This is a genomic window from Roseivivax lentus (assembly GCF_900156805.1).
Lineage (GTDB): Bacteria > Pseudomonadota > Alphaproteobacteria > Rhodobacterales > Rhodobacteraceae > Roseivivax > Roseivivax lentus.
Genome location: NZ_FTOQ01000012.1, coordinates 57,672 through 115,342 on the forward strand (window position 1 = coordinate 57,672; position 57,671 = coordinate 115,342).

The 57,671-nt window shown below is 64.1% G+C and carries 39 protein-coding genes and 3 pseudogenes (2 of these 42 cut by a window edge); 21 read left to right on the top strand and 21 right to left on the bottom strand.

Going from position 1 to position 57,671, the window contains the following annotated elements; translation table 11 throughout:
- The 3 genes from BW990_RS16010 to BW990_RS16020 all read right to left on the bottom strand — a co-directional run.
- Nucleotides 1–127, bottom strand: partial view of an ABC transporter permease gene (locus BW990_RS16010; protein WP_076449561.1) — the 5' end (the start) only. 728 nt of this gene lie to the left of the window's left edge; 127 of the gene's 855 nt are visible here — the first part of the coding sequence; its start codon is at nt 125–127; its stop codon lies off the left edge, out of view.
- Between the two features lie 112 nt (nt 128–239).
- Nucleotides 240–1,520, bottom strand: a complete 1,281-nt coding sequence (locus BW990_RS16015) for an ABC transporter substrate-binding protein (protein WP_076449563.1) — start codon at nt 1,518–1,520, stop codon at nt 240–242.
- A gap of 54 nt (nt 1,521–1,574) precedes the next feature.
- Nucleotides 1,575–2,549, bottom strand: coding sequence for an ABC transporter ATP-binding protein (locus BW990_RS16020; protein ID WP_076449566.1), 975 nt, complete (start codon nt 2,547–2,549; stop codon nt 1,575–1,577).
- Between the two features lie 248 nt (nt 2,550–2,797).
- Here BW990_RS16020 and BW990_RS16025 point away from each other — a divergent pair, with 248 nt between their 5' ends.
- From BW990_RS16025 to BW990_RS16035, 3 genes are all read left to right on the top strand, one after another.
- The gene (locus BW990_RS16025; protein WP_076449568.1) at nt 2,798–3,484 is read left to right on the top strand and encodes a GntR family transcriptional regulator; all 687 of its coding nucleotides are present in this window, start codon (nt 2,798–2,800) and stop codon (nt 3,482–3,484) included.
- Entirely contained in the window at nt 3,481–4,317 is an 837-nt protein-coding gene (locus tag BW990_RS16030) for a GNAT family N-acetyltransferase (RefSeq protein ID WP_076449571.1), read from the top strand. The genes BW990_RS16025 and BW990_RS16030 overlap by 4 nt, the downstream gene beginning before the upstream one ends.
- Nucleotides 4,318–4,578: 261 nt before the next feature.
- Complete coding sequence (locus BW990_RS16035) at nt 4,579–8,286, top strand: S8 family serine peptidase (RefSeq protein WP_076449574.1); 3,708 nt, start codon at nt 4,579–4,581, stop codon at nt 8,284–8,286.
- Nucleotides 8,287–8,566: 280 nt separating this feature from the next.
- Here BW990_RS16035 and BW990_RS16040 read toward each other — a convergent pair whose 3' ends face one another.
- Genes BW990_RS16040 through BW990_RS16075 form a run of 9 tightly spaced genes read right to left on the bottom strand, consistent with a single transcriptional unit; the run spans nt 8,567 to nt 15,400 of the window.
- Nucleotides 8,567–8,959 carry a CBS domain-containing protein gene (locus BW990_RS16040; protein ID WP_076449576.1) on the bottom strand — a complete coding sequence of 131 codons (393 nt, stop codon included), beginning with the start codon at nt 8,957–8,959 and terminating at the stop codon, nt 8,567–8,569.
- The gene (locus BW990_RS21100; RefSeq protein ID WP_200798062.1) at nt 8,956–9,132 is read right to left on the bottom strand and encodes a hypothetical protein; all 177 of its coding nucleotides are present in this window, start codon (nt 9,130–9,132) and stop codon (nt 8,956–8,958) included. Before BW990_RS21100 ends, BW990_RS16040 begins: the two co-directional genes overlap by 4 nt.
- 16 nt (nt 9,133–9,148) lie before the next feature.
- The gene (locus BW990_RS16045) at nt 9,149–10,126 is read right to left on the bottom strand and encodes an FAD:protein FMN transferase (RefSeq protein ID WP_083950661.1); all 978 of its coding nucleotides are present in this window, start codon (nt 10,124–10,126) and stop codon (nt 9,149–9,151) included.
- A gap of 5 nt (nt 10,127–10,131) precedes the next feature.
- Nucleotides 10,132–11,355 carry an NADH:ubiquinone reductase (Na(+)-transporting) subunit F gene (nqrF, locus tag BW990_RS16050; RefSeq protein WP_076449578.1) on the bottom strand — a complete coding sequence of 408 codons (1,224 nt, stop codon included), beginning with the start codon at nt 11,353–11,355 and terminating at the stop codon, nt 10,132–10,134.
- Nucleotides 11,352–11,966 (bottom strand): NADH:ubiquinone reductase (Na(+)-transporting) subunit E, encoded by a 615-nt coding sequence (gene nqrE / locus BW990_RS16055; RefSeq protein WP_076449581.1) that lies wholly within the window; start codon nt 11,964–11,966, stop codon nt 11,352–11,354. The genes nqrF and nqrE overlap by 4 nt, the downstream gene beginning before the upstream one ends.
- Nucleotides 11,963–12,628: an NADH:ubiquinone reductase (Na(+)-transporting) subunit D gene (locus BW990_RS16060; protein ID WP_076449583.1), complete on the bottom strand. Its 666-nt coding sequence runs from the start codon at nt 12,626–12,628 to the stop codon at nt 11,963–11,965. The genes nqrE and BW990_RS16060 overlap by 4 nt, the downstream gene beginning before the upstream one ends.
- Before the next feature lie 3 nt (nt 12,629–12,631).
- Nucleotides 12,632–13,426, bottom strand: coding sequence for an FMN-binding protein (locus tag BW990_RS16065; RefSeq protein ID WP_076449586.1), 795 nt, complete (start codon nt 13,424–13,426; stop codon nt 12,632–12,634).
- Nucleotides 13,413–14,192, bottom strand: a complete 780-nt coding sequence (locus tag BW990_RS16070) for an RnfABCDGE type electron transport complex subunit D (RefSeq protein ID WP_234990281.1) — start codon at nt 14,190–14,192, stop codon at nt 13,413–13,415. Before BW990_RS16070 ends, BW990_RS16065 begins: the two co-directional genes overlap by 14 nt.
- Nucleotides 14,192–15,400, bottom strand: a complete 1,209-nt coding sequence (locus BW990_RS16075; RefSeq protein WP_234990282.1) for a Na(+)-translocating NADH-quinone reductase subunit A — start codon at nt 15,398–15,400, stop codon at nt 14,192–14,194. Before BW990_RS16075 ends, BW990_RS16070 begins: the two co-directional genes overlap by 1 nt.
- Before the next feature lie 249 nt (nt 15,401–15,649).
- Here BW990_RS16075 and BW990_RS16080 point away from each other — a divergent pair, with 249 nt between their 5' ends.
- On the top strand, nt 15,650–16,768 hold the full coding sequence (locus BW990_RS16080) for a cytochrome c3 family protein (RefSeq protein ID WP_076449646.1): 1,119 nt from the start codon (nt 15,650–15,652) through the stop codon (nt 16,766–16,768).
- Between the two features lie 224 nt (nt 16,769–16,992).
- Here the strand turns inward: BW990_RS16080 and BW990_RS16085 are convergent, their stop codons facing one another.
- Nucleotides 16,993–17,820 carry a hypothetical protein gene (locus tag BW990_RS16085; RefSeq protein WP_076449592.1) on the bottom strand — a complete coding sequence of 276 codons (828 nt, stop codon included), beginning with the start codon at nt 17,818–17,820 and terminating at the stop codon, nt 16,993–16,995.
- Between the two features lie 924 nt (nt 17,821–18,744).
- Here BW990_RS16085 and BW990_RS16090 point away from each other — a divergent pair.
- Both BW990_RS16090 and BW990_RS16095 read left to right on the top strand, forming a co-directional pair.
- A complete protein-coding gene (locus BW990_RS16090; RefSeq protein WP_076449594.1) occupies nt 18,745–19,938 on the top strand; it encodes a metallophosphoesterase family protein in 1,194 nt (397 codons plus the stop codon).
- Nucleotides 19,935–23,327 carry an AAA family ATPase gene (locus BW990_RS16095; protein WP_076449596.1) on the top strand — a complete coding sequence of 1,131 codons (3,393 nt, stop codon included), beginning with the start codon at nt 19,935–19,937 and terminating at the stop codon, nt 23,325–23,327. Before BW990_RS16090 ends, BW990_RS16095 begins: the two co-directional genes overlap by 4 nt.
- Nucleotides 23,328–23,398: 71 nt before the next feature.
- On the opposite strand, the gene BW990_RS21935 is transcribed toward BW990_RS16095, so the two are convergent.
- Nucleotides 23,399–23,779 carry a hypothetical protein gene (locus BW990_RS21935; RefSeq protein ID WP_076449599.1) on the bottom strand — a complete coding sequence of 127 codons (381 nt, stop codon included), beginning with the start codon at nt 23,777–23,779 and terminating at the stop codon, nt 23,399–23,401.
- 95 nt (nt 23,780–23,874) lie between these two features.
- Here BW990_RS21935 and BW990_RS16105 point away from each other — a divergent pair.
- Nucleotides 23,875–24,451, top strand: a pseudogene (locus BW990_RS16105) (IS256 family transposase); the annotation flags it as partial.
- A 75-nt stretch (nt 24,452–24,526) separates the two neighbouring features.
- On the opposite strand, the gene BW990_RS16110 reads toward BW990_RS16105, so the two are convergent.
- The 4 genes from BW990_RS16110 to BW990_RS21540 all read right to left on the bottom strand — a co-directional run bounded on the left by BW990_RS16110 (nt 24,527) and on the right by BW990_RS21540 (nt 39,076).
- The gene (locus tag BW990_RS16110) at nt 24,527–30,673 is read right to left on the bottom strand and encodes a prolipoprotein diacylglyceryl transferase (RefSeq protein WP_076449601.1); all 6,147 of its coding nucleotides are present in this window, start codon (nt 30,671–30,673) and stop codon (nt 24,527–24,529) included.
- Nucleotides 30,674–30,690: 17 nt separating this feature from the next.
- On the bottom strand, nt 30,691–35,637 hold the full coding sequence (locus BW990_RS16115) for a DEAD/DEAH box helicase (RefSeq protein WP_076449603.1): 4,947 nt from the start codon (nt 35,635–35,637) through the stop codon (nt 30,691–30,693).
- Nucleotides 35,634–38,537: a hypothetical protein gene (locus BW990_RS16120; RefSeq protein WP_143526242.1), complete on the bottom strand. Its 2,904-nt coding sequence runs from the start codon at nt 38,535–38,537 to the stop codon at nt 35,634–35,636. Before BW990_RS16120 ends, BW990_RS16115 begins: the two co-directional genes overlap by 4 nt.
- 323 nt (nt 38,538–38,860) lie before the next feature.
- Nucleotides 38,861–39,076: a hypothetical protein gene (locus BW990_RS21540; protein ID WP_143526243.1), complete on the bottom strand. Its 216-nt coding sequence runs from the start codon at nt 39,074–39,076 to the stop codon at nt 38,861–38,863.
- A 424-nt stretch (nt 39,077–39,500) separates the two neighbouring features.
- On the opposite strand from BW990_RS21540, the gene BW990_RS16125 reads away from it, so the two are divergent.
- The 3 genes from BW990_RS16125 to BW990_RS16140 all read left to right on the top strand — a co-directional run bounded on the left by BW990_RS16125 (nt 39,501) and on the right by BW990_RS16140 (nt 43,441).
- Nucleotides 39,501–39,737 carry a helix-turn-helix domain-containing protein gene (locus BW990_RS16125; protein WP_076449607.1) on the top strand — a complete coding sequence of 79 codons (237 nt, stop codon included), beginning with the start codon at nt 39,501–39,503 and terminating at the stop codon, nt 39,735–39,737.
- 28 nt (nt 39,738–39,765) lie between these two features.
- Nucleotides 39,766–41,859, top strand: a complete 2,094-nt coding sequence (locus BW990_RS16130; RefSeq protein ID WP_076449609.1) for a tyrosine-type recombinase/integrase — start codon at nt 39,766–39,768, stop codon at nt 41,857–41,859.
- A gap of 349 nt (nt 41,860–42,208) precedes the next feature.
- Nucleotides 42,209–43,441, top strand: a complete 1,233-nt coding sequence (locus BW990_RS16140) for a site-specific integrase (RefSeq protein ID WP_143526244.1) — start codon at nt 42,209–42,211, stop codon at nt 43,439–43,441.
- 516 nt (nt 43,442–43,957) lie between these two features.
- Here the strand turns inward: BW990_RS16140 and BW990_RS22560 are convergent.
- Together BW990_RS22560 and BW990_RS16150 are read right to left on the bottom strand one after the other, a co-directional pair.
- Nucleotides 43,958–45,093, bottom strand: a pseudogene (locus BW990_RS22560) (aldose epimerase family protein).
- Nucleotides 45,094–45,161: 68 nt separating this feature from the next.
- Nucleotides 45,162–46,205 (bottom strand): LacI family DNA-binding transcriptional regulator, encoded by a 1,044-nt coding sequence (locus BW990_RS16150; RefSeq protein WP_083950662.1) that lies wholly within the window; start codon nt 46,203–46,205, stop codon nt 45,162–45,164.
- A gap of 180 nt (nt 46,206–46,385) precedes the next feature.
- On the opposite strand from BW990_RS16150, the gene BW990_RS16155 reads away from it, so the two are divergent.
- The 11 genes and pseudogenes from BW990_RS16155 to BW990_RS16195 all read left to right on the top strand — a co-directional run.
- Nucleotides 46,386–47,453 carry a carbohydrate ABC transporter permease gene (locus BW990_RS16155; protein ID WP_200798063.1) on the top strand — a complete coding sequence of 356 codons (1,068 nt, stop codon included), beginning with the start codon at nt 46,386–46,388 and terminating at the stop codon, nt 47,451–47,453.
- Entirely contained in the window at nt 47,453–48,289 is an 837-nt protein-coding gene (locus tag BW990_RS16160) for a carbohydrate ABC transporter permease (RefSeq protein ID WP_076449617.1), read from the top strand. The genes BW990_RS16155 and BW990_RS16160 overlap by 1 nt, the downstream gene beginning before the upstream one ends.
- A gap of 45 nt (nt 48,290–48,334) precedes the next feature.
- The gene (locus BW990_RS16165) at nt 48,335–49,618 is read left to right on the top strand and encodes an extracellular solute-binding protein (RefSeq protein ID WP_076449619.1); all 1,284 of its coding nucleotides are present in this window, start codon (nt 48,335–48,337) and stop codon (nt 49,616–49,618) included.
- Between the two features lie 63 nt (nt 49,619–49,681).
- Nucleotides 49,682–50,776 carry a glycoside hydrolase 5 family protein gene (locus BW990_RS16170; RefSeq protein WP_076449621.1) on the top strand — a complete coding sequence of 365 codons (1,095 nt, stop codon included), beginning with the start codon at nt 49,682–49,684 and terminating at the stop codon, nt 50,774–50,776.
- 13 nt (nt 50,777–50,789) lie between these two features.
- Nucleotides 50,790–51,845, top strand: coding sequence for an ABC transporter ATP-binding protein (locus BW990_RS16175; protein ID WP_076449623.1), 1,056 nt, complete (start codon nt 50,790–50,792; stop codon nt 51,843–51,845).
- Nucleotides 51,846–51,884: 39 nt separating this feature from the next.
- Nucleotides 51,885–52,910 carry a UDP-glucose 4-epimerase GalE gene (gene galE, locus BW990_RS16180; RefSeq protein WP_076449625.1) on the top strand — a complete coding sequence of 342 codons (1,026 nt, stop codon included), beginning with the start codon at nt 51,885–51,887 and terminating at the stop codon, nt 52,908–52,910.
- A complete protein-coding gene (locus BW990_RS16185) occupies nt 52,907–53,965 on the top strand; it encodes a UDP-glucose--hexose-1-phosphate uridylyltransferase (RefSeq protein WP_076449626.1) in 1,059 nt (352 codons plus the stop codon). The genes galE and BW990_RS16185 overlap by 4 nt, the downstream gene beginning before the upstream one ends.
- Complete coding sequence (gene galK / locus BW990_RS16190; protein ID WP_076449627.1) at nt 53,962–55,065, top strand: galactokinase; 1,104 nt, start codon at nt 53,962–53,964, stop codon at nt 55,063–55,065. Before BW990_RS16185 ends, galK begins: the two co-directional genes overlap by 4 nt.
- Nucleotides 55,066–55,143: 78 nt before the next feature.
- Nucleotides 55,144–55,404, top strand: coding sequence for a hypothetical protein (locus BW990_RS21555; RefSeq protein WP_143526247.1), 261 nt, complete (start codon nt 55,144–55,146; stop codon nt 55,402–55,404).
- Between the two features lie 140 nt (nt 55,405–55,544).
- Entirely contained in the window at nt 55,545–55,835 is a 291-nt protein-coding gene (locus tag BW990_RS21105; protein ID WP_143526248.1) for a carbohydrate kinase family protein, read from the top strand.
- 21 nt (nt 55,836–55,856) lie between these two features.
- A pseudogene (locus BW990_RS16195) lies at nt 55,857–56,558 on the top strand (carbohydrate kinase family protein); the annotation flags it as partial.
- Between the two features lie 442 nt (nt 56,559–57,000).
- Here BW990_RS16195 and BW990_RS16200 read toward each other — a convergent pair.
- Nucleotides 57,001–57,671, bottom strand: the 3' portion of a protein-coding gene (locus BW990_RS16200; protein ID WP_076449629.1) for a LysR family transcriptional regulator. 244 nt of this gene lie beyond the right edge of the window; only the last 671 of its 915 coding nucleotides appear in the window; its start codon lies beyond the right edge, outside the window; its stop codon occupies nt 57,001–57,003.

The window sequence follows — 57,671 nt, forward strand, 5'->3', positions numbered from 1 at the left end:
AGAACTCCGTGGCCCCCCAGAAGCTGACGATCACGATCATGACGATAGGCGCGATCAGGAAGGCCAGCAGGATCGCGGCCAGCGGCGCGGCCTGCAGCCAGCCCAGGACGTGGCGGTTCGTGCTCATATGGGCGCGGCCCTTCTGTTTCTTGCCGTCGGTCTGCGCGGGAGGGGCACCGGGGGACAGCACGCCCCCCGGACGGACGCCTTGCGGCGCCACGTGTTCGGCAATGCCGGGATCAGGCCGCGATGAACTCGTTCCACTTGCGGACCATGTACTGGTTCTCGTCCATCACCGCGTTCCAGCAGGCGACAGCGCCCATGCGGTCGTAGAACGAGCCGCCGTCGCGCACGTCGCCCGCCTGGGCCAGCGCGTCGCCGCCGGGCGAGGTGATGACGTCGGTGGCTTCCTTGCCCTCGAACCAGTAGCCCCACTCGTTCTCGCTCATGAACGCCTTCGAGGTCTCCGGAACGGCCGAGTAATAACCTTGGCGCATCAGGTAGCCGCCGACCCAGCCCGAAAGATACCAGTTGATGTAATCGTAGGCCGCATCGAGCTCCATGCCCGACAGCGAGTTCGACAGGCCGATGCCGCCGCCCCAGCTGCGATAGCCTTCCTCGAGCGGCTGGTAGACGCAGGGGATGCCGCGGGACTTGACCGCGGTGATCGCGGGCGACCACATCGACTGGATCACCACCTCGCCCGAGGCCATCAGGTTCACGCTCTCGTCGAAGGTCTTCCAGAAGGCGCGGAACTGGCCGTTGCGCTTGGCTTCGGTGAAGATCGCCATGGTCTGGTCGATCTCTTCGCGGGTCATGTTGCCCTTGTCGCCATAGGTGATCTCGCCCATCGATTCGCAGACCATCGCCATGTCCATGATGCCGATCGACGAGATGTCGAGGATCGAGGCCTTGCCCTGGAATTCGGGGTTCAGAAGCTCCGACCAGTTGCGGATCGGGCGGCCGATCAGGTCGGGGCGGATGCCCAGCGTGTCGGCGTTGTAGATCGTCGGGATCAGCGTCATCCAGCCGGTCTCGCTGTCGGCGAAGGTGGTGCCGCCGGGGCCGTCGACGAAGCCCACGGTGTGGGGCGCGGTGCCCTGGGCGATCTCGCTCTCGGGCGTCAGCTTGCCGTCCCGGAAGATGCCGACGATCTTGTCGTAATTGGCGATCCGCGAGGTATCCATCGCCTGCAGGTTGCCCGTCGGCCAGACCTTCTTGCAGATCCAGTATTCGATATCGGCGATGTCGAAGCTGTCGGGCTGGGTGGCGGCGCGCTGGGTCACGCTGTCGCTGTCGAGGGCGGTCATCTCGAGCGTGAAGCCGAGGTCTTCCTTCACCTTGTTCGCCACGTCGTTGAGGTTCGACACCCCGGTGCCGAACTGGCGCAGCACGATGTCCTTGGTGTCCTGCGCCCAGAGCATCGGGGCGGGCAGGGCGGAGGCCGCGAGCGCCGCGCCGCCGGTTCTGAGAAGCGCGCGGCGGGTGTAGCCGGCCTTGGGTTTCGCGAGTTTCGTCATCGTCTTGGTCCTCTCTCTGTTGGGTCTTCGGGGTTTTTGGGAATGTGCGGCCGGTCAGGCCTCGAGGCGGTGCAGGCGGCTGTCGTCCCAGCTCAGCCGGACCGCGTCGCCGGGCGATTTCGGTGCGGCGAAGAACGCCTCTTCGGGCAGGAGCGCCAGCACGTCGTCGCCGCTTTCGGTGCGCGTGGTGACCGCCACTGACGCGCCCTGGTACTCGACGGCGGTGATCGTCGCGGGCAGACCGTCCTGTCCCAGCTGCACCGCGTCGGCGCGCACCGTCGCCTTGCCGCCGGGCAGGCTGATGACGTTGTGCCCGCCGATGAAGCGCGCGACGAACTCGGTGCGGGGCGTGGCCCAGACCTCGCGCGCGGGGCCGGCCTGTTCGATCACCGCGTCGTTCATCACGACGATCTCGTCGGCCAGTGCCAGCGCCTCGTCCTGACCGTGGGTCACGTGGATGAAGGTGATGCCCAGCTCGCGCTGCAGCTTCTTCAACTCGGCGCGCATGCGGATGCGCAGGAAGGGATCGAGGGCCGAAAGCGGCTCGTCGAGCAGCAGCACCTTGGGCTCGGTCACAAGCGCGCGCGCGAGCGCCACGCGCTGCTGCTGTCCGCCGGACAATTGCGCGGGCAGCCGGTCGGCCAGATGCGTCATGTCCACCAGCGCCAGCAATTCGTTCGCGCGGGCGTGCCGGCTGGCCTTGTCGACCCCCTTCATGCGCAGCGAGAAGGCCACGTTGTCGCGCACCGACAGATGCGGAAACAGCGCGTAGTTCTGGAACATCATCGCCGTGCCGCGCTGCGCGGGCGGCAGGAACGACACGTCATGCCCGTCGAGCAGGATCGACCCTTCGCTGACCTCCTCGTGGCCCGCGATCATCCGCAGGGTGGAGGACTTGCCGCAGCCCGACGGCCCGAGCAGGCAGACATAGCTGCCCGGTGCGAAAACGTGGTTTATGTCGCGCACCGCGACCGTCTCGCCGTAGCGCTTGGTCAAGCGCACCAATTCAAGGTCAAAGCCGCCGCGCATGAAGCCCCCGTGTCGCTTGTTGACCCAAAGTCAGCACCGCCGACGCCCCGGCGTCACGAAAATGCGTCATGGCGGCGGGCGCAAAATCGCCTCGGCTTAAATTTTCCGCATTCTGCACAAGGATGTGCACTAAATAAAGTGCAGTAATGTATACAATTCGGCCTGCAGACCTCGCGCCGCCCTCCGCTCTTGTCCCGCGCGCCGCGAATCGAAATAACGGGCGGCGGGCAGAAGAAGGGTCGGACGGCATGACAGGCTTGGATCTCAAGCAATGGACCAGCGACAGCGTCGCCGCGGATCTGGAGCGGGCGATCCATGAGCATCGTCTGCCGCCAGCCACCAAGCTTGGCGAGGACGAGCTGGGCGAGGCCTACGGCATCAGCCGCACCACCGTACGCGCGGCGCTTCACGCGTTGTCCCATCGCCGTCTTGTCGAGCTGAAGCGCAATCGCGGCGCTTTCGTCGCCCAGCCCAGCGTGCGCGAGGCCCGCGAAGTGTTCGAGGCGCGCGCCTTGCTGGAGCCGCGCACGGCGCATTCCGCCGCCGAACGCATGACCGAACCCGCGCTTGCGCGGCTGCGCGAGAGCATCGTGCAGGAACATGCGGCGATGCAGGCCGGGGATGACGGGCGTGCGCTGTTCCTGTCGGGGCAATTTCACTTGGAGATCGCCCGCATCGCCGACCAGACCACCATCGAGGCGTTCATCTCTGAGCTGGTGTCCCGTTCCTCGCTCATCATCGCGCTCTATTGGCGCAGACGGGCGGCCCTGTGCGAAACGCAAGCGCATCACGCGCTTCTGGAAGCGTTCGAGCAGCGCGACGGCGCCGCCGCGGAGCAATTGATGAAGAGCCACCTGCTCGATCTCGTGGCCTCGCTCGATCTTCGCAACGTGGCGGAGCCCGCCACCTCGCTCCGCGAAGCGCTCAAGAAATGACCGGGGCCCGGTTCCGCACCGCGACGCCGGACGACGTGGTGCAGATGCTCGACTGGGCCGCGGCGGAGGGCTGGAACCCGGGGCTGGAGGATGCGGAGGCCTTCTTTGCGGCCGATCCCGCGGGCTTCTTCGTGGCCGAGATGGAGGGCCGGGTCGTCGCCGCGATTTCCGTGGTTAACCATTCCGAGCAATTCTCCTTCCTCGGGCTTTATCTCTGCACGCCGGAATTTCGCGGGCGCGGGATCGGATTCGGGCTGTGGCAACATGGCGTCGCTCATGCGGGCACGCGGACGATCGGCCTCGACGGCGTCGCCGCGCAGGAGGGCAATTATGCCAAGTCGGGCTTCGTGCTGGCCGGACGGACGCGCCGTCTGGCCGGGCATTTCGAGAGCGAGAATGTGACGCTGCCGCTGGTCGGGCCGGACGACCTCCCGCCGCTGGCCTTGCGCGATGCGGCGGCGACGGGTGTGACGCGGGATCGCTTTCTGCGCGCCTGGCTGGCGGAGCGTCCGACGCGCAAGACGGTGATGCTACGCGGGGAAGGTGCCGAGGTGACGGGCTTCGCCACGGCGCGGCGCTGCCGAGAAGGGGCCAAGATCGGGCCGGTCATTGCGCCGGATGCCGAGACGGCCCTCGCGCTCGCGCGACAGGCGGCGTCCGCTTTGGGCGAGACGTCGGTGATCATCGACGTGCCAGACAGCGCCCCGGCCTTCGGCACGCTCTTGCGTGCGCACGGGTTCACGGAGGGCTTCGCCACCGCCCGGATGTATCGCGGCCCCGCACCCGGGACGGATGGGACGCTGCACGCGGTCGCGACTCTGGAGCTGGGTTAGGCGGGCAAGGCGCGAATTCGCGCGGCGGTGTCGTTGGCTGCCGCGAAATCCTCGGGCGCTGTCGAAAAGGCCAGGGGTGAGTCGGATCGCCCATTTCCGCCCGCACCACCTGCCATCGAGAACCCGAACCGGAAAACGGCAAACGATTTGCAAACACCGCCAAGGGCTTCTCCGAAAGTCCACAACCTCAGGTTTGCCGGGATGACTTGCGCACGCTTTCGTTGTATCCTCGGCAGCATTATTTGAGCCGGAGAAATTTTTATGACGTATTTATCTCATCCGCGTTTTGCGGCCCTGCTGTGCTGTCTGACGCTCATCCCCGCCCATGCGCTGGCGCAGGATTCCTTTGCCGATCTGCGCGAGCCGCCGCGCAACCTGGCGGAGCTGTTCCAGCAGGTCGAGGACACCGAAACCCTCGATCTCGACGAGGCCGTCGCGCGCCGTATCGAAACCCGGGCGGAGTTCGGCGGCGAAGCGCGCGCGCATGTGCTGGTGCGGCTGGCCGAGCCCCTGACGGGTATCCTGCGCGACCGTCTGGCAGAGCAGGGCCTCGAGATCATCGACCGGTTCGACGCCGATATCTGGATCGCCCGGACCGACCGCGCCGGTGCGGATCTGCTCGATCAGAGCGAGGATATCAGCGCCGCCGCCATCATCCCGGCCGCCGCCAAGGTGTCGCCGTTGATCTCGCTCGAGACGCCGTTCGACTGGCAGCGGCGCGACGGCTCGGAAGAGCTGGGCTATTCCATTCTGTTCCACAAGGGCGTCACGGCGGACGAGGCCGTCGGCACGCTCTCGGATGTGGCGGAGCTGGAGATCGACCGCGTCGATCCGCTCGGCTTTTCCTACGTGCGGTCGCTGACGGTGCCGCTGACCGCGGACGAGCTGCTGAGTGTCGCCAACCTCGATATCGTGCAGTTCATCGAACCCGAAGCGGCGCCGGTGATCGACAACAACCGCAACAACACCCAGCCGCTGTCCAATGTCGATGACGTGCAGGTAGCGCCGTACAACCTGTCCGGCGCGGGTGTGACCGTGGGTGTGTGGGAAGCGAATGACGTCGTGCGCGCCACCCATGTGGACCTGACCCCGCGCGTCACGGTGCAGCCGGGCCAGACCGCGAGCCAGGATGGCCACGCGCTGCACGTCACCGGCACGATCGGTGCTTCGGGCGTCAACAATCCCGCCGCGGAAGGCATGGCGCCGGCGGTCACCATCCTGTCCTGGGATGCGGCCTCAGACGCGGCTGAGATGGCCGTGGCGGCCGCCCCCGGCGCCGCGAACCGGATCGTCGCGTCGAACCATTCCTACGGGATTGGGATCGGCTGGGACAATGCAGGCCTGGTCTTCGGCTCGCAGGCGGCCTTCGGCTCTTACACCAACCTGTCGGTCGGGTTCGATCAGGTGATCGCCGGGGATGGCGTCAGCGTTCCCGCGACCGACCTCGTGGTGCTGAAATCGGCGGGCAACGACCGCAATGACGGTCCGGGCGCCGGGCCGAACCCGGACGATTGCAACCAGGGCAGCGCCGCCTTCGATGCCGATTGCCTCGGGCCGCGGGCCTCGGCCAAGAACCCGATCACCGTCGGGGCGATGAATGGCGGTGCCTTGATCGCCAACTTCTCGAGCTTCGGTCCCACCGATGACGGGCGGCTGAAGCCCGATCTCGTGGCCAACGGCACCAATGTCTTGTCGCTGGGCGACGCCACCGGGCCGCAGACCGATACCGGCACCTTCACGACGCAGGGCACGTCGATGTCGACCCCTGCGGTCACCGGGATCGTGGCGCTTCTCTTCGAGGAGATCGCGGATCAGGGGTTGCCGCTTCCCTCCGCCGCCGCGATCAAGGCGATCCTGATCCAGACCGCCCGCGACGTGGCGGGCACGGGGCAGGCGCAGGTCGGCCCCGATTTCGCCACCGGCTGGGGCATCGCCGATGCGCAGGCCGCGGTCGACCTGCTGCGCCGGCCGGGCGGGCCGGGCTTTGCCGAAGGCACGCTGACCGCGACGGGTGCAGGCGGGGCCTGGGAATTTCCCTTCGTGGTGCCCGCAGGCGAGCCTGAAATGCACGTGACGCTCGCATGGATGGACCTTCCGGGTACGCCGACAGGGGCCGGGCCGGAACTTGTGAACGACCTTGATCTGCGGCTCATTCCGCCCGGAGGTGGTGCGGCCGTGAACCCGTGGACGCTGAACCCGGCCAACCCGATCCAGGCGGCGGTGCGCAATGGCGGCGACGACGCGCTGAACCCGGTCGAGCAGGTGTCGGTGCTCAATCCCGCCGCGGGCACGTGGCTCGCCCGGGTGACCGCCAAGCCCGGCAGCCTTGCGCTCGGGGCCCAGCGCTTTGCCATCGCGGGGCCGATCACGCCCGATACCGGGCCCATCGCGGGGCCGAAGGCCAACATCATGATGGTGCTCGACAAGTCGGGCTCGATGATCCTGCCCTCGGCCACGACGGGGCTGACCAAGATGGCGGCGATGCAGAATGCCGCGCGCGCCTTCGTCGATTACATGTCGCTTGTGGGCGGGCACAATCTGGGTGTCACCGCCTTCGACAGCGCCGTCGCATCGACCGTGCCTGTGGTCGGGCTGCAGAGCCTCGATGCCACCTCGGCGGGGAATGCGCGCACCGCGATCGGCAACCTGTCGGCGGGGGGCTTTACCAATATCATCGACGGGGTGGACGATGCGGTGGGCCAGCTTGCCGGGCCGAACGCCACCAATTCCGACGACGTGGTGGTGCTGTTCTCGGACGGGCGGCACAACCGGCCCACCGGATCGGATGTCACTGCCATCGACACGCTGATGGCGGATCCCACGCGCTTTTTCTCCATCGGTTATGGGACGGATGTGGATTCGACCGTGCTGCCGGGCGTCGCAGCCAATCATGACGGCGTGCATCTCGAGGAACAGGGGCTGCAGGCGGGCCAGCTAGCCAAGCTGTTCATGGTGGTGGGCGGGCTGGCCGCGGACGAGACGATCATCGTCGATCCGGACTACCCGATGCCGCCGGGAGGCCGGGCCGACCAGAACATCCTCGCGACCAAGGCCGACCGCGCGATCACCTTCGCGACCTTCTGGAACGAGCCCCAGGCGCGCAAGATCGCGCTGCAGCTCTTCGGTCCGGCCAAGGATTGCCGGGTGCCGATGGACCAGCACGAAGGCTTCGACATGGCGACCGGTACGGGCTACGCGCTTGTCCGGATCGAGCTGCCCTATGCCTGCATCGCCGGCAACGAGGATCAGGTGATGCATGAAGGGACCTGGCGGCTTTCGATGCGCAATACCGGCGCAACGGACGACGTCGCCAAGGTCGTGGTCCTTTCGGACAGCGGCGTCACGCTGCGCAGCGACAGCAAGGCGGGCGGCGGTAAGGCGCTTCTGACCGCCCGGCTTGTGGAGGGGGGCGAGCTTCTGCGCAAGGGCGTGCGCATCTTCGCCAATATCCGCCCGAACAGGCCCTCGTCGGGCGACAGCGAAAAGCTGGACGCGATCACCGACGGGCGCTTCGACCCGGACCGGCCGGTGCGCGGAAGGGATCGCATCACCGGCGGCGGCCTGCTCGCCTCACCCACGATCACCGTGCAGCCGGGCCGTCTGCGCGGGACCATGGACAGCGCCGATCCGATGGCGGACATGCCCGAGGACCAGATGCTCTCGATCGACCCGCGGCTCAGCATCAACGAGGACGTGCTGGGCCTTCTGCGCGGGCGCGCGGCGGAGCTGCAGCTCAGCCCCGAATTGCTGGCGCAGCTGCAGGGCCGGTTCCGCATCCCGCCGCAACCCACGGGGATCGAGCTTCTGGACGACGGCACGAACGGCGACGCGCAGGCCAATGACGGCATCTTCTCGGTCATGGTCGCGGTGCCGCAGCCCGGTCTCTACCAGACCCATATTCGCGCGACCCAGGCCCGCCCCGAAGGCCTGATGACCCGCGAGGCGCTGGGGTCCTTCGTCTCGAATTGAGACGCGCCCCGGCGCGAACGCCTTCCGGTTTCGGCCGGGAGGCGTTTTCTTTTGCGGGAAGAGGTTGGGATTTGAGGCGCCTTTGCGTGAGGCGATTTTTCCGGCCCGGAGCCGTGAGGCCGCGACCACAGGGGCACTTCGGGTCCGATGTGCCTTGGCGGATCTTCGGCGGGCCGATTTGACTTCACAGGATCAGTGCTCTCGGCCTGAGCAGTCCCCGCGGCTTCACGCAAAGCGACCGCTCACCGCGCGGAAGTCTGCGGCAAGGCCTCGGGCCACCTCATCCGAACCGCGTCAGCAGCGCCAGAACATCGGAGCGGTGCAGCACACCGGCGACCCGCGTCTGATCGAGGACGGGAAAGACGCGGTGGGGATGGGTCGCGAACTTCTCTGCCACGCGGATGACCTCGTCCTCGATGTCCACGCAGATCACCTCGGTCGACATGTGGTCGGCAACTTGGCCGGTCCATTCGCGGTGGTAACTGGCATGCAGGGCCGGGCGGAAGCAGTCCTTCTGGGTCAGGATGCCGACGAGGCGTCCGTCATCCGCCAGAACCGGCGCCGCGGCGGCCTTGGCATCGACCAGCACCGCGACGGCCCGCCGGATCGGAGTGTCCGGCGTCAGGGTCGGAATGTCGGTGCGCATGATGGCGCCGATGCGGTATTCGGTCATCGCGCGCCCCCGGTTTCCGCGCGTTTGCGCAGGGGACAATCCGCGCAGCGCCCGATGGCGAGCCGGTCGGCGGCGCCGCAGCTCGACCGGGCCGGGCCGCGCCCGAGGAAAAGCCCGAGGCCGAGGCCCCCCGCCGCCAGCGTCACCACCCCTATGGCGAAGAGGATCTCCATCAGCGGGCGCTCCGGCTCATAACAACAGCTCCGGCATGTGGCCGGTGGTCACGCGGCCTGGACCGCCGGACTCCTCGAACAGGAACAGGGCCGCGATGCCCCGGGACGCGGCAAGTTCGGGGCCTGCCACATCGCCTGCGGCAAAGAGCGCCGTCGCCCATCCATCGGCCGACATCGCATCCTCGGCGGCCACGGTCACCGACCGCAGGGCGCCATCGACGGGGCTTTGCGTTTTCGGGTCAATGAGGTGGCTGTAAAGTCGGCCGTCCACGACATATCCCTGTGCGCGGGTCCCGGAGGTGGCCACCGCGTGTCCGTCCGGAACGCGCAAGCGCGCAGGGATCGGCCCGCCCGGCACAGGCGGCTCCACCGCCAGATGCCAGTCGCGCCCGTCGGGATGCCGGCCGAGGGCGATGAATTCCCCGCCGAGTTCCAGCAGAAGATCGGTGCGCCCGAGGGCGCGCGCGTGTTGGGCCACCCGATCCAGCGCCCAGCCTTTCGCGATGCCGCAAAGATCGAGCGTCAGGTCCCCCCGGGTCTTCCCGACACCGCTGGCGCCGACGGAAATGTCCCGCCAGCCGGGCACGCCACCGCCCCGGATCGGTCCGAAGCCCCATTGCGCGACCAGCGGTCCCACGGTCGGGTCGAAGGCCCCGTCGCTCAGGCGGGCAAGGCGCATCGCCGCGCGGGTGACCTCGATCAGCGCAGGATCGGCGTTCGGCTCGCCTGCCTCCGCCGCATTGAAGCGGCTGATGGCGCTTTCCGGACGCCAGGGCGAAAGCGCCGCGTCGATTTCGGCAAAGAGCGCCTCGAACAAAGGGCGAAGATCGGCGGACCGCAGAGCAGGCGCCGCGACAGCGCGCCAGGAACTGCCGAAGGCCGCGCCGGAGACGACCTCGACCGGCGGTCCCGCGAAGGCGGCGGCTGGCAGGGCCAGCGATGCGCCCAGGAGCCCCAGCGCGCCGCGTCTCGTCTGTGTAAAGGAGCGTGTCATCGGTCTCAGGCTCCGAAATCGTCGTAATAGATCATGTCCGGCTCGACCCCGAGCCGGTGCAGCGTGGCAAGGACCGCCGAAATCATAACGGGCGGCCCGCAGAGATAATACTCGCATTCTTCGGGCGCGGGATGATCGCGCATCTCGGCGCCGAGGATTTCGTGCACGAAGCCGGTGGCCCCGGTCCACCGGTCGCCCGGGGCCGGATCGGACAGCGCGGGCGTCCAGCTGAAGGCCGCGTTCTCCGCCGCGAGCCGGGTGAACTCGTCGGCATAGAAAAGATCCGCGGCGGACCGCGCGCCGTAGAAATACCGGACGCGACGGTTGGTACCTCTCGCGATCTGCTGATGGATCATTGCCCGCAGGGGCGCCATGCCGACGCCGCCGCCGACAATGACCATCTCCCGGCCCGTGGGCTGGATGTGGAACTCGCCGAACGGCCCCGAGAGCATGATCTCGTCGCCCGGCTCGATCGCGAACAACCAGGACGACACGATCCCGGGCGGGACCTCCTGTTCGCGGCCCGGCGGGGGAACGGCGAGGCGGATGTTGAAGACCGCGTGGCCGCTATCCTCGGGGCGGTTCGCCAGCGAATAGGCGCGGGTCACGGAGGTCTCCGAAGTGACCGACATGGATTGCCAGCCCGCGATCTTCCATGCGTCGCGGAATTCCTCCGGCAGCTCGAGCGTCTCGAAATCGAGCGTGAAGGGCGGCGCGGTGACCTGCATGAAATCGCCCGCCTCGAAGTCCGGCGACCGGCCCTCGGGCAGCGCGACGACGATCTCGCGGATCAGCGGCGCAAGCATCCGCGTCGAGGCGACCCGGCAGGACATGCCGCCCTCTGCGGTCAGAATGTCGTCGGGCACCTCAACTGCGCAATCGCCCCGCAGGCTGGTCTGGCAGGCGAGGCGCACATGCGCCCGGCGATCCCGTGGGGAAAGCACCCCGCGTTCGGTCGCCTGTGGTTCGCCGGCGCCCGCACCGGTGACGGTCACGCGGCAGAGGCCGCAGGTTCCGGACCCGCCACAGGCCGCCGGGACCATGATGCCGGCCCCGTGCAGCACGCCGAGGAGCTTGTCGCCGCGCCGGGCCACCACATGCCGCGCGCCGTTCACCGCCACGTCGAGCCCGGTCTCGGGAATGAGCGTCCGGCGCAAGAGGACTAGGCCGATCGACATCCCGACGATGAGCGCGACGATCACGAGGCTGCCGATCAGGACCTCGGTCATTGCGTCGCCGCCATCTGCGCGAACGAGGAAAATCCGAGCGACATGAGCCCGGTCAGGACGAAGGCGATCCCGAGGCCGCGCAACCCGGCCGGCATATCCGCATAGGCCAGCCGGTTGCGGATCGCGGACAGCATGACCACGGCGATTGCGAAGCCGACACCGCTGCCGAGGCCGAAGACGGCGGATTGCGCCAGCGTGTAGCTGCGCTCCACCATGAACAGGCTGCCCGCAAGGATCGCGCATTGAACGGTCAGAAGGGGCAGGAAGACGCCGAAGGCCGCGTGCACCGCCGGCAGGAAGCGGTCGAGCAGCATCTCGAGAAGCTGCACCGCCGCGGCGATCACGCCGATGAAGGCGATCAGCGACAGGTAGGAGAGGTCGAGCTCCGGCAGACCGAGCCAGGCCCATGCGCCAGGCGCCAGAAGCGTCTGGTAGATGATCTGGTTGAGCGGGACCGTCACGCCCAGAACGCAGGTCATCGCAACGCCCAAACCCAGCGCGGCTTCGGGCCGGCGCGACAGCGCGAGGAACGTGCAGAGCCCCAGAAACAGGATCAGCGGCATGTTGTCGACGAAGGCCGCGTTGAGGAAAAGCGCCCAGAGATCGGTCATTCCGCGGGCTCCGCGCGGGCGGGCGGGGTGTGTTCCGGCGCTTCCACCTGTTCGGGGCGCAGGCTGCGCAGGGCCCAGACCAGAAGCCCGAGCAGGAAGAAGGCCGAGGGCGCCAGAAGCATCAGGCTGAGCGGCGTGAACCACCCGCCCTCATCGGCCAGCGGCAGGACGGGCACACCGAAAAGCGCACCGTTTCCGAAGAATTCGCGGATCCCGCCCAGCAGGATCAGGATGACGGAATACCCGAAGCCATTGCCGAAGGCGTCGACCATCGCCGGCAGGGGCCTGTGGTGGCGCGCATAGGCTTCCGTGCGGCCGAGCACCAGGCAATTCGTGGTGATGAGCCCAACATAGACCGACAGGGCGCGGCTGATTTCGGCGAAATAGGCCTGCAGGACCTGGTCGATCACGATCACCAGCGAGGCCACGATGACGATCTGGACGATGAGCCGGATCGTGTCCGGGATATGCCGCCGGATCACGCTGACGATGCCCGCGGCCAGCGTCAGAACGATCGTCAGGGCGACGGACATCGTCAGCGCGGTGGCCAGCGAGGTCGTGACCGCCAGCGCGGAGCAAATCCCGAGGATCTGCAGCGTCACGGGGTTCTGCCGGATGAGCGGCCCGGTCAGGATGTCCCAATAATCCGTCTTCGCGGCCATGGCTCAGAACTCCCCGCGCTCGATGGCCTCGAGAAAGGGCGCATAGCCGTCCGGACCCAGCCAGAAGCGCACCATCTGGGTGATCCCGCGCCCGGTGCGCGTCGCCCCGGTGATGCCGTCGACTTCGTAGGCGCCCGAGCCTTGCCCGCGCGCCACGCGAAACCGCAGATCGCCGCTGCCATCGCGCAGCTCCGTGCCCGGGAATTCGGCCTGCCAGGCGCTTTCGGATATGCGTCCGCCAAGGCCCGGCGTTTCGCTGTGATGGATGACGGCCAGACCGGCAATCGTGTTCAGATCGCCGTGGAGTGCGAGGATCGCCTCGATCCGCCCGCCATAGCCCTGGCCGATCAGCGGCAGCAGGACGAGGGAGATCGCCTCGCCGTCGCGCAGCAGGAAGACCTGCATGTAATCGGGGCGTTGCCCGAGGCCTGCGATATCCTGTTCGGCGTCGAGCACGGTCCAGTTCAGCGGGTCCGAGAGGGCGGCATCGAGACTGTCGCTGGTGATCCCCTCGGCGGCCCGTCCTGCGTCGAGATCCAGCACCAGCGTCGACAGCGCGCCCTCGGCCTGTTCCAGCGTGTGGGCGATGCCGGGGATGCCCTGCAGCAAGGCCTCGATCCGGGCCTGCTCTTCCGCGGCCCGGTTCGCGGACTGGATCGGTCGCAGATACACGGTGGCCCCGCTGACCAGCGCCGCGCAGATCGCGGAGACGAGAAAGGCCACGATCAGCGTCTTGGCCCGGCTGTCATTGGGCAGCGCCAAGAGGCGCAGCCACGGATTCCAGTCACGTCCTGCCATGACGCCTCCTGCGTTTGGCGACCCAGAGCGCGATCGCCGCCTCGTCGAGAAGCGGTGCGGCGAGGGAGGTGAGAAGCGCCGCGGCGATGCCGGCCTGGACGGGCGCGGCACCGGTCCAGCCGTTGGCGAAGAGGATCACCAGCGCCGCGAAAAGCCCGCCGCCCAGCCAGCGCCCCAGCGTCGTGCCGGGACTGGTGACCGGATCGGCGACCAGCAGGATCAGGACGAGGCCCGCCGCGTATAGATCCGCCGTGGCCAAAAGGCCCGCAGCCGCGCCGCCCGCGGCGACAATCGCGGCGCCGAGGATCAGGGCAGGGGGCATGACGCCCAAAGCGATGCCGATGGTCCCCGCGGCAATCGCGGCCCAGGCCACCGGATCGTCGAAAACCGGCCAGGCGAAGGCGGGAAACCCGAAGCCCAGAAAGGACAGGGCGACGGACGCGGGATGCACCACGTTGCGGCCCCAACCGCCGAAGACGAGCTCTCCCATCACCACGCCGAAGCTCACGCCGAGCGCGAGACGCAAGGCCCCCAGATCCTCCGGTGCCAGGATCGCGATGGCGAGCGCCGTCGTGATCGCCGCAAGCGACGGTGGTTGCGCACGGATGAGCATGAAGACCAGATGCCAGATCGCGATCACCAGAAAGGCGGTGAGCAGGCGGATGGCGCCCTGCGCGTCTCCGAACCACGCCCAGAAGATCGCGATGGGCAGATGCGCCGCGATAAGCAACGCGGCCACGGTTTCGCGATCCCACATGCCCCGCATCACGCTGCGAACTCCCGCTGGATCCGGTCGAGCATGCCGCGCAATTGCGCCTTGAGCGCGCCGTCCGCGCTCAGGATGTAATCCGCAAGGGCCACATCCTCTTCGAGCAGCGACAGAACGCCGAGTTTCATGGCCGTCTCGTCGTCGCCGGCTCCCAGCGCCCGGATGAATGGCATCACGGGCAGCGTGTCGCCGAAGGCCCGGCTCAGCGCGGCGGTCGGAATGGCCGGTGTGCCCGTTGCGGAGCGGGTGAGTGCCGCGCGCAGCCAATGCCTTTGAACCGGGCCGGTGTCGCGGGGCAGAACGGTCACCTGCCGGTGACGGGGCGCCAGCCATTGCGCGGTGTGACCGTCCAGCGCCGAACCGGAGATCACGCTGTGCGGTCCGGGTGCGACGAGCCGATGGGTCAATTGGCGCAGATCGGCGCCGAAATGGGTGCGGACGCTTCGCGCCTCGCGCAGCGCGGGCCCGGCAATCCGGACGAGCCGCGCCATCGGCAGGATACCAGTGCGCAGCAAGGTACCGAGGGCCGCGGTGTCTTCGGCGTGAATGTCCCAGACCGGCGTGTCGAGACCCGCGGGGCAGAGCTGGTGAAGACGGATGCCTGCGGCCCCTTGGGGATGGCGGGCGCCGCAGATCACCTTTCGAATGCGCGTCTGGTCCCGGGCGTTCTCGACGAGATCGAGGCCTTTCGATTGCAGAAGAAAGACGGGACCGTCGGTCAGGGTCGCCAGCGCGGCCATGCCCCGGGCAAGGTCGTCTTCCCGCCCCTCAAGGGCCCGGCGCGGATCGGATGCGAGAGGCCGGGTATCCGCCGCCATGACCATGATCGCGGCGGGGCGTTCGTCATGGCGCGGCATCCCACCGAAAGGCCTGCGCCGGAGCCATGGCCAGAGGCCGGCGGTCTGCATCAGCCGGCGCATGCCGGATGGCGTGTCCGCCTGGCGGATGTCGTGTTCGGCGCGGGCGTCCCCCTCGCGGAAAAGCACGATCCGGGAAAGCTTGCTGCCCGGGTCCAGCGCTATCCGCGCCACGCGCCCCGATATGGGCGCGACAAAGCAGATATCCGGCTGATGGCGCAGGCAGGCCACGGGCTTTCCGCGCGGCACGAAGTCGCCTTCGCGCACGAGTGCCGTCACCCGAAGTTCGGAACCCGCAGGCGTCTGAACGGCCGCTTCCTCGGTCACGACCTCGTCGATCCCGGGCATTTCGGCCGGTGACGGTATGTCCGGCATCAAGCCGGTTCCGGAAGCATGAAAAACCATGACGTTCCTGCCTGCCGCGCCTGCGCGCCCTGTCGCCTGCGCCGCGGAGTAAAAATAAATTTGGTGAATTCGTACCACAAAAGTGGTTTTCTGGAAGATATTGCATTGATTTTGATGAGGGATAAAATGGGCATCATTCGACGTCCCGGCCTCGTTTTCTCAGGCCTTTCCGCGTTCGCGACCGCGATTTTTTTGGCAAATTCCGGTTTCGGGCAGGACCCTGCGCCGGGTGCGGGCGACAGCCCCGACGACGCCACCACCTCCTTCGTTCTGCCGCGGTCCGGGCCGTTCGAGCCCGCCGATATCAGCATCGGCAACGAGGCCGCGATTGCCGACTGGTTTCGCTCCGCCCATGCCAATGCCGCGTCCGAAGCCTTCAGCCACTGGGACGACGACGGCGAGATCCGCGCGGCCTGCGCCACCTGCCATTCCGGGGAAGGCTTCCGCGATTTCCATGGTCTCGATGGCAGCGCCGCCGGCGTTGTCGACGGGACGATCGATGTGGGCGGCGTGGTCGATTGCGGGACCTGCCACAATGCGGGCCTCGCCGATATCACCGAAATCACCTTTCCAAGCGGGCTCGTCCATCCGGTCACCGGGGTCGAGGCCTCCTGCCTGACCTGTCACCAGGGGCGCTCGGCCGGGATCGACGTGGAGGAGGCCATCGCCGATCTGCCGCTGGACGAAGCCAATGCCGAATTGCGGTTCATCAACCCGCATTACGCGACGGCCGCCGCCACCTGGCTGGGGGGCTACGGCGCGTCGGGCTATCACTACGACGCGCGCGACTATTCCGGTCGGTTCTTCCATGCGCGGCCCGTGGAAAGCTGCAATTCCTGCCATGAGCCGCATACGCTCGAGGTCTCGCTCGAGCCCTGTCTGACCTGCCATCAGGCCGATCGTTTCGAAGACATCCGCATCGCCCGGCAAAGCTATGACGGCAGCGGCAACACCACCGTCGGCATTCGCTCCGACATCAATGCCAATGCCGATCGCCTGATGGACATGATCCGCGCCTATACCGACGAGGTTGTCGGCGCGCCGGTCATCTATGACGGGAACCGCTACCCCTATTTCTTCTCCGATGCGAACGGCGACGGGGCCATCGACATGGAGGACGGCTCACCGGTCCCCTACGGGTCCTGGACACCGAGAAGCCTGCGGACGGCCTTCAACTGGAAGCTGGTGACCACCGATCCCGGGAACTACGCCCACAACCCGGAATACGTTCTGGAATTGCTGTACGATTCCATGGCGGATCTGGGGGAGCCGATGGATATCGACATCGACGAGATCGGCTTGCGTCGCTGAGGTTTGGCATGGCTGTGCGATGCTTCGGGGCGGTTCTGGCGTTATGACGTTGCCGTCTTGGAGGTGCCTCTGTGGGCACTTCCCGCCGATCAGCGGTCAACCGTCGCGGCCCTGTGCGAACACCCCTGACGAACCATCCCTAGTGCCAAGGGCAACTAGCCCCGGTTTGCGTGCGCCGACGTAGCCGGGGTTTCTTTTTTGGACGGGGTTAGAGTGGCGACCTTTCAACGATCAAGTGCAGCCATCATTTCGTCGAAGGATTCAAGTTCCAAAATGGGATTCGTTTCGCCGATCTGCTTTCCATAGTAGTTGAGCCATCTATTCCCAAGCAGGTTGACAAAATCACTTAGTTCGTCGTTGACTTCATCATCGCGGTAGAACGGATACCAGCCCGAAAACTCCATCCCATCGGGTTTAATCCTCGTAGGAATGTTGGGATTCATATACATTACGCTATCGGTGTGTTCGTCGGCGTAATTGTCGCCCATAATCGTTGCCAAGTTGAAAAGCATGGTTTGGTGCCCGAACAAGGGTTGCTGATCCATAGCAATCAGGATCAGCAGCTTGGTGTCGTCGTTTCCATATGTAGCTTTGGATTTTCGGAGTTGTTTCCGAGCTTGCTTTATTCGTTGCTCAATTGAGCGCCGCACGCGCTTTCTCATGAGCTTTGCCGCAGCTTCCGGCACGGGTTCATTTCGAAAGAACACCCCCGTAACCTCCGAACCTGTGCACCCGGCGTCTATGTAGGCTTGTGTTAACTGCTTAACAGCGTCGGGGCCGGAGTAAATACCTTCCAGTGTTTTCAGTTCCGCAATGACGTTGTGTACTTTAAACCAGTAGTCCGCGTTTAACGGCACCTGTGCCTTGTTCTCGATCAAGTCCGAAATCTTTTTGCCGCCAAACTCAGCCACGAATGCGTCAAAGGTTTCTTCGACGTGCAGGGGGTCGGGACGTTCCGAAAGTGGCCGCGCTTGTCTGTGCTTCCGGTCGTATTGCTCGATACGTTTGCGCGCTTTGGCTTTGGAGCGTTTTTGTTTGAACCTTTCGAACACGCTTCTTCACCTTCACCATGACGTAAAACCTTATCCTAGCGCCCACTCGAAACGAGAACGAACTTTTTTGCGTGGGTTACTGATCGCTGTAAAGCTGCGACATGCGGTCACGCCTTCGTGAGCGAAAGAGGGGCCAGAACACCGCTAACAACCACTGGACAAGCAAGAGTAGGATGTTAATGGAATTGGTGTTGCGCCAATTTACCCAATAAAATCAAGGTTGATTGGCTCCGGCGGTAGGGGCCGGAGATAAAATCTCAAGGCACTGAAAAGCCAGCGCTTTTCGGGAGCGACTCCTGTCCGACTCCGCAATGTGACATCATTCGTGCCGTACTTTGTGCCACCTGGCAAGGGTGGACAGGGCGACCCGGCCTCGCAGCATCCGACGATGTGCCCGCCGCGAAGGTCTTCTGCCTGCGCGACTGGGTCGAAGAGATCCGCTCATCCAGATCCAAAGAGCTGTCCAGCGATCCGCTCGGGTCGTCCGTTCCGCGCATCCTCGTCCACTCCGCAGCTGCCGCGACGAAGAAGAACCCTCTTCTCAATACCATGTGGAGACCGGTCTTTTCTGCCCCTTTAAGGTGAATGCGAATCTTGCGTTCTTCTTTTCCCACCGGCAGTGTGCGGGGTGGAGGCCAGAGCAAAAAATGACTGTTATTGAAGAGTTGCCGGACTTACTTGGTATTGATCGCGAGACATTTCCGCGACACGCATACCGAATATGCCGTGATGTTTTCTTTCATATCTTATCGGCTGTCAGGCAATGCCCGACGGTCGATAGATCTCGGTCCGCAAGAGCCTCCTTAACCTTTTCGTCGCGGCGCCACCACGGCCACGCAATGGCGATCGCGTTCACGTTGAGGCTCAATTGAAGTTGTCAGTCTGCTGCTGGGAATTCGCGCCGGGGAGCGGTGGGCGGACGAGATGAAGTTTCTCCATGTCGCAGATCTCCACCTCGACTCTCCCCTCCGGACGCAGGCGGCGCGCGATAGCGCCATGGGCGCCCACTTGCGGGCAGCCTCGCGACAGGTGCTGGCACGTCTCGTTGATGCGGCTCTATCCGAGGGCGTGGATGCCGTGCTCTTTGCCGGTGACACGTTCGACAGCGACGTAGCGGATGTGGCAAGCCGGGCGGCGCTGGCCACGGAGTTGTCCCGCCTTTCGCGCAGCGGAATCCCGGCGGTGCTGATCCAGGGCAATCACGACGCTCTGCTTGATCTCGACCGCTACGGACCGGTTTCGGATGCGCTGACCGTGCTAACGCCGGAGGCTCCCACAATCCGTATCGGAGATGCCTGCATCCACGGCATGGGGTTCACGGCCAAACACATGGCCGAAAGCCTGCTACCCCGCTACCCGCAGCCCGACCCAGGACGCTGGAACATCGGTCTGATGCATACTTCGCTGGACGGCGCCGCCGGCCACGACCCATACGCGCCCTGCGCGCTGGCCGACCTGATCGGTCATGGCTACGATTATTGGGCACTCGGCCACATCCACAAGCGCGCCGTCCACGAGGCAGAAGGAACCCTGGTCGTCATGCCGGGCATTCCACAGGGCCGCAGCATTCGGGAGAGGGATGGCGGCTCGGCGACTTTGGTGGAGATTGACCTGCAGGGCGTCCGGGCACGCGAGATACGCCTGGAGCTGCTGCGTTTCACGGAGGTGCTGGTGGACTTCACGGGCGTCGCGGACCAGGCCGGGCGCGACGCGCGGCTGCGCATGGCGCTGGAAGCGATGGCGGGCGACGATGTGATGATCGCGGCGCGTCTGGACGCTGCGGGCAGCCCAGCCGAATTGGGCGATCCGCGCATGCTGGAAGCGCAGGCGCGAGAGGCGGCGGAGACCATGGCGGGCGTCTTTGTTGACCGCGTGAGGCTACGCCCGGCAAATCAAGCGCTGGACGCCGAGCTGGCCGAGGATCTGGCCTCGCTCATGCGCGCCGATGCTGCCACGCCCGGGTTCCGAGACGAAGTGCTGGCACACCTGGAAGAGCTCCGTTCTGCCCTGCCAGCCGAGTTACGCCACGTCCTCGCGGACGATCGGATCGATGAGTTGATAGAGATGGGCGTGGAGACGATGGCATTGCGCCTCGCTACGGGGAGATCAGAGCATTGAGGCTGCGCCATCTCGACCTGATCCGATACGGTCGTTTCACTGACCACCGACTGGACTTTGGTCCCGGCGGCAGCGAGACCGATGTCACCATCGTCTACGGCGAGAACGAGGCCGGCAAGAGCACGGCCTTTTCGGCTTGGCTTGACCTGCTGTTCGGATTGCCGTTGCAGCATCCGTACGATTTTGTTCACGCGCGCAAGGACCTCATGGTCGGGGCCACTCTTGACACGGAAGAGGGGCCGCTGACGCTGCGCCGGACAGGCCAGCGGCAGGGGTCGTTGACAGATGAGAATGGCCGGGCGATTGACGAGCGACGGCTGTCGCTGCTGCTCCACGGCCTCGACCGGGACGGCTATCGCACGCGCTTTTCGCTCGACGACGACGTGCTCCGCCAGGGCGGGGAGGAGATCGCGCGCGCGAAGGGCGACCTCGGCCAACTGCTCCACGCCGGATCCACGGGATTGTCGGGGTTCGCCGACCTGTTGAAACAGGCCGAGGAAGAAATCGAGGCGTTCCACAAGCCGCGCGGGCGTTCCACCATCCTCGCGGATGGGCGCAACCGGCTGAAGGAGATCGACGCAGCGCTGGCCGAGGCGCGGCTGGACCCCCGGCGGTTTGAAGCGTTGCGACGGGAGGTCGAGAGCGCGGAGCAGGCCTGTCGCGAGGCCACAGCCTTCCGCGACGAGGCCAAACGCCAATTCGCCCTGCGGGAGGCCGCCGATCATCGCCGTGACCTTGCTCGTCGGATCGACGAGGCACGAGCGGCTCTCGCGGGCTATCCCGACGGACCCGCCCTGCCTGAGGACGCGATGACGCGGGTGAGCGTGGCTGTGGATCGGACCGTAAAGGCCCAGGAGGAGAAGGCGGAGGCCGAAGCCACGATAGAGCAAGCCGAAGAACTGCTCTCCGAGCTCAAGCCGGATCCCGAGGGCATCTCCATCGGCGAGATGCTGGCTGGTCTGGAAGAGGCCGAGTTCGATGACGGCGAGTCGCTCGTCGCCCGCGCCAGCCTTGCCGATGCCGATCTCGGCCGACGCCGTGAGGAGCGGGACAATGCCCGGACGGAGGCCGGTCGGCTTGCCGCTGCGCTCGCCGGAGATGGTGCAGATCCGGGCGCGATCGTCCTGCCCCGCGAGGTGCGCAATGGCATACGCGAAGCGGCGCAGGACGTCCGCGAGACCGCCCGGGCCCGCGACCAGGCCCAAGAAGCCTTGGACGACGCGCGCGCCGAACTCGGCGAGGTGGAGGAAATGCCGGAGGGCGCCGAGACGCTGGCCGATGCGCTGGACGCTCTGGATGCTCTGCCGGAGAATCCCGAGGCGCTGACTGGCGATCTTCGAGAATGTGAGACGAAGGCGCGCCGTGCCGCGGCCGGACTGCCACCCAATTGGCGTACGCTGGCGGATGCAGGATTGCCCGCCGCCGCCGAATTGCGCGAGGCGGAACGAAATCTGAAAGCCGAGGATGACAAGGTTGCCGCTGCCGAGGAAAAACTGCGGATGGCACAGGAGAAGCTTGCGGAGCTTGACGCCGCGCTTGATGGTGAACGGTTGGCCTTGTCCGTTGTCTCCGATGACGAAATCGCCGCCACGCGTGCCGAACGCGAGCGGCTCTGGTCCGCACACAGGTCCGCGCTTCAGCAGGATACGGCCGATGCTTTTGAGGCGGCCATGCGTGAAGACGACGATGCGCGTGGCCGCCATGCAACGAGTGCCGAAGGACGTGTGCGGCTCGCCCGGATGAATGCCGATCGTATGATGAACGCGGCCGATGCTGAACGGCGCGAGACCGACCTCGGATCCGCTCGGGAAAGGCGCATCGCCCCTACGGAAGTCGTGAAGCGGCTCGCCATGCGGCTCGGGCTCGACGCGGACATCGTTCCCTCTGCTTTTGGAGAACGGCTTGAAGCAATGAAGACGGCGCTGGACGCGGCGCTCTCGGCAGAGCAGGCGATGCAAGATCTGCACGCCGCGCGAAAGTCAAGGTCAGAGGCCGAGGAAGCGGTCATCGATGCAGCTTCAGGGATCTCGGTCGATACGTCAGAAAGGCACGATACCGTTGCTGCCGCCCGGCGTCTTCACAAGGAACTGGAAGAGCGCCGGGCCCGCATCGCCAGTCGGTTGGAAGCTGAGAAGCTGGTCCGCGGGTTCGAGGCGCAGAAAAAGACGAAAGAGAAAGGCCATGCCGTTGCCGAGGCAGCCTATGCGGCGCGGGTTGCCGACTTATGGTGCGCGGACATGGGCGTTGAAGAGGTCCTTCGGATCTCCGATGGCCTTGCCGAGCTGGCAGAGCTGTACAGTAAGGCGCGAGACCTTGATCGGCGTGTTGGCCGACTGGAAGCGGCCTTGACCGCGTTTGACACTCGAGCCTGCGCGCTGCGAGACAGTCTCGGGCTGCGCAATCGCAGCACTGTGGATGAGACCTTGCGTCTCGCACGGGACCGCGCCGGAAAAGCCATCGAGGTCGCCCGAAAGATCGAAGAGGCCCGCAAGGCGCGTAATGAAGCCGAAGCGGAGCGCAATCGTCAAGCCCGCCTGGCGGAGCGGTCCGCAGAAGTGATCGCTGCCGTCTTCGAGGGGCAGGAGATCGCTTCTGGGGACGACCCGCTGGTTGCCCTGCGCCGCCTTCTGGAACGGGATGGGCTGCGCGCCGAGATCGCCGAGCTGGACGCAGTGCGCGCCAGGACCGCCGAGGGGTTCGACGCCGAGGCGCTCTCCGCCGAGGAGGCCGACACCGACCCGGTCCGAACAGACACACTGCGCGAGGCCGTGTCGGAGGCCGAAGGGACGCGCGACGAGGCTGTCGGACGCCGCGGAGAGGCGCGGCAAGAGCTGAACTCTGCGCTCGGCACCGGCGGTGGCGTCCATCAAGGGCAAGCGCGTGCGACGCTTATGGAAGAACTGCATGAGGCCGCGCGCCGTGCCGCGGAAACCCGGATCGGCTTGATGGCAGCCTCGGGTGCACTGCGCCGTCTGCGGGAAGATCGCCGTGGGTCCATGCTCAACGCGGCCGAACAGGCATTTGCGCGTATGACCGGGGGCGAGTGGCCGCGTCTCGAGGCGCAGCCGGCGGGGGCAGGCGAGCGGCTCGTCGGCATCAGGAGCGGACAACGGATTACAGCCGACGCCATGTCCACCGGAACGCGCGGCCAGCTTTATCTGGCGCTGCGCGTGGCGGGACATGCGGATTTCGTCACCCGCTACGGACCGCTTCCGTTTTTGACGGATGACATTCTCGAAACTTTTGACGATACGCGCGCGGCGGCAGCCCTTTCGCTGACCTCCGAGATGGGGCGCACGGGACAGGCAATCATGTTCACGCACCATCGCCATCTGGTCGATCTGGCACGCACGGTTATCCCAGAGCTTCATGTGGTGGATTTGGGATAATGGCGGGCTCGCATTCAGGCGGCCGAAGGTCCGGGATCGGTCAGCGGAGAACGAAGCAGATAAGATCCGGTTCACCTCCGCGATCCTGCCCCGATGGGCGCGGCGCTCAGATGTCGGTGAAGCGTCGCCCGGCTGACCCGCCAATGGTGACAGACCCGAACCAGACTGTAGCGGCGCTTCGCGGAGATCGACAAGGTCCGGCTCATCGCTTTTAACTCCCGCTCCCTGCCGTCCGTCGATCGGCTGCCGAGCGACGCGGTCCCAGCCTCCAGAAAGCTGTCCCGCCACGCGCTCAGGTCGGCGGCGGTGACGCCGATCTCCCGGCTGACCAGGTCCAGGTCGTCATCGAGCAGAATGCGCAGCACGGCCTCCTGCTTTCTCCTCGCTGACATGCGCCGCTTGCGCGGCGCGGCGGGCTTGCCGTCGTCTGCGTGATAGGCGCGCTCCGTCAAGCCCGCTTTGGTGCCTCGTTCCTCTGTAATGACTCCTCCTCGACGGAGCCGCTATCGCCCAAATCATTGTCTCAGAAAACCGTACACCGGGGGACAATCTACTTGTCGACCTCAAGGGGCGCGGCCTGACCTGCGCTCAGGAAATCGCTGTCGGCGACGGTGCGCTCGGGTTCTGGAAGGCACTCGACGAGGTATTCTCCAGCAACAGGCACCAACGCTGCTGGGTTCACAAGACTTCTAACGTGCTGAACAAGGTCCCCAAGTCCCTCCAGCCCGCAGTCAAACCCGACCTGCGCAAGATCTGGCAGGCTGAGACCCGTGCCGCCGCCGAGGCCGCGCTGGATGTCTTCGTCGAGAAATACGGCGAAAAATATCAGAAGGCGGCAACCTGCCTGACCAAGGACCGCGAGGCTCTGTCGGCGTTCTATGATTTCCCTGCCGAGCATTGGGACCATCTGCGAACCTCGAACCCGATCGAGAGCGTGTTCGCCGCCGTCAGGCATCGCACGGTTCGCACGAAAAGTGCGCTATCCCAGAAGACGGCTCGGCTGATGGTCTACAAACTCGTGCAAGCCGCCGCGAAAGGTTGGCGTGGCCTGAAGGGTGCCAACGGTGATCGAAGGCGTCAAATTCACCGACGGCGTCGTCGACGCCAAGAACCGCGCCGCCTGATCAAAGCGCGACACCCAAATTCAGGCATAGCTCTCATGTTCTGCGGCCGAATATGGAAGACGGAGATTTCAGTGTTCAACCTGAGGCAAGCCGGTTGACGAGCCAGCCCAGCGCCGAACATACCAGCTTTCCGGAGCGGGTGCTCCAGCCGAGAATGAGACCGGTGGCAGCAAGATCAGGGCCGAGGGTCTCAAGATCGGTGCCGAGATGATCGCGAAGCAACTCGTCGAGCGTGCCAATGTCGGCGTTCTCATCGAGCGTAAAGAGCTGCAGCGCCTGGACCAGCGGCCCCTTGAGAAAGATCTCTGGAAAACGTTCGTCTACCTTCCACCGCACAGCCTCTGCCGCGGGGTCCTCAGCACGAGCCATCGCCTTCACGAGTTTGAGGACTTCGCTCGGGATACCGCCCGAGGCTGCGAGGATCGCCTTTCGCAGATCGCGGGTGTCGAGATCGGTCTTTTCGACCTGGTTGAGATGCGCGCGTACCATCTCGACGCCCCACGCGGCAAGATACTGAGCCTGATCGCTGCGGCGATGGGCGAGCTCGCGCATGTCGGGGTCGGCGGCATCCAGTATGATCACCGGGCGGACACGCTTGTCGAGAACCGCCTGCTGGCGCTCGAGCCAGGTGATCTCCTCCTCGGCCTCTTTGGCGCTGCCGGGGCTGCGAATGAGCAGCGTCATGGTCTTGCCGGGATTAGGCGCATCAACCCGTGTGCGTAGATCTTTCTGGTTGGCGATGGCATGGACAGGGATCACGGTGTTGCGCGCGCCCAGCAATCTTCCTGCTTCGGAAAGGCGCTTGAGCGCGACGCCGACCTTGCCAAGGCCGAGCGGGGACAGGCCACAGATGATTTGTACAGGTGCCTCGTCGGCGGAGACAAGGCGCTCAGTCTGCAGATCGGTCAGCGGCGAATAGGGCATGTCAAACAGGGTCATGCTTGAGCTTGCGCTCGGGCTGTAGCGCTTGCGGTGCAATGCCCGGTCATAATAGTCGACCGGGTCGCGCTCGTAGATTTCCAGAAGTTGTTGGTCGATTTCCTCCTGCTCGCCGAGCATGGCCGCGACCTGGCGGGTGCGCAGCAGGTAGCGGTAGCGGGTTGTCCGCGGGATCGGGACGCGACCGAGCACGCCGAGATCGAAAAGTTCTTCGAGAAGCGCCTCGAAGCCCGCCTGGGACGGCCGCTCAGAGGTCTCGGGCCAGAAGGCGAGCGCCTCCTCCAGGAGTTCTTTCGCGGTGAAGCCGCTGTGCAGGGCCTCCTGTTCGCGGCCCTCGGCGCGCAGCCGTGCGAGCGTGTAGGCTACCAGCGCGTAGCGGGGGTCCAGATCGAGGGTCCAGTGGAACTTCTGCCGGATCCGGGCCTCGATCGTGGTGAAGCCACGATGCTTGAAGAGCATGTCGCCGGGGATCGTCCAGAGCGGGCCGTCGCCCTCGGGTAGCTGGTAGTTCTTGCCGCTGCCGGAGCCGTGGAGGCTCGCGAGCAGACCTTTGCCATATTCCTGGACGAGGCTCGGGTAGTAGTTGGCCCAGGCCAGCACCTTCTCGACATCCTCGCGGCTCTCGAAGCGGAACCCCGCGGCACGCATCGGGGCGACGACGAGATCGTGCGCGGCACGCTTGTCGTCCTCTGTGTGGTTGAGCGGGCCTATGCAGATCGGTTTTCCGAGATGAGCGAGCGGCGAGTTCGGCTGGCGATACATCCGCTGGACATTGTGCAGGCCCGCGAAGACCACCTTGAAGGCGCGCCCGGTGCTCTCCATCAGCTCCTTGATGCGGCTGAGCTCGGGGTAGTCGTCCTTGGTGTCCTTGGCGAGGAAGTTGTCCGCCTCGTCGAACATGCAGACGATCTGCGCGCCGGGGTACTTGTTGAGCCAGCCCTTGATGTCGCGGCTGATTTCCTCCGGGGTACGGCTGGTGGGCTTCACGATTTCGAGCCCGGACAGCATGCCGTTGAGGTGCTGCGACCAGATCTCGGAGGTCTCCTCGGATTTGCCCAGCGGCTTGACCTCGCGCTTGACAACGATCCGCTTTGCCTCCGCGTCGTGGCGCGTGGTCACGATGTGGTTGAGCAACGCGGACTTGCCGAGCTGGCGGCCACCATAGACCAGACAGCCATCAGAAGTTCTCGACATGATCTGCAGGATCTCCTCCTCGCGGCCGAAGAACATCTCAGGCGGCACCGTCGCGGCGTCGGTGATGTAGGGCTCGACCCTGCCATAGGGCAGGCCGCATTCGAACACGGTGCGCGCGCGGGTTTCGCGGTGGGTCGCGGTAAAGACGATCAGCGCCTCGTCGATCAGGAGCGCCGGAATGGACTTGGCGCGCAGGCGCTGAGCGTATTCCGCGCGCCGGGCGAAATCCGCGACGCCTTCGAGCAGGAGGATCGTCGGCTTGCCCGGGTCGATCGCCCCGATCACCGCTTCGGGCAGCGTGTCGCTGGCCACGATGGCGAGCTGGTAGCCGGTGGTGACGCGGGAGCCGAAAACCGGCGGCAGGAACCAGCCATCGGAGTGGATCCGGCCCGACATGTTGGCCAGGCGGGACCGGGTGCGGCCAATGGCCTTCATCTCGTGGATCTTCGGGGTCTCAAAACCGATCTCCTCGAAAAGCTCGCGGATCCGCGCGACCGGCGGGTTCTTGACCTTCAGGCCGCGCATGATGTCGCGATAGGTCTCGATGAAGCCTGCGGCGGCCGCGCGCCGGTCCTCGGCCACTGCGAGTTGGCCGGGCGCCGCGAGAGCGGCCTCCATCCGTCCGGCCGAGCTCGGCCAGTCCTTCGAGACGGCGATCTCGAGGAAGTGCGGCGTGAACTCGGAAGTCATGCCCGAGAGGTCGACCTCGACGCCGGCCGCGGAACGGCCGTCGCGCAGCTGCGCGATGTTTTCCTCGATCGCCTCGATGGTGAGCGTGTCCAGCATGCCGAGGACCTTGTCGGCTTCGGCGGAATTGTGCTCCGTGCGGTATTGCGCAATTCGCGTTGTCTGGTCGTTGCGGATCTCTTCCTCGATGCTCGTCGAGACGGCATCGATCTCACCGAGGCGGCGGGTGATGTCGGAAAGATCGTGGAGTCCTTCGCCGGCGATGATGGTGTCGAGGCGCGCCTGCGCCTCCTCGCACCATTCCAGATCGGTCGCGATCTGGCGCTGGCGCGACGTGTCCACCCGGGCGATGACCTTGAGACGGCGTTGACGTTCCTCGAGATCAGGGGCGAGGGCGGTGGCGTGTGCGCGCGCCTTGTCAATGATGGCGTCTGCGCCGAGAGCGCCGGACCGCTCGGCAAGGCGGAGGGCGGCCTCATAGGCGCCGTCATCACAGGCGCGGCGCAGGGCCTCCTCGAGACTCGGGATGCCCGGATCGACAAGGTCTGCGCAGACCGCCTCGAAGGCACCCTGGTAGGTCTCGATGGCGTTGCGCAAGGGCGCCGGCATCAGGTCGCGCTCACTCGTCAGCGCGGCTTCGAGGGAGGAAAACCCTTCGACATCGCCGCCGGCAAGGGCGGTCAGCGTTTCCTCGATGCGGGTGGCGATCCAGCCGGCCACGGCGGCCTCGATGCCGTCCTTGGCGCTTTCTGCCGCCAGGGCCCTGGCGGCCTTTTCCAGGCGGGATTGCAGGTTGCGCAGGGTGTCGCGGGCGCGATCGGCGGAGCGGTGGGAGTGTTTGCCTTCGCGCTCGTCGGCGCGGATCCAGGCGCTGAGCAGGCCGAGAGGCTCGTTGAACTGGCGATGCAGGTATTCGATCGCCTTCGGACGCAGCGGGAGATTCTTGCCAAGACCGGCCGAGTAGGCGCTGGCGGCGGCCTCGATATCGGAGGGATACGAGAGCGCGTCGATCGCGACCTGTGCCTTCTGGCGGGCATCCGCTGCGCCGCTGGTGATGGCGGCAGAGGCGGCACCGATCAGCCCGGCATCAGAGGCAGCCTCGTGCATGACGCCGGTTGCGAGCCCCCAGCGGGAAGTCTTGCGGGAGGAGGTTTCGCACCAGGTTGCGAGCTGGCGGGCAAGCCGGGTCTTGGCTGGCTCGCGGCGGGCGCCGGAGAGCCGCGCGAGCTCGTCGGCATGCGGCGGAAAGTCGAACTCGAGATCCGCGATGGCCTCGGTGCTTTCCAAGAGATGCTGGCCGAGCGGGCCACGGGTCAGTTGGGACAGGCGGGAGCGCAGACCGGAGGCCTTCTCGAATATCGCCGGGCGGATCAGGGCTCCGAGCATCATGACCGAGCTGGTCTCCCCGGGCTCGTTCGAGAGCGCGGTGTTGGCCAGCTCCAGGAAGCGTTGCGTGTCGGGACCGTATTCGCGCATAGGGGCGCGGCTTGCCGCGGCGACTCGGAGCACGCTGGCCTCGATCGGCCAGGCGTGATGCGCGGCCTCGAAAGCGTCGGCCGCGTCGGCCGCGATGCCGACGAGGTCGCGTGCGACCAGGTCTGCCAGGACTGTCTCCGGAACCGGCGCGGACTGGACAGGGCGCTCGGGCGTGTCCGGCTCTGCTGGTGCGGCATTGTCCGTGGCCGGATCCGGTCGCGCTGGCGCGGGGGCCACAGGGTCAGACCGGGTCTCGGATGGCTCCGATGAAGAGACCGCACCTGCCGTCGTTGTGGTCTCGCCTGACTCGTCTGTCGCGGCATCGGTAAGGGGCGTCTCGCCATTGGAGAGCGGCTCTCCGGCAGCCGTGTCATCGTTCGGCGCGTCTTCGGTGCGCGGCCCCGCGGCGGCCGGTGCGGGGGCGCTTTCGCTTCCGGCGCCATCAGGGTCTTCGAGGTCCGGATTGTCCGCCTCGGCCGCGTCCGTTTCGGAGGGGGTAGGCCCATCGACTGCTGCGTCGGCGGCATCGGCCGTGATGGCACCGGCGATGGGCGCGTCGCTGGCGCCTGCCGCGTTAGGGCCGGACCCGGCGTCGGTGCGCGGGGCGTCCGCTGGGCGGCCGGGAGCATCCTGGGGGTTGATCTCCGCATCGGGGTCGGCATCTTCCGGAGCCTCGGCAAAGGTCGTGGGCCGCATGTCCTCGGGCAGATCCTCGAGCGAGAGGATCTCGCCGGCGATGATTTTCCGCAGAACGGTGTCGGCCGTCCCAAGAAAGCGTGTCAGATCTTCGAGTTCGGCCTTGCCCTCCTTCGCGGCCGGAGCGAGCTCGGCCATGCGATCGAAATCGTCGTTTTCCGTCGCCTGGGCGATGTCGCGCCGCAGTTCAGAAACCTTGGCGTCGAGTTCCTTGGCTGTCACGCGACAGGCAATCAGGTCGTCGAGCATGCCTTCCGCGCTCAGGCGACAGAGCAGGTCTCGCGCCTGGTCCGGCAAGGCCTCGAAATCAATCTCGAGGCCAAGCTTACCGCATTCCTGGACGAGCGCCTCTTGCAGCGCTGCGGCAATCCGGGTGGCATGATCCGCGGCCCGGTTGGCCAGCGTGGCGATGATCTCGAAATCCTCGCGCGGACTGCCCGGATGCAGCGTGGCGCTGAATGCCTCGAGGGCGCGGATGGCATGGCGCTGGATACGCACCGAGGACATCTCGCTCTGCTGTTCGAAGACATCGAGAAGGCATGTTGCATAGATTCGGGCGTCGTCGATCTCGACGACATTGTCGAAGAGTGTCTCGAACGCGGAGACCTGGTCGTGGTTACGCAGGATGTCGCGGGCCTCCCGGTAGAGCTGGTCGAAGCCGATATCTTCGGTGCGCCGCCAGTATGCATGCGCCACATATTCACAGAACAGGGCCACCGCGACATCTGCCGGCACCGGCGGGGACAGGACCTCGGCGACACGGTCGTGCAGGGTCGGCTGATGGGCGATGCCGAGTTTCATAAGGGGCATCTTCTGGAAGCTTCGCGTGATCTTGCGACGCTCGGCCTTCGAGCGGCTCCGGCCGGTGCCGCGACGGGCCGAGACGCTCGATTCCAGGACGGGCAGAATCCAGGGATGCTCCTCGGCGCGGTCGAGGATCGCGTCGTAGACCGCGACGGCATCTTTCGGATCCACCTCGATTTCCATCAGATCGACGATATTGCGCAGATCCCGCGCGGTGAAATGCCCGGCTTGCGCGAAATAGGACGCAGCATCGGGGCAGATCTCGCGCAGAGGAAAGGCACCCCAGTCGGAGGGCGGCTCCCAGTCCTCGCCATTATGCCACCCGGCCATGACCAGGCAGGCTTCCGGCAGTTCGGGCACGTCGCCGCTGGTGCCCGTGGCCCGGGGCTTGTGCAGGGAGAAGTTCGGCTTGGTCTCGTCTTTCATGGATATCTTCTTCTCCGTCATGTGCCGGTGCAGGACAGGGGGGTGACCCCGGCGTCTCGCAGAATGGTTTCGATCCAGGCCCGGGCTGGCGCGCGGTCGAACTCGGGCCAGAGGCGCTGGTTGGAATAGTCGTTGACACAGCGCGTGCAGCTGGTGATGCAATGCGGGTTGCGGCAATCGAGGATCCGGTGCGCCGCGAAGAGCAGGTCGCGGGCGCGGAAGCCGTCCTCCCGGGTGAGCCGGGTGGCATAGCCCGCCCCGCCCGAGACCGCATCATAGAGAACGATAACGAGAAATCCATCAAGCCGCTGAAGCAGCGCGCGCAGGTCGCGTGGATTGGTCTCGAGAAGCTCCGCCGCGCCAAGCCGCAGGGCCTCCTGCAGGGTCCGCCCGAGCGTGGTATGCCCGGATAGGTCCTCGCCGTCGGGGCTGCGCGGAATGGCATCAAAAAGAAGCGCCCGGACATTGGTCTCGAAGACATGTGCGAGATCGATCGGATAGAGGGTCTGTGTCGGATCGGCGCGGCAGTCGAGCCCGGTCCGGGGATTGGTATGCGCGGCGATCTGCTGGGGGGCCTGCCAGGCGCGGTCGGGCCCGGTTCCCTGGACCGGCACGGCATGCTCGCAAGCTCGGCACCATGCGAAGCCGCCGCGGTGGCGGCCGCGATTGACGGTGATGATGCGCCCGAGCTCCGCATCGGGCCGGTTCGATCCCGGGGCGTGGAATGTCAGCAGACCGGGAATGTCGGTCTCGGTGTAGCGCGACCGTGGGGCCTCGGTCAGCAAAAGCGCCTCGTCGGCTACGACCGGACGGACCCGGCTGGCACCCGGGTCGCGGCCCTCGCTGTCGGCCACCGAGGTCAGGAAGCCATGTGGCCGGATGAACTCCCGCGTGCGGGCGATGGCGGAGAAGGCCGCGCCGCATTGGTGGCAATGGGGGTCGGGATCGACGCCGGAGGAGGTGATCTGGGGCGACTTGCAGGCCTCGCAGACGCGGTAGCGCGCCCGGTCGACAAAGGCGTCGTTGCCGGTGAAGCGGGAGCGCTTGGAGATCCCGACGCTGGTCCAGACCCGGCCGCCGGCGACCACCTCGGAGCCCGGCGCGTATTCGGAGATGCCGATCGCGCCGTCCCGATCCAACTCGAGAAGCGCGCTGTCGGCGGTTTGCCCGGCGCTGTTCAGCACCTCGAGGGAGACCGAGTGGACCGGGAAGGAATAGGTCGGGATCACCGCCCGCCGCGAGAGCTGATCGACCAGGAACTGGTTGAGATAGAGCCGCTGCTGAGTGCGCAGCGCGCTCGCCGGTCGGTCGATCCGCTGCAGCGCCTTGGCATCGGTCTTGTCGACCCCCTGGCGCTCTTCCTCGAGCGCGTCGATCGCGGCCTGCATCACGCCCCAGCGGCCCCAGGCGGCATCGGCGAACTGCATCACGCGGTCGTGGAAGGCCGCACGCAGGCCTGCGGTGTCGAGCGCGATCCCGGCATGGGCCGGCGGCAGGCGCTGCCCAAGATCGGCCGCCGCGGTGACGGCGTCCGAGGCCCCCGAGAGCCAGTAGTCGAGATCGGCATGGAAGTCGTCGCGCGCCGCATCGGTCAGAACCTCGCCGAGGACATCGCGCAGGCGCGGCGCGCCCGACCGGTCATAGCTGGCGAGGCGGTGTTCGAGGAAGCGCGCGAGCAGCATGGAGACCTGGTGGCGCTGGAAGAAGCCGGCATTGTCAAGCGACAGATAGGGGATGATCGGCTTGGCGGCGAGATACTCTCCGAAGGCCTCGAAGGTGGCGCGGTCATAGCGCCCCGAGCGCGCGGTGGTGAGAACGATCGGGGCGACCTGCGCGCGCCGTCCGGCCCGACCCGCGCGCTGCTGGTAATTGGCGATCGACGGCGGCACATTCTTGCAATGCACGGCCTCGAGGTCCCCCAGGTCGACGCCCATTTCCATCGTCGTCGTGCAGGACAAGAGGTTGACCTCTCCGGCCTTGAAATCCTCTTCGATCCGGGCGCGCACCTGTCCCGCAATGGCCGCAGTGTGTTCGCGGGCGATCCCCATCAGCGGGCGCTCGCGGTAGCGTGCGACGTAATGGTTGCGGGAGCTGAGCGTTTCGCGCTCGGATTTCGGAATCTCCTCCAGGTGGCCATCGCAGCCGACAGCCTGGCAAACCCCCGCCGTGTCGAACTGGGTGCGTCCGCCGCAGATTGTGCATTGGTAAAGCGCCACCTCGGTGCCGGGGACGATGAAGAAATCCGCATCAAGCTTGAGGCCGCGCCCGACCCCGTGGGTGGCGGTCATCGAGCGTGGAGCTTCAATGGCGCGCCAGAACCCCACCAGCGCGTCCCGGATCTCCATGTCGGTGATCTCGGTGTCGCAGGCGGCGGCCATCTTGCGCAGGAGTTGGAAGAAGCGGCTGCGGCCTTCGTATCCGGTGGCGGGAATGAGCGCGAGGGCGAGCGTTGCGCGGGCATTCTTCTCCCGGGTGATGCAGCGGCCGCGATGGGCGGCGATCCGGGTCCAGATCGACTCGTCGGTTAGATCGATCATGCCGGATTCGGTGTCGGAGATCGCCCTGTGTTCCCGTGCGATCTTCAGAAGGTAGCGCACGAAGGCCTCGGCATGGGGCTTCAACGCGTCCGGTAAGGCGTTTTCCACCGCGCGGACAGGGCGCGCGATATGGGCGTAGTCAATCCCGATCAGGCCAAATCCTTCCAGGCTGAGCCGCCCGCGGCCGAAGACGGTCAGCTCCGCGGCGATCAGCGCCTTGAGACGCTGGTACTGGTTGGTGCCGGTCTCGAGGGCGGGCACGACGCCGGGCCGATAAAGCCGCAGCCCGTCACGCCTCAGCTCGCGCTCGACGGCGCCCACGAGGTTGTCGATATCGGTGCGCCCGCCGGTCTCGATGACCCGCAGCATCGCGGCCCGGATGGCCTGGTCGCGCGAGGTGCGTTCGAAGAACGGAGCGAAGAAGGCCGCATCCTGGCGGTTGTCGGAAAAGACCAGCAGATTGCGTCCGCCCATCGGCGGGTTCTCGCCGCTGTCTTTCTTCGGCATGGCCTCGAGCAGCGCCTGGGCGGCCACCGCGGCGATGGCCTCGTCGCCGGGGCGCATCGTCGTAATCGGCTCGAGATGGCGGTTCGAGCGGTGGTTGCAGGCCACGCAGCGCGGCAGGTAGCGCGTGCCGTCATCGGGATCCTCGGTCAGCGTGACCGCCTCGAGCCTCACCGCGCCGGGGGTGTCGTCGTCCATCACCGCCCCGTTGGCGGGATCGACATGGATGACCATCGTGTCGGGGTGGTCCTCCTCCTCGCCATCCTCCTCGTGGGCGGCCCCGCCGGGCACGAGGCGCAGAAGGTGGCGCGGCCCGGTTCCGGGCTGGGCGGAGTAGCCCAGGGGGCTCTCGAAAGCTTCGAGATAGGGCTCGCCGCAATTGCGGCAGACGAGAAGCTCGAAGGCGGGGTGCTCTTCCTCGTCCCGATCGGCCCCGATCACGACCTCGGAGACCTGGTCCGGGGCCCCTGCATCGAGCGCGAGCCCGATCCGGTCGGGCGCGCGGGAGATCAGGTGATAGCGCGCGGGCAGGAGCGGGAAGACGGCGGCGTCCCTGCTGACCGCCAGCACGCCGATCGAGATGAGCCCGGTCAGGGCCGGGATGTCATCCGAGCCGGCATCGGGGAAGACCGCGCGGGCGAGCACGGGCAGGGGGACGGATCCCTCTTCAAGCCTGTGCGCGAGTGTGCAGATCTCGGTGAGGGTGCCGAGCTTTGCGATCATGGCATCGCCCAGGCTCTCACCCTCGGGGACCGCAAGCTCGGGCAGCGACAGAAGGTCGGCCTCGAAGTTCCAGTCCGCGGGATCCATCGGGTGTCCGGATTTCGCGGCCTCGCGCGCCGCGGCCGCGAGCGCGCCCGCCTCGGCCCATTGCCGCGGCGAGAGGCCGCTGGGGGCAGGGCTCTTCGACAATGCGGGATGGGTCTTGCGCGCCGAGGTGATGATCGCACGCTCGCCGGCGAAGGGCTCGCCGAACAGGCGTTCCGCGAAGTCTGCAAGCTCGCCCTTGCGTGCCGGGTCGAGCGAGGCCGAAGTGCCGATGCAGCGGACCTGCCCGTCGGGCAGGCCGAGATGGGCCTTCAACCGCCGCAACAGGAAAGAGACCTCGATTGCCTGGGCGCCGGCATAGGTGTGGATCTCGTCGAGCACGATGGCGCGCAACCGGGCCGCCTGCAGGAGCGGGCGGTTGGTGGGCAGAAGCAGGATATGCTCCAGCATCGCGTAGTTGGTGATCAGGATATGCGGCGGCCGGGCGCGCATCTCCGCACGCGACAAGAGCCAGTTGTCTGACACTTCGGCATCCTCGCCGAAGGCTTCGAGAAAGCTCGGTGTTTCCCTGAGCCGTGTGATTTCCTCGGCGCGGGTGGCGCTGGCTTTGACCTGGCCGGTATAGCGGCCAAGCGTGATGCCGGGATTGCCGAGATCGCGGAAGAGAAGCGCGGCGATCCGGTTCAGCTGGTCGTTGGCAAGCGCGTTGAGCGGGTAGACGAGGATCGCGCGCACGCCGGGCGTGGCGAGATCGCCATCTTTCAGGATGTCGTCGATGAGCGGGTAGAGAAAGGACTCGGTCTTGCCCGAGCCGGTGCCGGTGGCGACGAGGTAGTTCTCGTCACGCAGGAGCGCTGCTTCCTGGTGCGCATGCAGCGGTCGTGACCAGATGCCGGGCGCGGTCTCGGCAAAGGCGGACCACGCCGGTGCGAGCAGCCCGTCGGCCATCAAGGTCTCGAGGCTGCGGCCCTTCTCGAAATCCGGCAGCGTTTCGACATAGGGGCCCTTAACGAAGGTCATCCGGGCGATCTGCGCGCGTAGTTCTGCGGCGAGATGGGGTGCGCGGATGTCGTTGACCGGCGAGGAGGTTGAGACGAAGCGCGCGAGCGTGTCGTTGAGCTGGCCGCGGAACGCGTTGGGGTCGAGATCGGTCATGTCTGTCTTTCAAGCTGGGTCGCGGCATGGCCCCAGAGGGGGCGGAAATAGGCAAAGACCTCGATGCCCGCGCGCAGCATCAGCGTCAGCGCCGGGCCGATGTCCTCGATCTCGAGCCCGGTGCGGTGCGAAATCCCGGCGACATGTTCCGCGAGGTCGTTCAAGGCGGCGGCCCGGGCGAAGCGCTCAATGGCGACCACGATCCGGGCGGGAACCGGGTCGCCCCCGCCGCCGCTGTCGAAGGCGCGGATCTTGTCGAGATCGCCCGCATAGGGCTCGATGATGAGCCGCACGGTGCGGGCCAGCGGTTCGTCCCCGGTCAGCTCGCGCAGGTCTGTCTCGGTGAGCTTGAAGCGCAGCGAACGGAACGCATTCGAGAGCTTCCATCCGGCGAGCGCCTCGGGCAAGCCTGCATCGCTGTCCACGCGGTCGATCCAGTCCTGCAGCGGGCGGTCCCCGCGGGGATCGGGCAGGTCCGGCACCGCGGGCATGTGCGCCATCGTGCCAAGGCCGTCGAGTCCGGTGGCCGGGTCGAGACCGGAAAGCGCGACGGGGGTGGATTCGAAGATCCAGGGGGCGACGCCCACGAGGTCGTGGCGCGGCGTGGCGTTCTCTCCGCCGGGGATCGCCAGGAGCGGGAATTTGATGGCGCCGACCATGCGCGAGGCCCCGACGCTGTTGATGCAGGCGCGGTAAGCTGGGGAAAGCGCACGGCGCATCTGATCTCCCAGCGCGGCCGGGCTGCGCGCGGCCAGATAGGTGGCGAGGCGCTTGAGGCTGGCGCTGTCCGCGGTGGCGAGATGCCCGGGCAGCCCGATCGCCACGGTCACGTCGTCGGCATCGGCGACAGGCTCGAAATCCGGGCTGCCGGCGACGCGCCCGAGGAGCGTGAGGCGGCCCGGCGGGAGGCGGTCAACATGCGCGATGCGGATCGACAGGGCGCCTGTATCAAGATTGTGCTGGACAGTGACGCCGGGAGGCGGGGGCATGGGGACCGGACGGCGCCCGAGCGATGTGTCGCCCTGGTCGACAGTGCCATCGGCACGCTCGATCCGGAAACGCAGCGCGTCGACCGGTACCCCCGGCGTGATATCGAGCCGGATTTCGCTGTCGGTCTCGGCAAAAGCGATCTGACGCGGGTCGTCGAGATGATGGATACGGGCGAGGACGTCGATCCGGCCGTCCGCGCGCCGCAGGGCGATGCGGTCGTCCCCGGTCGGGGCCTCGATCTGGCTTGCGCCGATCTCCCACTTGGTGCGGGCAACGAAAGGGCGCGGGGTTGTCTTGCCGAGCACCAGGAGGTCGGCGGTGGCGTCCCGGGAGGCCAGAATAAGCGTGTCGTAACGCGCCTGGTGGCCCAGGACGAGGGTTCGGCCGCGGGGCACGCGGTCGCGGCCTCTGTCCTCCTGGCGATGGTGCCAGAGCACTTCCCGCTGCAGCACGAGAGCGAACTCCCGCACCTCCTCGCCGTCGGTGATCCCGAGGATGGGTGCCTCGACATCGGCCTGTTCGTCGACCTCGAGGCCGTTCATCGTCTCCCTGAGCCCGGCGCTGCGGGCGGCGTTCCAGTTCCCGGGCTTCGGCATCGTCGCGGGATCGCCATCAAGCCGGCTCATCCCGGGCCAGATCCAGGCCGCGGTCGCGAGCTCGGCCCGCGCCTCGTCGTCCCCGGCGGCCCCGGGGGCCAGGACCTCGAAGCGCACCCGGACCGGGTCGCCCTGCTGGTCGAGGCCCAGATCGGAAAAGGCAATGCGCGCCTGCCCATCGGCATCGACGGTGATTTCCCGGAAGGCCCGCGTGTCGCCGTGGCGGGCGCGAAGGATGCGGGTGCGCCCGCCGATCTCGGGGTCGAGCTGGATGATCAATGCGCCGTCGCACGACAGAAGTCGGCGGGAAGCGTCATGGGCCAGCGCAGTGCTTTCGATCCAGATGGTGGTCTCGGCAGGGCGGGTGAAGGAAAGCACCTGCCCGTCGTCAAAGGTGACGCGATCGCCGGTGCCGATCCACGCGACCCGGAAGCGGGGATCCTCTGCTGGCAGGCCTTCGCCGAAGCCGACGGTGGTGAAGACGCGTTGGGATAGGATGACGAGGTTTTGTGCCGCCACGCCGAGCAGGTCATTGGTCGCCGGTCTGCGTGCGAGAAGGGTGCCGCTATCGGCGTCGAAAACCAAAACTTCGTCGGGGTCCGGTGCCAGGTCGAAATCATGTGACCGGCCGTCGCAGTTCCATACCAGGCGCTGGGGCCATGGACTGGGGATGCGCAGCGTTCCGCCGGACTTGAGAGGCGTTGGGACCGCCCCAAGCTTGATCGATTGGCTCAGGCGGGAGCTTTCGGCCTCGATGGCGAGGGTTGTGCCGGACCAGAAGGTAACGGGCGGTCCGACCAAGTCCGAACGATGGCGTCCGTAGCGTGCCAGGGCGCGGTCATAGGCTTCGAAGAGGTGTGTCTCTCTCGGGCTTTGCGCAGTGACCCCACGGCGCCATTGATCGAAACGCCGTGCGCAATGCGCAGACTGATCAAACCTGATCGTGGCCCGCAGGCGCGTCAGTCCGGATGGAGCGCCCCATTCGACCGCATGGCGCTGCCAGTCTCGAGCGGCGGATGTGTCTTCCGTGGCCGGCGGCCCGTAAGAGAGTGCCATCCAGGCGAAGGCCTGGGCCAGGTGGGTATGCTGCCCCTGGGCAGGGCCCAGTGGGATGAAGAACAAATCGGGTTTATTGATGAGCGGAATGGGCAGACCGATTTTCCGGGCGGCTCGCCGGAAACTTCCCTTCAGGGCGTTGCGGCTTTGCGTATCGGAGAAATCGTCGTGCAGGAACTCCGCGATGTGGTGATAGACCTCCATATCCGCGACCGCGTAGTTTTCCGCAAGCGGCGCGAGAATGCCCCAGATGGCCATTGTCGGGCATCGCTCCAGCATCGAAGTGATGGAGAAATGTCTGAGCGCCTTAAGGGCTTTCTCCTGCAGATCTGCGGGAACGTTCATGTCCGCAGGAAACGGGGTCGATCCTGCGCCAGTGCGAAGGCGGGTAAACTCGGCTTCGAGATCGTCCGGAGTGAAAAGGAATGCGTGTGTCAAGGCGTGAAAGGTGCCTCTTTAAAATAATGTGCATGGTTTTCAAAGACCGCGTGTTTCTTTTTAATTCATCTTGGTAACTACTTGGAGGGCATTCGGCGACAGCAAATTGCAAGGTGCAGCAAACCAGCTTTGCTCGGAACAGGTCAAGGTGGTGTTTCGAAGAATTTTTTTTTATTTTTCTTGCAAGCCAGCATGGCGTCGAAGATGGCCTGCGTCAGGCCATTGCCGGGCACAATCGCCAAGCGATCATCAACAAGCACTACACCGGGAACCGGACGGTCGAGATGAACGAGGCCGTAGACCAAGCAGAATTCGGCCTGGAGATCGCCGCACAGCCCGCGACACGGCTTCCCGATCATTCGCGACTGCTGGTTGGGTGTTACTGTGCAGGACGTGTAAAGTTATCCGCCTCAGTCGGGCGGGTCGTGAAAGTCGCTTGAACGCCTCCACCGTGGATTGCGCAAAGCTATTCGAAGATACAGAAGGTATTGCAGGGGCTGTCAGATTTAGCCGCCTTTGCAGATTTTCTCTACACAACCTCAGGCTTCTGCCCTGCCAAGTCCATATTTGGCGACCTTTAAAAGCTGTCAATTTGGCCCGCGATGCGTTTGCCGAAAATTTCGCGCTAATTGCGCTATATTCTCTCTTAATTAGCAAATTTAGCAGGCAGCCTTCCGCCGCATCTTGCCTAATTCTCATTAGATTTCCAAGAAACGCCTCACTCGCGTTTTGGTGGCCCACTTTCGGGGCGTAGGTCCTTCTCGGAGTGAAGAGGAGGCGCACATGCCAAATAAAGAAAACGTAGAACGATACCTTACCACGCAAGAGGTCGCGAAACGGCTTCGACGCCATCCCCGGACGATCCGGGACTGGATCGTATCCGGATGTCCGACCTCGCGCGGAACCGTATTTCTCGACGCAACGAAGCCTGGAAAAAGCTGGTTGGTGCACCCGGACTGGCTCGCGCTCTTCGAGCATCGAATCCGCCCCATGAGGAAGGCGGATCTCGATCTCGAGTGAGCGCAGAACCAAGCACGGGAGCAACTACATGACCTTACAACAAGAAATCCGGGATTACCTCGCGAGATCCGATATCAAGATGCGGGCACTTGCTCTGCAGGCGGGTCTTAATCCAAGGGCTGTGCAGGATATTCTCGACCTCCCTGGGATTCGGCCGGATCGGCGAACGCTGGACGCCCTTGGTGAGGTCATGGGGGTCCACCTTCCGACACCGGTAAAGCAAATGACCTATGCGAGGCTGATCGCCGATCTGTCGCGTATGACGGAAGATGGGAAGGCGGATCGTAGAAATCGCGTGCTGGCCTCTCGTGTGAGAAAATTCCTGGAAACCGCGGGCTGGGTTGCCGAAACCGAAATCGTCGATCGCCGACGTGCGGTCGAGAAGCTGGCCACCTGGTCAGCGGCAACCCTCGGTGTCTCGCAAGGCAGCTTCAACACCTACAAGTCCGACATTCTGACCGCCATTTCGTGTCATGGCGGGCGGAACAGGCCCACTGGCATTCGTGATGTGTCGGGCCTCTACCGCGAAATCCATGACTTGATTACCAAGTCGGTTTTCCCAGACGATCTCAAGCTGATTTCCGGAGCGTTCCTGACTTACCTGGACCAGCAGGCGATCCAGCCTGCCGACATCACCACAGACGTTCTCAAGGAGTATTATCTGTATCGGCTGGCAGTCAGTCCGAAATGCGAAGCGAAATGCAAGAAACATGTGATGCGGATTTCAGCGCTCTGTACGCGCCTTGCAAGCGATCCCGCTTTTGCTTCATTCGGCTTCGAGGAGGTGGCGCATCCTTTCCCGGACGGCAGAAACAAACACGGTGTCGAGGCTGACCTGTTTTTCGGCGTGCTCTCTGAGTTCGATGGTTCGGTCTCCCGCTGGCTGAAGGGAGAGACGTCGCGCGATGGCCTTTCCCAGGAGGATTTTCTTACGCAACTCGACGCTGCGGAGGTCATGACCCCCGCCAATCCCAAGAAAGCCCTTCTCAAGAAGAGTACCGGTGGACGCAGGCGCTCTGAAGAAGAACGGCAATCCGCCGGCTTCCTGCTGCCAAATGAGACCTGGAGCGAAAAAACCATAAAGAACCGGCGCTACCAACTGATTGCTGGTGCGAAGGCGCTCTATGCGGCGCGTGGCTACCTGATTGAGGACCTGACCGAATATACCGATCCGGACGTCGTGGAGAATGTCCTCGACGCCCTCAGCTCCGGGAATTCCGACGACGAGTTTCCCAGCGGCTATGTCGAGACGGTCGGCAAGACACTGAAGAAGCTGGCTCGGGACTATGTCGGGCGCTCTGCCGACGACGTGAACGCCATCGCGGACCATATCAAGGAACATGCAATCGGCGAAGCCGGCATTTCGCGGCGCAACAAAGCTCGCCTGCGCCAGATCATTGGCGACAGGCAGCAATGCCTGATCGACCTGAGCGACATATTGATAGGAGAAGTGAACAGCACTCTCGCCGCAAAAGCGAGAAAGCGTCCTGGGGTCACCAGAGCAGACGCGCTTGGAGCGGAGGAGGTGCGCGACATCATGTGTGCCGTTGCGAGCGATATCCTGCTTGCCAGAGCGCCGCGACGGGCCAACGTGACCGGCATTCGTCTTTCCTGGATTTCCTGGATGGGCAGCACAGCGCGGATCGTCGTTCCGAATATCGAAGTGAAGGGACGCGACAGCGATGATCCGGACTTGCATATCCCGCTCGATGAATATGGGTCCGGTCGGCTGAAGGTGTTTCTCGACAAGGCACGCCCGAAGGCGCTCCGACTGGGCGACGAGGACAATCCTTACCTGTTTCCAGCCCAGGGCGACAGAAGCACCAAGCAACAGCCCTATTCCGGGCTTCTGGAACGCCTGTCGAGGCACACAAAGCGTCTCGTAGGCCTGAAGATGAATCCGCACCTCTATCGGCACTTCCTCGGGTGGCTCTGGCTCAAGGAGGATCCTGATCGATTGCCCGATGTGCAGCGTCTGCTCGGCCACAAACGGCTTGAGACGACGCTCGCCCACTACGCGGAGATTGACGAAGACCTCGCGCTCGACCGCTGGAGCAAATACCTGGCTGATCGGAAATCCCGGGAGCGCAAGAGCGGCAAAAAGACAAGGAAAACAGAATGAAAGCGACACAAATAGCGTATCGGGATGCACGTCCGTCGCACGGACATCACGGCCACAATATCGGGAAGCATGCCTTCTGGATCGCCAACAGTACGACGCTGGCCAAAAAGCAAGGTGAGCCATGGGCTGCAAGAGAAAGTCACCTCGCGCACAGAGTTTGCGGGAGGACCTTATGATGGGCAGTCGCGACACTCCTGGAACGAAACCCGGTCCGAGCTCTCCGGAGGAATTCCGCGAGGCGTTTCGGAAGGATCGACCTGGTGTCGATCCCACGCCCGTCTTCCACGCAGTACGGCTCTTTTCTGAATGGCGGGGGGACGTAGATTGGCCTTTGCTCGTGCCCGACCACATGGAAATCGCCGAATATCTGCAGGATCTTTCCGTGCGCCTCGGAAAACAATACGCCGACACCGAACTCGCACATCTTCAGGTCGGTGCCCCAGTCCTTTGGAGTATTCCGATTTCCGGCATGATCGGAAAGATACTGCGGCAGGGGCGGTGTGAGCCGAAACTGGCGGCGAAGTCGACCGACGAGCGATGCCGCTCGGCGATCGCATGTCTTCCTGAGGCATGGCAGCCGAAACTCGTCGCGAAACTCAGCAGCGAACCAGGACGGCGGTCGGAGAAATGGAGCGCCGCCCACACACAATCTGTGGCCTACGCTCTGAGCCGCTGGCATCGTGCGTCGATCGAATCCGGTCGCGATGTGAGGCCCTGCGGAGCGACATTCCACGCCTATGCGAGCGATCTTAAGGATGACGGCGTCAGCGATCGCAGCATTGCCGACTATCTGTCGCGAATCGTATCAGGCTTCCGGGTCTCGGTTGAACCCGATTTCCGCAGCGCGGGATGCGAGTATGTCATCGCGCGGCACCAAGAACTCGGAAAGCTTGCAGGACGACACACGAAGAGCGGTGACCAGATCGTGGGAGCGTCGAGGCTCTTTGATCTGGGCGTGGACCTCATGGACGCCGCACGTCAGCAGGGCCCCCGGGGGCTTCACATCGCGCGCGATTTCCGAAACGGATTGCTCGTTTCCGTCGCCGCGGCGTTGCCGCAGCGCGCTCGGGCCCTCTCGCACCTGTCGCTTGGGACGACTGTGGTGCTTCTCGAGAAACCGTATGTTCATATCCTGCTTCCTGGACGCGTTCTGAAAATGCGAGAAACGAAGAAGCAGTCGGGCAGCTTTGACAAGGTCCTGTGCAACCCGGTGCTCTGGGCTGCCCTTGACGATTATCAGCGGGACTTCCGCCCGCTTTTCGACGATGGCCAGTCACTCTTCCCGAGCATTCTTTCCGTCGGTGCCACCATCACGTCGTCGCAGCTGGGTCGTCTTATCGGGAACCTGACCCATGAGTATCTCGGTGTGCGGATCAGCATCCATCGCGTCCGCGACAACGTGGCAACCGAAGCTTCGGAAAAGTTGCAGAGTGGGGGGTACCTCGCCCCCGCGCTCATCGGCAACAAAAGCGCTGCGACGACGAGGGACAGTTATGACCACGCGCAGGGCATGCGGGCAGCCCAGGAGTTCGGTGAACTTCTTTCCGGGAGAAGGACATCTCCGACAACCTTGCTGTTGTAGCGGCTGCGCTCGCCGCATCGATTGGCGCAGCGTATAAAGGAGAGCTTGCCCGCCACCGCTCTCCGCCGCAAGATGCTGAAAAAACGCAAATATTTCTGTGGTATTGACAACGGGCTGCTCTCATCCGCACGGGGTGGAATGTCTCCATTCTCAACTTTTTCCCCTGACTGCCGCAACTTGCCAAAACCTCCGCACCATCGTTGCGATATTCACAACATCGAGGCCACGTGACCGTTCCGCCAACCATGGTATTGAGATGTTCATTTTACAGGAAAGCAACGTCTACCGCCTAACCCGCAAGGATTTGCCGGTCGTTCGCTGCACCATCAGCGTTCTGGATGGGCGGGGAGCCGTCATTCGCTGCGACGTGTACGGATGTCTGCTTTTGAGAAAAGTGCTCAGCATGGGTGTCTTCTCGGTCGTGCAAATTCCTTGTCGGACGTGAGGAGAAGGGGGCGATGATGTCGCCTGCAGCGCAGACAATCGACATTTCGAAAAACGGCTACCTTGGCTTCTTCATTGCGGCACGCCAGAATTAAAAGCGTAGCGCACCTGATGGCGGTATTCGTTTTCAGGCAGGAGTACCGCTTTGGGAAATTCCGACCTGTTGGGCGCGTCTGGCCAAGCCTGGGTTTCCAGTGCGACCCCGGCAAATGGCTTGTATGTCCTGCCGTCCAAGCCGACGAGACCCGCCTCTGGAACATAGGCGGAATCATATACTTGGAGGCCGGTCTCCGTCGTGTCGACGGACATCGAAAGACCGCTTTCCGCGCTGTGTAGCCACGCAACCGGCCGTAGGGGCTTTCGCGTATCAGACAGGCAGAAATTGTGGTCCAAGCCCCGCCTTCCGATTTCCGATCGAGCGCGGAAATCGAATTTTGTACCCCCCACCGATCGGATTTCACCGGTCGGAATCAGGTCTGCGTCGACAGGTAGGTTTCCGCATCAATTCGCAATTCGTGGCGGGTAATGTCGGGGCCGCCATCGAGGTTGAAATATCCATGATGCGCAAAGGAACATGGCGTTGCGGCGGTTGTCGTGGCGCGGATATCGAAACTGAGGCTGCAATCTTTGGTAAGGGTTATTTCGGCGTGAACCGTCAGATGGCCGGGGAACCCCATCTCGCCATCGGCAAGCTCAAGACTCATCATAACGCTGTTTTCATTGAGTTTCTCGATGCTCCAGATCCTCTCGCCAGCGCCGACCTCGCCGCCGTGCAGGGCGTGTCGACCCAGCCAATTGCGCGCCACGTTGTATTCGTGTCCATCGAGTAGGAACCGACCATGCCCGATCCTGTTAGCGAAGCGTCCAACAATCGCGCCGAAGTATTTCATCGGGTCGAAATATGGCTCGATCGAAGGGGCGCCGAGTACGAGCGAGTGCGCAAACCCCTCCAAGCGGAGATCCTGGATTGTCGCACCATAGGTAAGCACCTTGGCCTGCAGCCCGCCGCCTCTGAGCGTCACCCGATGTATGGCTTGATTGTCGGGCGTTTGTCCGAAGGTTTCGAGATCTTGCGACACGATCGTCTCCTTGTTGCGTGGTGGTAATTGTCTTTGCCGCCCGCGCGGTTCAGCGCGCTCTTGGGCGGTGCGCGCTGGCCCCGCGTCCCGTGTTGCCTTGTGCGGCGCGTGCCGGGGACCAGCTTTCATCGAGTCTCAGTTCGGGTCCTTCACAGTAGGTGCCACCTAAGGATCCGGTGCGTTTCGACATGGAACGGCTATGTCTCAGTGCCCGGTGGTTGCCCTCTGAGATGCGATTGCCGGATCTTGATCGGCCCTTCGAGCCGCACTGCTTCGAAGCTTGATGCGCCAGCCTCCAATAGCTTACGCGCGCACCACTGGCCCATTTCGCGATGCGGCAGCAGCACCGTGCTCAGACGTGGTGACAGATGCTGCGCCACCTCCTGGTCGTCATATCCCATCACCCCAATGGTCTCGCCGATGCGATGCCCGCGCTCCTTGAGCGCTTCGTAGCAGCCGATGGCCATAAGATCGTTGGCACAGAAGATGGCATCCGGGGGTCGTGCAGCTTCCAACAGAGCGACCGTCGCGGCATGTCCCCCGCTTGGCAGGAAGTTACCCTCGACGATCAGGGTCGGGTCTACCTTGATACCTGCGACGCGCAGCGCGCGCTTGTAGCCCTCTTGCCTCTGGATCGATGCATCCATCCAAGGCTCGCCAGTGATGAAGGCGATGCGGCGATGGCCGACTTCGATAAGGGTCCGGGTGGCCAGTTCTGCGCCTCTCCGCTCGGCCGGAACGATCGAGGACACACGCCCGGTGGAATCGATGCAGTTCAACAAGACTGCCTTGTGCCGCGCCAGCGCATCAGGCGGTGCAATCTCACGCGTTAGGATTGAGGCGTAGGCGACGCCATGCACCCGGTCAGCGGCCCATTTATTGAGAACCGCCGTCTCGTGCGCGCGATCGCCGCCGGTCATCACCACCTCGACGATGACGCCCTGTTTCCAAGCCTCTTCCTGCAAACCCTCGATTGAGATGGAGGCGAAGGGGCTGGTGGCGATCTCGTCGAACATGAGGCCGATAACTCGGTGGCTCGTGCTGCTGGTGGGCCGACCGGCAGCGCGCGAGCGATAGCCAAGTGCCTCGACTGCTTCAAGCACGCGAGCGCGGGTGTCCGCGCTGATGCGCATGTTCTCGGTTCCGCTGAGCACGAAGGATACGGTTGATTGTGAGACACCGGCCTCGCGTGCAACGTCCTTCATCGTGACCCGGGCGGTCTTTTCGTTGTTCGACGTCATTACCTTCGCCCCTCATTCGCAGTCCGGTCCGGGTCCTTGGAGCTTTCCATAAAACGCTAATGGACAAAACTAATAATTATTGCTAATAAAGATTATCAGGCGGAGTCGCCGGGTGGAGGAGCCCGCATCGAGGCTTGACGGGAGGATAAAATGCCAAAAGCCAAGTCTCCGCTTCGGCGGTTGAACGAGACGCAGTCGGCTTACCTGTTGCTGCTGCCGTTTTTGCTGACCTATGGGCTGTTTCTGATCTACCCGTTTTTCCGCGGAGTCTGGATCAGTCTGCATGATTGGAACCTCCTGCAGGTCGCCTTCAATCCTGATGCCAAGAAATTCGTGGGCTTCGAGAACTATGTTCGTGTCATGTGGGGCCGGAATATCGAATGGAGCCCTTGGGCGCGGCCGGTTCTCCAGGCATTGGGTCTTCTTGGCATCGCTGCTGCCGTCACGTTGAATCGGACCCGCCGCCTGACGGGCGCGACGGGCATCGCGCTCGGTCTTGCCGGGGTCGCGCTATTTCTGATTGCGGGCGTATATGCTGGGGAGGAAGGGCGCTGGTTCGACCGTCGCTTCTGGCCGACGGTAGGAAACACCGTTCTGTTCGTGGCGCTCACCGTGCCGGGGGTGACGATCTCTGCGCTTCTGATCGCTGCCGCGCTCAACCGTGAGACGCGCGCAATGGGCCTTCTGCGCACGCTGTTCTTCTTGAGCCAAGTCCTGTCAGTCACCGTCGTTACGCTGATCTGGCAAATCATGTTCTCGCCTCGCCAGGGTCTGATAGCAAACATTACAGAGCTGTCCGGCGGCTCGCCGATCACTTGGCTGACCGACGAGCGTTTCGCCATGGCGGCGATCGTGATCGCGACGATCTGGTGGTCCCTTGGGATCGCAATGATCCTGTTCCTCGCGGGACTTCAGGACATTTCCAAGGATCTGTTCGAAGCGGGCGCGCTCGACAATTGCACTGGCATACGGGCGTTCTGGTACATCACGCTGCCGAACCTGAAACGCACCATAACGCTGGTAATCATCCTACAGATCATCCTGCATTTTCAGGTCTTCGGACAGTCGCATCTGATGACCCAAGGTGGCCCAAATGACGAAACGCAAGTGCTGGTGCGTTATATCTACCAGACCGCGTTCCGCGACAGCGAACTGGGCCGGGCCTCGGCCATGGCGGTGTTCCTGTTCGTCATCATGGGCGCTTTTTCCATCGTGCAGTTTCTCGTCGGACGGGAGGAGAAGGACTGATGCTTTCGCGCAGCTATTACTGGCTTGTTCTCACTCTTTCGATCCCGGCCTTCCTGTGGCTTGTTCCGACGATCTGGATGGTGTCGCTGTCTTTTCAGCCTAACGAGGTGCTGGCGCGAACGACTTCCTCCACCTTTCTCGGATTGGTGCCAATCCCCTTCACGGCAGAGAATTACGCCGCTCTCTTCGCGTTCGGGCAGACGCCGATGTGGTTCCTGAACTCGATCGTTGTCGCCCTGGGCATGACGCTGGGCGTGCTGGCCGTGTCAACAACGGCGGGATACGCGCTGGCGCGGCTCGACTTTCCGTTCAAGACGCCGATCGCGGTTTTGTGCCTCATTGGCCTGATGGTGCCCGAGCAGGCGGTGTTCATCCCGCTTTATACGATGTTTTCCGATTTTGGCTGGCATAACAGCTATCACGCCCTGATCCTGCCGCGCATGGCAGTGCCCATCGGGGTCTTCCTGATGCTGCAGTTTTTCAAGGCGATCCCGAAAGACATCGAGGAAGCCGCGCGGCTTGAAGGTGTCAGCTGGATCCAGATTTTTTGGCACGTCATGCTGCCGCTGGCCCGGCCCGCGATGATGACGCTGGCAATCCTGACGTTCCTTTATGCCTGGAACGATTATCTCTGGCCGCTCGTGTCGGCGCAGCAGCGCGACTACTTCACCATCACGCTCGGACTGGCATCAATCCAATCGAATTTCGCGCAATCGGAAGGGCTGGGCCGTGTCATGGCCTCGGGTGTCATCGCCTCACTTCCGGTCGTAATCCTGTTCCTGATCTTCCAGCGTTACGTGGTTCAGGCCATGACCGCGGGCGGAAGCAAAGGCTGAAGCGGGGCGGAGCCCCGGCATAATATCCAAGGGAGGAAACCAAATATGAAACACCTGCTGACAGGAACCCTGCTGGCCTGTGCCTGCGCCTCGGCGGCGACGGCCCAGGACATCACATTGGGCCGCTTTTTCGGAGCCTGCGAAGATGCGGGCAACGACACCAAGGCCAGTGTCGGTGAAGCCTGCATCATCCAGTCGATCATCAACGCAGCAGATGCCGAGATCGAGGGCGTGTCGATCGAGACGCTGCCGACCGATTGGGGCAATTACTACGACCAGATCAAGGCCGCTTATGCGGGCGGCACCCCGCCGGACGTGCACGTCATGCACCGCCACAGGGTGCCTGAATTTGCAGGGTTCGGCGCGCTCGCAGCGCTGACCGAGGACGACCTTTCTGGCGCGGGGATCGATCCGGCCGATTGGACTGATAGTGCCCGTGATGCGGTCACCTATAACGGTGAGATCTATGGCATACCGATGGATCTGCATGCCAACCTCTGGCATGTGAACATGGACTTGATGGCCGAAGCAGGTTTGGTCGAAAACGGTGAACCTGTCCTGCCGTCCTCACCCGAAGAGCTGTTGGAGCATGCGCGCCAGCTGAAAGAGGCGACGGGCCAGAATTATCTTGCGGCTGATTTCGCACAATTCCCCATCGGGGTGCGTCTTGTGCTCGCGCTCATGTGGCAACAGGGAGAGAATATCTTCTCTGAGGACGGCACCGCCACGATCGACAACGATGCCGCGCAGGCGGCGGTTGAGACAATCACCCAGCTCTTTGCTGAGGATTTGTCCAATCCGCAGCTGAACTACGCCGACAGTCAGCAATCCTTCCTCAACGGTGAGGCCGCGGTTCTGGTCAACGGCACCTGGGTCGTGGACTTCTACACCGCGGAGGCCGCGAAGGAGGAGACCGGGCTCGACAATTATTATGCCGCCGATTTCCCGACACTCTTCGGGGAAGGCGCGACTTGGGCGGACAGCCATATTTGGGTCATTCCCTCACCGGTGAAGCAGGATGCCGAGAAGTATTCGGCCGCGCTGAAGGTGCTGGCCTTCATCAACGAGCACAATGTTGATTGGGCCCGGACCGGCCACATGGCCGTGCGCAACTCCGTGCTTGAAAGCGATGAATATGCCGCTTTGCCGCACCGGACTGAATATGCAGGGACGGCCGAAATCGCGCGCGATACCCCGCCCGCGGAGAACTACGGCGCCATTCAGGACGTGTTGAACCGTGAGCTGCAGGCGATCTGGCTGACGGACAAGCCGGTCGGTGACGCCCTCGCGGATGCCAATATCGAAGTTCAGGATCTACTTGATCGCTGATGCCACAACGGCCGCCCCGCTGTTTTATGCGGGGCGGTCATTTCCTGCTGCGGAGGAGTTGAGATGTTACCTTGGTCGCGCCAGAAAGCCTGTGCCTGGCACGATGCGCAGCCGTGGATCTGCGGATGCAATTTCCTGCCATCGAGTGCAGTGAACTTCCTCGATATGTGGCACAAGGACAGCTTCGATCGCGACACCATTTCGCGGGAGCTGGGTTGGGCTGCAGGGTTGGGCTTCAACGCTGTGCGGGTCAACCTGCATTCGCTAATTTGGGAGCACGACCGTGCAGGCCTCCTCGCGCGGGTCGAATGGTTTCTCGACGCAGCCTCGGCGAAAGGAATCCGAACGGTGCTCTGCCTCTTTGATGACTGTGGCTTCGGCGGCGCCGAGCCAGTCTACGAAGCGCAGCCCGACCCCGCACATGGCGTACATAACAGCCGTGCAGTGGCCAGCCCGGGCCGCGCGACCGTGATGGATCGTGAGGCGTGGCCCATGCTCCAACGATATGTCAGCGACGTACTCATGCAGTTTCGCGCAGATGAGCGCATTCTTTTCTGGGATCTCTATAATGAACCTGGAAACCGCATGATCTTTTCGGCGGGGGGCTTTGATCGCTACGATGAAGCCCTGATGCCGCATAGCCTTGCGCTGATGATTGCGGCCTTCGACTGGGCACGCAGCGTTGGACCGACGCAACCGTTGACCGTAGGCGCTTGGATGACCCCGCAAGTAGGCAGCGACGAGGTGCCGTTCCAATCCGAGATCGACCGCCGCGCTGTGGAATTGTCGGACATCGTTACCTTCCACGCCTATTGCAATGCATCTTCCGCAGCGCGCTTCATCGACCATCTCGAAGCGCATGGACGTCCGATCTTCTGCACAGAATGGATGGCGCGCCCAGTCGACAGCCGGATCGAGGATCAGCTCCCGCTCTTTTGCAATCGGGGTGTCGGCTGTTTCCAATGGGGCTTTGTTAAGGGCCGGACGCAGACACATCTGCCCTGGCCCGAGGCGCTGGTTGTGCAGCATGGCGGCCATGCAGACCGGCGGATCTGGTTCCACGACATCCTGCATACAGACGGGGCACCCTATGACCCGACGGAGACTGCAATGATCCGCAAGCTCACCGGCGCCTCTTATCCTGCAACAATTGACTGAGAGAGGACGCAGCATGTCCCGCGTTGAACTGTCCCAAACTATCAAGCGCTACGGTGCAACTGAGGTGATCCACGGCATCGACCTGGAAGTCGATGAGGGCGAATTCTGTGTCTTTGTCGGACCCTCAGGCTGCGGCAAGTCCACGCTTCTGCGCATGATCGCAGGGCTCGAGGAAACCTCGGACGGCACCATCCGCATCGGTGTGCGTGACGTCACCCGCGTCGATGCCGCTGACCGCGGCGTCGCCATGGTGTTCCAGACCTATGCCCTCTATCCGCATATGACCGTAGAGGAAAACATGGGCTTTGGCCTGCGGATGAACGGCCACGCCAAGGACGAGATCAAGCAGAAGGTCAACGAGGCCGCCGGGATCCTCAAGCTTGAAGAGTACCTCTCGCGCAAACCCAAAGCGCTCTCGGGCGGGCAGCGTCAGCGGGTGGCCATCGGCCGCGCAATCGTGCGCGGCCCGGAGGTGTTTCTCTTCGACGAGCCGCTTTCGAACCTTGATGCGGAGCTGCGCGTCGACATGCGGGTCGAGATCGCGCGCCTGCATAAGGAGATCGGCGCGACGATGATTTATGTCACCCACGATCAGGTCGAGGCGATGACTCTGGCCGACAAGATCGTGGTGCTGCGCGCGGGTTATATCGAGCAGATTGGTGCGCCGATGGATCTGTACAACAACCCTGATAACCGCTTCGTGGCGGGCTTTATTGGCTCGCCGTCGATGAATTTTCTGCGCGGGACTGTCACGGGGGACGGCGTCAAGGTGCCGGGGCTTGGCCAGACCCTTCAGCCGCAGGTTACCTTGCCGCCTGAAGGCACAGCGGTTCAGATCGGCATTCGTCCGGAACACCTCAAGCTTACCGATGGCACCGCGCTTCGGGTCGACCTGACCGAGGCGCTCGGCGGCGTGTCCTACGCCTACCTTGTGGCGGAAACCGGCGAGCGCATGATCGTGGAGGACCGCCGGAGAGAGCGCATCGGCAAGGAGGACCGTGCGGACGTCACGTGTGATCCCGGCGACATCTTCGTGTTCGATGCGGAAACCGAACAGCGGATCCGCTGAGCCGGGCGCACTGAAACTACCTCAAGGATAGGTTCGACTATGTCTCAGAACATCCTCGTCTGCGGCGGTGCCGGGTATATCGGCTCCCACATGGTGCGGCTGTTGCGCCGCAGCGGCCATGTGGTCACGGTTTTCGACAACTTCTCGCAGGGGCATCGGGCGGCGCTTCCTGACGACGTGTCGGTCATCGAAGGTGATTTGTGCGACCCCTCGGCCCTTGTGCGCGCCTTCGCCGCTGGGCCCTTCGATGCGGTCTATCATTTTGCGGCTCTGATCTCGGTCGGCGAGTCGGTAACCGCGCCGGACCTCTACTATCGCAACAACGTGGTTGGCGCGCTCAATCTGCTCGACGCCATGCGGGGGGCGGGCTGCGACCGGATCGTATTTTCCTCGACCGCCGCGATCTTCGGCAACCCGGAAACGGATCTGATCGACGAGAGCCACCGCCGCGCACCGCTCAATCCATATGGCTGGTCGAAACTGATGATGGAGCAAATCCTCGCCGATCATGCCCATGCCTTTGGAGTCCGTTCAGTCAGCTTTCGGTATTTCAATGCCGCGGGCGCGGACCCCACGGGCGCGATTGGCGAGGCGCACGATCCGGAAACGCACCTGATCCCCAATATCCTTCTCGCAGCGATGGGAGTCCGATCTGGCCTTGAGATCTTCGGCGATGATTACGACACGAGAGATGGGACCTGCGTGCGCGACTACATTCATGTGGACGACATCGCGTCTGCACATCTGGCCGCGCTCGGCTTGATGGATGCGGAACCGGGGGCCCACGCCTTCAATCTCGGAAACGGCCGCGGCTTCACCAACCTTGACGTGATTGATGCCGCACGAGATGTGACCGGCCGGGATATCCCGGTTCGGGTCGGCCCACGACGTCCGGGGGATGCGGCCATGCTTGTCGCCGACAGCACCAAGGCACGCAATCGGCTGGACTGGACACCTGAGGTGCCTGACATCCTGGACATCATGAAAACCGCGTGGACATGGCATCAGGCCCCGGCCTATGGGCCTTTTGCTGTGGAGCACACCGCAGAAAGAAGTGCAAAATGACGGATGTCGATACCCTTTCAGAACGGCCGCACCGTCGCTTCAATCCGCTGCGGGACGAATGGGTTTTGGTGTCTCCGCATCGGGCTAAGCGTCCCTGGCAGGGCCGGTCCGAGGACACGGCGCCCGACACCACCCCGGCGCATGATCCGACATGTTATTTGTGTGCGGGCAACACCCGAGTAAACGGCGCGGTCAATCCCGACTACCGGGGTGCCTTTGTGTTCGACAATGATTTTCCGGCTCTTCTTGATGAAAGTATAGAGGTTGCCTCCGTGCCCGATCCGCTTTTCCGGGCGGGACCTGCGCGCGGGACCGCACGGGTGATCTGCTTTTCGGAGCGCCACGACCTGACCCTGCCGGAGCTGCCGGTGCCCGCGATCCGCAAGGTTGTCGATCTCTGGGCGTCTCAGCTTGAGGAGTTGGGCGCACAATATGATTGGGTCGCGATCTTCGAAAACAAGGGAGCGGTCATGGGCTGCTCAAATCCGCATCCGCATGGCCAGATCTGGGCGTCCGATTTCCTGCCCAACGAGATTGTCCGCGAAAACGATGCGCAAAAAGCTTACCTTCAGGCACACAAGTCCCCGCTGCTCGTTGACTACGCCGCCCGCGAAGGCGCCGACGGGGCACGCACGGTTGAAGAAAACGACCATTGGATCACCGTCGTCCCGTTCTGGGCGGTCTGGCCGTTCGAGACATTGGTGCTGCCAAAGCGGCATGTTCAGTGGCTGACCGACTTGACCGATGCAGAACGCGACGCGCTGGCAGAGCACCTTAAACGGCTCTGCACCCGGTATGACAACCTTTTCGAGACCAAGTTTCCGTATACGATGGGCTGGCACGGCGCGCCGATGAGCGACGGCGATCACGGACATTGGCAATTGCACGCGCATTTCTATCCGCCCTTGCTGCGCTCGGCGGCGGTACGAAAATTCATGGTTGGCTATGAGATGCTGGCGGAGGCGCAGCGCGATCTGACCGCCGAAATCGCGGCCGCACAGCTGCGCGAGCTGTCCGCCACCCGCCACTATATGGAACAGGGGCAGACAAAATGAGCCAAGCCCTGCGAGAGAGGGCCATCGAGGCCTACAAAGTGCGTTTACAGGCAGAGCCCGCGGCAAGCGCCTTCGCGCCTGGCCGCGTGAACCTTATGGGGGAACATACCGATTATAACGGCGGATGCGTGCTGCCCGTGACGTTGGATCTCGGCATAGGGATCGCGCTCGGGCCCGCGGGACGTCCGGGCGTGGTCCGCTTGGTCAGCGACGGTTTCGCCGGAGAAGAGGTCCGCTGCGTGGGCGAGGGCGCCTCGGGAAGTCGGAGCGACTACGCGTTTGGCGCGCTGCTTTCCGTGGCCGAGACCGCCATCAAAGAGGACGGCTTGTGTGTTGCTGTAACCAGCGATTTGCCGTCGGGCGCCGGATTGTCGAGTTCCGCTGCGATCGAGGTGGCCGCGATCCGTGCCGCAGGGGCCTTTCATGGGGAAGATCCGGATCCGGTCGCGACGGCCATCATCGCCCGGTCGGTCGAGAACGACTTCGTCGGAATGCCCTGCGGTGTCATGGATCAGTTCGCCGTCTCCGTTGGCCATCCGGGCTCGGCGCTTTTCCTCGATACCGCCACCTTGGCGCATGAGGCTGTGTCCTTGCTCGCGGATCATAGCTTTATGGTGGTTCATTCCGGTGTCAGTCACAAATTGACCGACGATGGCTATGCGTTACGGGTTCAGGAATGCAGCCAGGCCTGCGCAGCGCTCGGCGTGGATGCACTTGGCGAATTGGGTCTCGATGCACTCGAAAGCATCGCAGTTCTTCCCGAGCCGCTTGCACGGCGCGCACGCCACGTGGTCACGGAAAACGCGCGGGTTGCTTCTGCGGTGACTTCGATGCGGGAAGGGGATGCTGAAACGCTTGGTTCTTTGATGCTCGCAAGTCACAAATCGCAGCGTGATGATTACGACGTGTCCGTTTCGGAGGTCGACGCTGTGGTTGAGAGCGTCATGGCGCTCGGGGCCAAGGGCGCACGCCTTACAGGTGGCGGCTTTGGAGGTTCGATTGTCGCGCTGGTTCGTTCAAGTCGTGTCGATGACCTTGTTGATCAACTTGCTCGAAATCTGCCGAAAGCGCGGCTTCTTGCCATGATCGATGGAGGATAAGCGCATCTTAGCTGCATTTGCGTAAGCCCGCCCGCGTTTGCCTAAGCTGGCATTGCATTACTCGACTAATGACACCGAATGCCCCAAAAGGTGTCGTTCGCGGCAGGCCGGGCGAATGCCCGCAATGGGCCGGTCGCGACGATTCAGCTTTTGCTGTATGCGCGAAATCGCTCCGGCGCGTCGCTTTCGGAAAGGGCTCGAACCAGACCTTCGCCGCAGATCGCACGAAGATCCGGTGTGGGCCGCAAGCAACATAGACAGTATCCGTTTGGCCGTGGATTCGCCGCGCCGCTGCAAGGCGGCCACGAGCCCGAAGCGCGCGCCTATCCAGATGCATGAAATCACGAAATCGAGCGCCCCGGTTGTCAGGCAAATACCGAGCCGCCTTGTATCGCTGGGCTCGGCAGATCCGTCTACCACATTTCCACTCTGATTTCTGCTAACTTGGACGAAAGCTCAATCGCCGTGGGAGAGGTTGGATGACACCAAACGGCCCGATGAAGGCTGAAAGGATAGGCGTTGCCTCCGCCGGAAACTGGATACTGGACACAGTCCATACGATATCGCATTGGCCGGAGAAATCGGGCCTGGCGCTCATCGCCGCCCAGCATGTCGGCCTTGGTGGTGGCCCGGCCAATGTGGCTGTCGGCCTCAAGGCCATGAAGGCGGGCTACCCCGTCTTGCCGATCGGATTGGTTGGCGCGGGTGCTTTAGGGGACGAAGTTCTCCGCTTATGCCGCGAGGCGGGATTGCCGGTGGAGGGGTTGTAAAGGACGTCGAGCGCGACAACGTCGCAGACTCACGTGATGAACTTGCCTGGCGACAGTCGGACGTTCTTCCATCACCCGGGCGCTAACGCTCTGCTCGATGCGTCGTCGTTCGACATCGAAAGTCTGGCGGACAGAAATTTCAAGGTACTGTACCTCGGCTATCTCACGCTGCTCGACAAGCTGGACGTAATGTGCCCCGACGGAAGAACCGCTGCCGCTCATCTCCTGTCGCATACGAGAGCCCATGGGATCGTGACCTGCGTCGACCTTGCATCGTTCAAGTCACCCACCTACCGCGACACGGTGGAGGCCACTCTGCCCGAAATCGACATTCTGTTCGCAAATGAGCTTGAAGCAGAACTGGCAACGGGCGTGCAGCTCGCGGGCGAAGCGGACGTTGACGGAATGATACGCGCAGCGCGTATCCTGAAATCTGGGGGAATTGGGATGGGCGTGATTGTTCATTCACCAGCCCGGGTGGTCTGGTGCGGCCACGGCGGTGAGCACGTTCTGACACCCGAGCCGATCCCCACCGAGAGGGTGATCAGCGCTGTCGGCGCTGGGGACGCCTTCGCTGCAGGCGTGATTCACGGCATCCACGAGGACTGGCCGATCGAGAGTTCGCTGATTTTCGGTACGCGTGCAGCGGCGGCGTGCCTGACCGGATACACGGCAACGGACGGATTGAAGGACCTGTCTGTTCCAGCGAGCCCGCCGTCGTGATTCACCGCATAGAGAGGGTCCCGCATGGCCACTTGGTTCACAACCTGAACAGCGGGGCCTGAGAACTCGCTGCACTGGTCACGAATGGCCGCTATTTCTTGTGCGTCGAAGCTATCAGGTCCAGTTGGGTTAATGCTGCATTTGCGGGGCTCCGGTTGGGTCACTTCCTGAAAGAGCTCGAAGTGGTCATTCGCTGCTGCTGGCGTAGATGACCGCTCTGGGCCGATTGTGTTGAATAACTCCGCCCCACTGAAATCGCTTGAAAAACGCGGAATCTGGTTCTCGGATTTTCGCGCCTGGAGAACAGGCTTTGCCAAGCGGTCGTTCAGCGGGAAGAAGTTCTTCAGTTTCACACTGGGTTCCCAAGCCATCGAGTTTTCCAACACAATCGGCCGTTGGCTGCAGGTGGTATGAAGCATTCCTACTGGCCGCTTCGTCCGGTTCATGCTTGTTGTGCGCTTTGTATCTGCTGAGACATCTCTGAAAGAAATAGCTTTTGCGCAGGCGATAACGAGTACCGGTGGCTTCGTACCATCACTATCTCGCGTCTCCAGAGGGCTTGAGTCAGTGGGATCGGGCGAATGGAACCTTGGGCTTCTTCTGACTTGAAGATCACGCGCGTCATCATGGTCAGGTAATCGTCCGAAGCCACCATCGACTTCAGGATATGCACGGAGTTCGTGGAGACACTTGGCGCAGGCGGCTCCAGGCCATTTCGGCGAAAAAGGCTGTCAAATCCAATCCATATGGCATTGCCTTTTTCCGGCAGCACCCAGCGGCTGGTAGCAAGATCAGCCAGGCTGAGCTGGCTTTTCTTGAAGACTGGGTGCTCAGGGCGCGCGGCGACGCATACCTCCTCTTCAAAGACCGGAGTGATGATCATGTCGGGCAGGAAGTCGGAGCTGATATTGCCGACCAACGCAAAATCGACGCGGCCGTTTGCAACGGCTGCGATCATGGCGTCTCCCCCGCCTTCTATCACCTGGACCTGGATTTTCGGGGCTTTGGCGCTGACTGCAGCGATCGTTGGCTCAAGCAGGGTGGTGACAGCGCTGGGAACCAACCCCACGCGAACATACCCCGCAGTGGCCCCGTTCAGCATCTGAAATTCAT

Excerpts from the sequence above, each read along its gene's own strand:
- nqrF (WP_076449578.1), bottom strand. The coding sequence starts at position 11,355 with ATGACCGAGGTCCTGATCGGCAGCCTCGTGATCGTCGCGCTCATCGTC.
- BW990_RS16070 (WP_234990281.1), bottom strand. The coding sequence starts at position 14,192 with ATGCGGGGCATGTGGGATCGCGAAACCGTGGCCGCGTTGCTTATCGCG.
- BW990_RS16130 (WP_076449609.1), top strand. The coding sequence starts at position 39,766 with ATGACCTTACAACAAGAAATCCGGGATTACCTCGCGAGATCCGATATC.
- BW990_RS16140 (WP_143526244.1), top strand. The coding sequence starts at position 42,209 with ATGGAAATCGCCGAATATCTGCAGGATCTTTCCGTGCGCCTCGGAAAA.
- BW990_RS16165 (WP_076449619.1), top strand. The coding sequence starts at position 48,335 with ATGAAACACCTGCTGACAGGAACCCTGCTGGCCTGTGCCTGCGCCTCG.
- BW990_RS16115 (WP_076449603.1), bottom strand. The coding sequence starts at position 35,637 with ATGACCGATCTCGACCCCAACGCGTTCCGCGGCCAGCTCAACGACACG.
- BW990_RS16170 (WP_076449621.1), top strand. The coding sequence starts at position 49,682 with ATGTTACCTTGGTCGCGCCAGAAAGCCTGTGCCTGGCACGATGCGCAG.
- BW990_RS16045 (WP_083950661.1), bottom strand. The coding sequence starts at position 10,126 with ATGACACGCTCCTTTACACAGACGAGACGCGGCGCGCTGGGGCTCCTG.
- BW990_RS16040 (WP_076449576.1), bottom strand. The coding sequence starts at position 8,959 with ATGACCGAATACCGCATCGGCGCCATCATGCGCACCGACATTCCGACC.
- BW990_RS21100 (WP_200798062.1), bottom strand. The coding sequence starts at position 9,132 with ATGGAGATCCTCTTCGCCATAGGGGTGGTGACGCTGGCGGCGGGGGGC.
- BW990_RS16160 (WP_076449617.1), top strand. The coding sequence starts at position 47,453 with ATGCTTTCGCGCAGCTATTACTGGCTTGTTCTCACTCTTTCGATCCCG.
- BW990_RS16025 (WP_076449568.1), top strand. The coding sequence starts at position 2,798 with ATGACAGGCTTGGATCTCAAGCAATGGACCAGCGACAGCGTCGCCGCG.
- BW990_RS21555 (WP_143526247.1), top strand. The coding sequence starts at position 55,144 with ATGCCCCAAAAGGTGTCGTTCGCGGCAGGCCGGGCGAATGCCCGCAAT.
- BW990_RS16015 (WP_076449563.1), bottom strand. The coding sequence starts at position 1,520 with ATGACGAAACTCGCGAAACCCAAGGCCGGCTACACCCGCCGCGCGCTT.
- BW990_RS16120 (WP_143526242.1), bottom strand. The coding sequence starts at position 38,537 with ATGGCCATCTGGGGCATTCTCGCGCCGCTTGCGGAAAACTACGCGGTC.
- galK (WP_076449627.1), top strand. The coding sequence starts at position 53,962 with ATGAGCCAAGCCCTGCGAGAGAGGGCCATCGAGGCCTACAAAGTGCGT.
- BW990_RS16020 (WP_076449566.1), bottom strand. The coding sequence starts at position 2,549 with ATGCGCGGCGGCTTTGACCTTGAATTGGTGCGCTTGACCAAGCGCTAC.
- BW990_RS16060 (WP_076449583.1), bottom strand. The coding sequence starts at position 12,628 with ATGGCCGCGAAGACGGATTATTGGGACATCCTGACCGGGCCGCTCATC.
- BW990_RS16035 (WP_076449574.1), top strand. The coding sequence starts at position 4,579 with ATGACGTATTTATCTCATCCGCGTTTTGCGGCCCTGCTGTGCTGTCTG.
- BW990_RS16175 (WP_076449623.1), top strand. The coding sequence starts at position 50,790 with ATGTCCCGCGTTGAACTGTCCCAAACTATCAAGCGCTACGGTGCAACT.
- BW990_RS16110 (WP_076449601.1), bottom strand. The coding sequence starts at position 30,673 with ATGAAAGACGAGACCAAGCCGAACTTCTCCCTGCACAAGCCCCGGGCC.
- BW990_RS16065 (WP_076449586.1), bottom strand. The coding sequence starts at position 13,426 with ATGGCAGGACGTGACTGGAATCCGTGGCTGCGCCTCTTGGCGCTGCCC.
- BW990_RS16030 (WP_076449571.1), top strand. The coding sequence starts at position 3,481 with ATGACCGGGGCCCGGTTCCGCACCGCGACGCCGGACGACGTGGTGCAG.
- BW990_RS16185 (WP_076449626.1), top strand. The coding sequence starts at position 52,907 with ATGACGGATGTCGATACCCTTTCAGAACGGCCGCACCGTCGCTTCAAT.
- BW990_RS16075 (WP_234990282.1), bottom strand. The coding sequence starts at position 15,400 with ATGCCCGGGATCGACGAGGTCGTGACCGAGGAAGCGGCCGTTCAGACG.
- BW990_RS16125 (WP_076449607.1), top strand. The coding sequence starts at position 39,501 with ATGCCAAATAAAGAAAACGTAGAACGATACCTTACCACGCAAGAGGTC.
- BW990_RS16150 (WP_083950662.1), bottom strand. The coding sequence starts at position 46,205 with ATGACGTCGAACAACGAAAAGACCGCCCGGGTCACGATGAAGGACGTT.
- nqrE (WP_076449581.1), bottom strand. The coding sequence starts at position 11,966 with ATGACCGATCTCTGGGCGCTTTTCCTCAACGCGGCCTTCGTCGACAAC.
- BW990_RS16090 (WP_076449594.1), top strand. The coding sequence starts at position 18,745 with ATGAAGTTTCTCCATGTCGCAGATCTCCACCTCGACTCTCCCCTCCGG.
- BW990_RS21540 (WP_143526243.1), bottom strand. The coding sequence starts at position 39,076 with ATGATCGGGAAGCCGTGTCGCGGGCTGTGCGGCGATCTCCAGGCCGAA.
- galE (WP_076449625.1), top strand. The coding sequence starts at position 51,885 with ATGTCTCAGAACATCCTCGTCTGCGGCGGTGCCGGGTATATCGGCTCC.
- BW990_RS21105 (WP_143526248.1), top strand. The coding sequence starts at position 55,545 with ATGACACCAAACGGCCCGATGAAGGCTGAAAGGATAGGCGTTGCCTCC.